This is a genomic window from Streptomyces sp. NPDC033966, from assembly GCF_055575955.1.
This window is the reverse complement of record NZ_JBVIRQ010000021.1, coordinates 1-57,671: the sequence shown is the minus strand read 5'-3', so window position 1 is coordinate 57,671 and position 57,671 is coordinate 1. Positions and strand designations below refer to the sequence as shown.

The window sequence follows — 57,671 nt, the reverse complement described above, 5'->3', positions numbered from 1 at the left end:
TCCTCCAGCGCCCCGCGCAGCCCCTCGGCGGAGTGCACGGCCGCGCTGACGCCGAGGGTGAGCCGGCCGTCGTCGGCCAGACCGGCCGCCAGGGGCTCGCGTACGGCCGCCAGGAGCGCGTCGGCGTGCAGGGCGGAGTCCGGGCCCTTGTCCTCCCCGGCGTCGCCGGAGGGCGCGGGCAGCGGCACGAGCGCGATCGCCTCGTCACCGGAGTGGGCCACCGCGATCCGGTCGGACGGCTCGGGGCCGGACATCGACGGGTCGACCAGGATCTCCTCCAGCAGCGACTGGGCCACCGGGCCGCCGGGGATGTCCCCGCCGTCCCAGTCCACCCGCGCCACCACGACCTGCCAGTGCGGGGCCGCGCCCAGACCGGGGAGCAGCACCGGGGCCGCCACCCGCAGGCGGGCGGCGATCTCGGCGGGCGGGGCGCCCGTCTGGACCAGTTCCAGCACCTCCTGCGCCAGCCGGCGGCGCACCGTGCGGGCCGCGTCGCGGCGGTCCCGCTCGACCGCGATGAGCTGGGTGACGCCCTGGAGCAGGTCCAGGCGCTCGGCGGGCCAGTCGCCCGCGTCCGCCTCGACGGCCAGCAGCCAGTCCGACAGCACGCTCTCGCGCACGTCGCGGGTGGCCTGACCAGGGCCGCGACCGTGTCCCCTGATCGGGAAGAGGGAGTACGTAATACCCTGGATGGACAGCCGGTGCGGGCCCCTGCGGCCCGTCCGGACCGCCGCGAGGTGTTCGCTCGCCAGCGTCGCGCAGATCCCCGGCGCCAGCGGCTCGCCCGCTCCGGCGATCTGCCGGCCGGTGGGGGAGAGCACCCAGGCCCGCAGATCGAGGTCCGTGGTGAGCAGATCCAGCACCACATCGGGTCCGCCGCCCGCGGGGCCCGAGGTCATCAGACGCCGGTGGCGGTCCACGACCGCCGCGAGGTCGCCCGCGCGCTCGCCGGAGACCTGCCGCACCACGTACTCCGTGATGGTGGCGAATGCAACGTCCTCGTTCACCGCGAAGAGCGGCAGCCGGTTGCGCACGCAGGCCGAAACCAGATCGTCCGGGATGTCTCCCAGTTCCGCTTCGCCGGCCGCGAGGCCGGCCACTCCCGCGCTCGCGAGGATTCGTACGAATGGCTCGGAGTCGGCTGAATTTCTTCGCCATGCCAGGCCGGTGAGAACAAGTTCTCCCCCGGTCAGGTATCGGCTGGGATCCCTCAGGTCGGTCGTCATGACCCCGCGGACCGTCCGGTCGAGTTCTTCCTCGCCGCCCAGCAGCCGCAGCCCCAGCGCCTCGGTTTCCAGCAGTGCGCGCAGCCGCATGATGTCGCCGCCGATCTGTCTCGAATGTTGCCGTTGGAAATCGGGCAGGTCGTCGCATCCTGCCTTTCATACGAATCTACAAGACGAAGGAGGCCGCCAGCCAACTCCTTCATGGTTTCGGTGACTGCACCCGAGGGACACCGGGCTTGTGTACTGGCTCCACACCGCGTTAACAGCACGTGAACGACCAGTCGAGGGCCATCGGCCTCCTGGCTTGAAGTGAACGACCCGATTAAGAAGAAGAGAGCCGCACATGGACTTCCTTCGCCCCGCCAGCTGGGAGGAGGCACTCGCCGCCAAGGCCGAGTACCCCACAGCTGTGCCGATTGCGGGTGGCACCGACATCATGGTCGAGATCAACTTCGATCACCGCCGTCCGGAATACCTCCTGGACCTCAACCGCATCGAACTGCTGCGGGAGTGGGAGGTCGGCGAGGAGGTCACCAAGCTCGGCGCCTCCGTCCCGTACACCCAGATCATGGAGAACCTGCGCGCGACGCTGCCGGGTCTCGCGCTCGCCTCGCACACGGTCGCGTCCCCGCAGATCCGCAACCGCGGCGGTGTCGGCGGCAACCTCGGTTGCGCCTCGCCCGCCGGTGACTCCCACCCCGCCCTCCTGGCCGCCGGCTGCGAGGTCGAGGTCGAGTCGGTGCGCGGCTCCCGGATGATCCCGATCGACGAGTTCTACACCGGTGTGAAGCGCAACGCGCTCGCCGCCGACGAGCTCATCAAGTCGGTCCACATCAAGAACGCCACGGGCCCCCAGCAGTACTCCAAGGTCGGCACCCGCAACGCCATGGTCATCGCCGTCTGCGGCTTCGGCCTCGCGCTGCACCCCGACTCCCGCACCGTGCGTACGGGCATCGGTTCGGCCGCCCCGACCCCGGTCCGGGCGAAGGCCGCCGAGGAGTTCCTGAACGCCGCGCTCGAAGAGGGCGGCTTCTGGGACAACGGCAAGGTCATCACCCCGTCGATCGCCAAGCAGTTCGGTGAGCTCGCCTCCGCCGCGTGCAACCCGATCGACGACGTCCGCGGCACGGCGAAGTACCGCCGTCACGCGGTCGGCATCCTTGCTCGCCGCCAGCTCGTCTGGACCTGGGAGCAGTACCGCGGCACCAACGGCCGCTCGCTTGAAGGGGCTGCGTAACCATGCGCGTCAATTTCACTGTCAACGGTCGTCCGCAGGAAGCCGACGACGTGTGGGAGGGCGAGTCCCTCCTCTACGTCCTGCGTGAGCGCCTGGGCCTGCCCGGCTCCAAGAACGCGTGCGAGCAGGGCGAGTGCGGTTCCTGCACCGTCCGCCTCGACGGCGTGCCGGTCTGTTCCTGCCTGGTCGCGGCCGGTCAGGTCGAGGGCCGCGACGTCGTGACCGTCGAGGGCCTGGCGGACTTCGCCAAGCAGCGCGACGAGCACGGCCACTCCTGCGGCACCGGCGCGTGCGGCGGCAAGGGCGTCTCCACGGACGAGGCCAAGCAGTGGTCCGCCAAGGGCACCGACTCCCAGACCGGTGAGGGCGTCGAGCTCTCCAACATCCAGCAGGCGTTCATCGACGCCGGCGCCGTCCAGTGCGGTTTCTGCACCCCGGGTCTGCTGGTCCAGGCCGACGCTCTGCTGGAGCAGAACGCCGACCCGTCCGACCAGGACATCCGTGAGGCCCTGTCCGGCAACCTCTGCCGCTGCACGGGCTACGAGAAGATCCTCGACGCGGTCCGCCTCGCGGCCGCCCGTCAGGGAGAGGCGGTCTGATCATGGCTCAGGACACCCGCACCGTCGGCACGCCCACGAACGTCACCCAGAACCACACCAAGGGCGGCATCGGCGAGTCCACGCTCCGCCCGGACGGCACCCTCAAGGTCACCGGTGAGTTCGCGTACTCCTCGGACATGTGGCACGAGGACATGCTGTGGGGCCAGACCCTGCGCAGCACCGTCGCCCACGCCGAGATCGTCTCCATCGACATCTCCGAGGCCCTGGCCATGCCGGGCGTCTACTCGGTGCTGACGTACGACGACCTGCCGGCCGAGATGAAGAACTACGGCCTGGAGATCCAGGACACCCCGGTCCTGGCCAACGGCCGGGTACGTCACCACGGTGAGCCGGTCGCCCTCGTGGCCGCCGACCACCCGGAGACCGCCCGCCGCGCGGCCGCCAAGATCAAGATCGACTACAAGGAGCTGCCGCTCGTCACGGACGAGGCCTCCGCCCTCGCCGCCGACGCGCCGCTGATCCACCCGGGCCGCGACGACCACCACTCCGGTCACGTCCCGCACCCGAACATCGTGCACCGCCAGCCGATCATCCGCGGCAACGTGGAAGAGGCCCGCAAGCGCGCCGACGTCATCGTCGAGGGCGAGTACACCTTCGGCATGCAGGACCAGGCCTTCCTCGGCCCGGAGTCCGGTCTCGCCGTGCCGTCCGAGGACGGCGGTGTCGACCTCTACGTCGCCACCCAGTGGCTGCACTCGGACCTCCAGCAGATCGCCCCCGTCCTCGGCCTCCCGCCGGAGAAGGTCCGCATGACCCTCTCGGGCGTCGGCGGTGCCTTCGGCGGCCGCGAGGACATCTCGATGCAGATCCACGCCTGCCTCCTGGCCCTGGCCACGAACAAGCCGGTCAAGATCGTCTACAACCGCTTCGAGTCCTTCTTCGGCCACGTGCACCGCCACCCGGCGAAGCTCTACTACGAGCACGGTGCCACCAAGGACGGCAAGATCACGCACATGAAGTGCAAGATCGTGCTCGACGGCGGTGCCTACGCGTCGGCCTCCCCGGCCGTCGTCGGCAACGCGTCCTCCCTCTCGGTGGGCCCGTACGTCATCGACGACGTGGACATCGAGGCGATCGCGCTCTACACGAACAACCCGCCCTGCGGCGCGATGCGCGGCTTCGGTGCCGTCCAGGCCTGCTTCGCGTACGAGGCCCAGATGGACAAGCTCGCGGCGAAGCTGGGCATGGACCCGGTCGAGTTCCGCCAGCTGAACGCCATGGAGATGGGCACGATCATGCCCACCGGCCAGGTCGTGGACTCCCCGGCGCCGGTCGCCGAGCTGCTGCGCCGGGTCAAGGCCCGCCCGCTGCCGCCGGAGCGCCAGTGGGAGACCGCCGGCGAGAACGCGGACGTCCGCGCGCTGCCCGGCGGCCTCTCCAACACCACCCACGGTGAGGGCGTCGTCCGCGGCGTCGGCTACGCGGTCGGCATCAAGAACGTCGGCTTCTCCGAGGGCTTCGACGACTACTCGACCGCCCGCGTGCGTCTCGAGGTCATCAACGGCGAGCCCGTCGCGATGGTCCACACGGCCATGGCGGAGGTCGGCCAGGGCGGTGTCACCGTCCACGCGCAGATCGCCCGTACCGAGCTGGGTGTCACTCAGGTGACCATCCACCCGGCCGACACCCAGGTCGGCTCCGCCGGTTCCACGTCCGCCTCCCGGCAGACGTACATGACCGGTGGCGCGGTGAAGAACACCTGTGAGCACGTCCGCGAGGCGCTGCTGGAGATCGGCCGTCGCAAGAACGGCTCGTACCACCCGGCCTGGGCCCACGCCGAGCTCCTCCTGGAGGGCGGCAAGGTCGTCACCGACGGCGGCGAGGTCCTCGCGGACATCGCCGACATCCTCGAGGACGAGGCGATCGACCTGGAGCTGGAGTTCCGGCACCGGCCGACCGTCGCGTTCGACCTGAAGACCGGCCAGGGCGACGGCCACGTCCAGTACACCTTCGCCGCGCACCGCGCGGTCGTGGAGGTGGACACCGAGCTCGGCCTGGTCAAGGTCGTCGAGCTGGCGACCGCCCAGGACGTCGGCAAGGCGCTGAACATGCTCTCCGTGGTGGGCCAGATCCAGGGTGGTACCACCCAGGGTCTCGGCGTGGCGGTCATGGAAGAGATCATCGTGGACCCGAAGACCGCGAAGGTGCGCAACCCCTCCTTCACGGACTACCTGATCCCGACGATCCTGGACACCCCGACCATCCCGGTCGACGTCCTGGAGCTGGCCGACCCGAACGCGCCGTACGGCCTTCGCGGTCTCGGCGAGGCCCCGACCCTCTCGTCCACCCCGGCCGTCCTCGCGGCGATCCGGCAGGCGACCGGTCTGGAGCTCAACAAGACGCCGATCCGTCCGGAAGCCCTTACCGGGACCCTCTAGGACGGCGTGGTCCGGGGGCCGCCAGGCCCCCGGACCGCACCCCTCGGATTTCCGGGCGGTGTGACTCGGGAACGTCACACTTCACGCCGCACCGCCCGGAGCACGAAGTACGCAGTACCGCACCGCTCGCGGTCCTCGTCACTTGGCAGAACCCCTGCAAAAACCCCCACGTAGTACCAGCGGTCACCCCCGCACTACCCGCAGTAAACGCAGTGCACATTTCGCGTCGCCTCGGGCCGTCACCCCGGGTCGTGCAGCCAACGCAGTTTCCCAAATCCCGCGTCTCCAATCTTTATGCGGGTGCCCCTTTGAACCTTGGGAGTTAGGCACCATGACCCAATCGTCTGTGGAGCCCAAGACCACCGCGGAAGAGGCCGGCGACGGCACTCTGAACCCCGCTGGGCGTTCTTGGCTCGACCGTTACTTTCACATCACCCACAGAGGATCGAACGTCGGCAATGAGGTTCGTGGCGGCGTCACGACCTTCATGGCCATGGCGTACATCCTCCTGCTCAACCCGCTGATCCTCTCCGGCAAGGACGTCGCCGGGGACACGATGAGCCAGAAGGCCCTGATCACGGCCACCGCCTTCGCCGCGGCCCTGACCACCCTCCTGATGGGCTTCATCGGCAAGGTCCCGCTGGTCCTCGCCGCCGGCCTGTCCGTCTCCGGCGTCCTGGCCTCGCAGGTCGCCCCGCAGATGACCTGGCCGCAGGCCATGGGCATGTGCGTCATGTACGGCGTCGTGATCTGTCTCCTGGTCGTCACCGGCCTCCGCGAGATGATCATGAACGCGATCCCCCTCGCGCTCAAGCACGCGATCACCATGGGCATCGGCATGTTCGTCGCCCTGATCGGTCTCGTGAAGGCCGGCTTCGTCGGCAAGGGCCCCGAGTTCGGACCCCCGGTCCAGCTCGGTTCGGTCGGCGAGCTCGCCGGATGGCCGGTCCTGCTCTTCTGCGTCACCCTGCTGGGCATCTTCATGCTCCAGGCCCGCAAGATCCCCGGCGCCATCCTGATCGGCATCGTCGGCGGCACCGTCCTCGCGGCGATCCTGAACGCCGTCATGGACATCGACCCGAAGGCCTGGAAGAACGGTCCCCCGAGCCTCGAGGGCTCCGCGATCTCGATGCCGGACTTCTCGCTCTTCGGCAAGGTCGAGTTCGGCGGCTGGGGCGACGTCGGCGTCATGACCGTCGGCATGATCGTCTTCACCCTGGTGCTCGCCGGCTTCTTCGACGCGATGGCCACCATCATCGGCGTCGGCACCGAGGCCAAGCTGGCCGACGACAAGGGCCGCATGCCGGGCCTGTCCAAGGCGCTGTTCATCGACGGTGCCGGTGGCGCCATCGGCGGCATCGCCGGCGGCTCCGGCCAGACGGTCTTCGTCGAGTCCGCCACCGGCGTCGGCGAGGGCGCCCGCACGGGTCTCGCCTCCGTCGTCAGCGGTCTGCTCTTCGCCGCCTGCCTCTTCTTCACCCCGATCACCCAGATCGTCCCGGGTGAGGTCGCCTCCGCGGCCCTGGTGATCATCGGCGCGATGATGATGCAGAACGCCCGCCACGTGGACTGGGCCGACGCCGCGACCGCCATCCCGGTCTTCCTGACCGTGGTGATCATGCCCTTCACCTACTCGATCACCCCCGGCGTCGCCGCTGGCGTGATCTCCTACGTGGCCATCAAGGTCGCGCAGGGCAAGGCCCGCGAGATCAGCGCCTTCATGTGGGTCCTGACCGGTGTCTTCCTGGTCTTCTTCGCCCTCCACCCCATCGAGGCGTGGCTCGGCGTCAAGTAAGGCCGGCAAGTGGGCACCCGCTGACCCTCCACGCATCCGATACTGGAATCCGAAACCTCTCCGAGGAGGCCGCACATGCTGGACATCGCCGAAGAACTGAACCGGTGGGTCGAGCAGGGACGTGACTTCGCCGTCGCCACCGTGGTGGCGGTCGGCGGGAGCGCGCCCCGGCAGCCCGGAGCCGCGCTCGCCGTCGACGGCGAGGGAACGGCCATCGGATCGGTCTCCGGCGGATGCGTGGAGGGCGCGGTGTACGAGCTGTGCCGGCAGGCGATCGAGGACGGCGAGACCGTCCAGGAGCGCTTCGGCTACAGCGACGACGATGCCTTCGCCGTGGGTCTGACCTGCGGCGGGATCATCGACATCCTGGTCACCCCGGTCCCCGTGGGCTCCCCGCAGCGCGAGGCCCTGGCCACCGCCCTGCGCGCCGCCTCCCAGGGCGAGGCCGCCGCCCTGGCCCGGATAGCCGAAGGCCCGGCCGAGCTGAAGGGCCGCGCTGTGGTCGTCCTCGGCGACGGCTCCTTCGAGGGCGGCTTCGGCGGCCACCCCGAGCTGGACCGCACCATCGCCGAAGAGGCCCGCGCCATGCTCGACGCCGGCAAGACCGGCGTGCTGGAGATCGGCGCCGACGGGCGGCTCTGCGGAGAGCCCCTCAAGGTCCTGGTCGAGTCCAGCGTCCCGCCCCCGCGGATGATCGTCTTCGGTGCCATCGACTTCGCCTCCGCCCTGGTGCGGATCGGCAAGTTCCTCGGCTACCACGTGACGCTGTGCGACGCCCGGCCCGTGTTCGCCACGAAGAAGCGTTTCCCCGACGCCGACGAGATCGTGGTCGACTGGCCCCACCGCTACCTGGAGGCCGAGGCCGAGTCCGGCGGCGTCGACGCCCGTACCGTCCTGTGCGTCCTCACCCACGACGCCAAGTTCGACGTCCCGCTCCTCGAACTGGCCCTCAAGCTCCCCGTCGCCTACGTCGGCGCCATGGGCTCCCGCCGCACGCACGAGGACCGCAACAAGCGGCTGCGCGACGTCGGCGTGACCGAGCTCGAACTGGCCCGGCTGCGCTCCCCGATCGGCCTGGACCTCGGCGCCCGCTCCCCGGAGGAGACCGCGCTGTCCATCGCCGCCGAGATCGTCGCGAACCGCCGCGGCGGCAGCGGGGCGGCCCTCACCGGCGCGCACATCCCGATCCACCGGGACTCCTCGAACACCGTGATCGGCCGGATCGGCTCCGTCGCCTGAGGCGGCGCCCCGTCGGCCCGATGACAGAAGGTGCAGCCCGAAGGGTTGCGCCTTCTCGCCGTCCCGCTTACTTTACCGCCCGGTAACGACGCCTCCCCGCAACGGAGTTGAGCGGATGTCCCGGTACGGTCGCACCTCCTCGCGCATCCCCGCCCGCAGCCTCCGCCTGGCGTGCGCCCTGGCACTGGCGGGCCTCGCGGCCGGCCTCGCCCCGGCCGCCGCCGCGTCCTCCCCGGAGGCGGCGCCCACGGCCGCCGGACTGCGCGAGGTGCTCTTCGTCGGCAACAACTGGGAGGGCACCGCCGACGTCCTCGCCTCCACCGGCGACCTCGCCCGGATCGGCCGGATCAACGTGATCCCCGACAAGGAGGAACGGCTCCGGGAGATCTGGCTCAACCCCGTGAAGCTCGGCTTCTTCCTCGGTATCCGGGCCACGGCGGGGGAGGGCCACGACCAGTTCGTCGACGACATGTACACCACCCCCGACGGCTCCGCGGTGGTCGTCTCGCGCCCCAGCTTCGCCGACGTGGTCTCCGTCGACCTGCGCTCCGGACGGATCAACTGGCGCTTCCCGGTGGCCGGTTACCGCTCCGACCACATGGCCGTCTCGCCCGACGGCACCCGGGTGGCCGTCTCCGCCTCCACCGCGAACACCGTGCACGTCCTCGACATCGCCACCGGCCGGCAGGTCGGCTCCTTCGCCACCGGCGACAAGCCGCACGAGAACACCTTCACCCAGGGCGGCCGCCTCCTGTGGAACAGCTCCATCGGGGACGTCACTTCCGCCCTCGACGCGCCCTGGCTCGACTGGACGAAGGGCGACCGGAAGATCACCGTCGTCGACACGGAGACCTTCCGCACCGTCCGCGTCATCGACATGCGCGAACGCCTCGACGCCTTCGGCCGCAAGGACCTCTCCGACGCCGTACGGCCCGTCTCCTTCAGTCCCGACGAGTCGAAGCTCTACTTCCAGGTCTCCTTCTTCAACGGATTCGTCGAGTACGACGTGCCCTCCGACCGGATCACCCGCGTCAAGACCCTCCCCGAGAACCCCGCCACCGCCGCCGACCGCACCAAGTGGGTCAACGACTCCCGCCACCACGGCATGTCCATGAGCCCCGACGGGAGCAAGCTCTGCGTCGCCGGCACCATGGACGACTACGCGACCGTCGTCGACCGCGCCACGCTCGCCGAAGGGCCGCTCGTCCCCGCCGACAAGCCCTACTGGGCCACCGTCGACGGCGACGGCAAGGGCTGCGTCATCTCCGAGAGCGGCGCCGACCGAGTCACCGCCATCGACTTCGCGACCGGCGCCAAACGGGTCTCCGTCCCCGTCGGCGACCACCCCCAGCGGGTCCGCCTCGACCACGTCCCGGCGGACTGGAGCGGGCCCGCCGCCCGCCGGGCCGGGGCGGCCGCCGGGGAGTAGCGTGGGAAGGGGGAACGACCGCCGCGTCTCGCGTCCCGTCCAAGGAGAGCCGCGCATGTCCAGACCGTCCCGCCCACGGCGATTGTTCCGTGCCCGCGCCGCTCACGGCGCGGCCCTCACGTTCGCGCTGTTCCTCGGAGTCTCCGGGGCCGGCGCGGCCCACGGCGCCCCCGCCTTCGACGACACCAGCGACCTCGAAGTGGGGGACTGCTTCAACAGCAGTGCGAATCTGAAGGACTACAAGACGGACAAGGCGTCCAAGGCGCCCGAGTCGGTGGACGTCGTCTCCTGCGACGAAGCGCACCAGTCGGAGGTCTTCGCGGTCATCACCCTGCCGGAGGGATCGTTCCCGGGCGATCAGAAGATCGCTTCGATCGCCGAGAAGGAGTGCCCGGTCAAGGCCCTCCACGACTACGCGGGCCCCGGAGCGAAGATCCCGGACACGATGGACGTGTACTACTCCTACCCGACGTCCGGCAGCTGGGACTCGAGCGAGAGGGACATCACCTGCTTCGTGGCCGACTCCGGCGGCCGGACGACCGGTTCGATCCAAGCCGACGAATCCTGAGTTCGCACGGATCAGGCCACTATGGTGCGAGCGGTCCGCGATGACCGATTAGTCTCGTGATCATGGTGGACATCCGCGAGGTACCCGAGGACGGCATCGCCCACGCCCAGGAGCACGCCTACCTGGTCTTCCACGACCGGCCCGAGCCGGAAGGACGCGAACGCCACCACGCCCTGCTGAGCCGTTGCGACCGGCTCGGAGCCTACGACGGGGACGCCCTCGTCGGCTTCATGGCGGCGCACCCCTTCCGGCTCTCCGTCCCCGGCGCCGACCTCGGCTGTCCCGGCCTCACCTTCGTCTCCGTCGCCCCCACCCACCGGCGCCGCGGCGTCCTCACCGCCCTCATGGACGAACAGCTGCGCCGCGCCGGGGCCGCGGGCAGCCCGCTCGTGTGCCTGTGGGCCTCCGAGGCCGCCATCTACGGACGCTTCGGCTTCGGCCCCGCCACCCAGGGCCTCACCGTCGAGATCGACTCCACCCGCCCGCTCGCCCTGCGCATCCAGCCCGATCCGCGCCCCCTGCGGCTGGTCGACCCGGCCGAGGCTTTCGCCGTGATCGGCCCCCGCCACGAGGCCGCACGTTGCACCCGGGCCGGCCGGCCCAGCCGCAGCCCCGCCCGGTGGACCGAGGAGTGGCTCAGCGAACGGGACGAGGAGGACGAGGAGTTGGGCCCGCCCCGGATCGCCGCCCTCGGCGACCCCGGGGAACCGGTCGCGGGCTACGTGCTCTACCGCACCAAGCACGAGGACGACGGCGCGCCCATCCGCACCCCGGGCCTGGTCCGCGTCGACGAACTGGAGGCCGACACCCCGGCCGTCGCCGCCGCCCTGTGGGACTACGTGGCCTCCCTCGACCTGACCGGCACCGTCCGCGCCTGCTGCCGCCCCCTCGACGACCCCCTGCTCCACTTCGCCGCCGACCGCGACCAGGTCAGGGGCACCGCCCAGTTCCCGGCGCTCTGGCTGCGCCTGGTCGACGTCGGGGCGGCGCTGACCGCCCGGTCGTGGGCCGCGCCGGTGGAACTCGTACTCGAACTGGCCGACGTACGGCTGCCCGCGAACGCCGGGCGGTTCCGGCTGAACGCGGGCCCGGGCGGGGCGACGTACGAGCCCGCCCGCGCGGCCCCCGACCTGACCCTGGACGTGCGGGAGCTGGCGGCCTGCTACCTGGGCGGGACCCGGGTCACGGAGCTGGTGGCCGCCGGGCTGGTGGCCGAGCACACGCCCGGGGCGGCCGCGGCTCTGGACGCGGCCCTGCGCACGGAGCTGCTGCCGCACACGGCGGACGAGTTCTGAGGGGAGGGGCCGGGCCGCGGCGGCTGGGGCAGGCGTGTTGCGGTCGGGGCGGGCGTGTTGCGGCGGGGGCGGGCGAGCGGACCGCCCCCGCCGTCACCCGCCCGGCTCAGGCGGGCAGGCCGATCCGCGCCGCCGCCATGCCGAAGCCGCTGTCCAGAACGGCGGTGGACAGGGCGTCGCCCGGGCGGTGCAGGTTCTCCTCGCGGTAACGGCCCGTCATCCGGTGCCAGTGCAGGACCCCGGCGAGCCAGTCCTGGAGCTCGCCGACGTACGCGTCGAGCCCGGCGCGGGCGCCGGCGTCCAGTCCCCAGTCGTCGTAGAGCACGGGCAGCTGGTTCGCGACGATGTGCTGGAACTCCTCGATGCGCCGCGTCAGCAGGGAGTGGCAGATGTGCAGGGCCTCGGGGTAGCCGATGTCGAAGAAGTTCCGGGTGACGAGTACGTGGTTGTGCACCTCGCCCTCGAACTCCACCTCCTTCTGGTAGGAGAAGATGTCGTTGACGAGGGCCCCGGCGTCGGCCGCCGCGTTCTCCAGCGACCGGATGGTCCCCGAGCGGTAGATCTCGTCGGGGATGCCCCGGCCCTCCTGGCCGAGCCGGCACATGTACATGGTCATCTGGGAGCCGAAGGTGTGGCGGCGCATCTCGGCGTAGTCCACCGGGTCCGGGATGCGGTGGTGGAACTGGTTCTCCACCTCCCACACCCAGCTCTCCAGCATGCTCACCATGGTGGCCCGGAACTCGGCACGGCCGGCCGGGGGCATGCCCGGGGCGGTGCGCGCCCACAGGTCGGCGAGCGCCCGTTCCATCACGGTGGCCGGGACCACCGCCCCCGGCCCGTCCAGCGGCATCAGCGCGATCAGCCGTGCGGTGGCGGCCTTGGCGGCGGCCAGGTTCCCCGACTGCCCGAACACCACGGGGTAGTAGTCGTCCGCGTACGTACCCCAGCCCAGCCAGCAGGCGTTGAGGAGCAGTGCCTCCGCCGTGGCGTCGGGGTCGATGCCGGCGGAGCAGAGCGCGAAGTCGTATCCGCGCAGCTTCTGTTCGTCCCAGATCGCCGAACCCGGGTCCCCGGGCTGGGGGTCCAGCAGCCCCATCCGGCGGCACCATTCCACCAGCCCCTCGCGGGCGTGCTCCAGGTGCGGGCTGAGGGACAGCTCGTAGGGCATGCGGATGTCGGGGATGACGGAGGGCCCGGTCCTCTCGAAGGGGACGTGGGTGAAGGAGCGGCGGCGCAGTTCCATAGAGCGCCGGTTGAAGACCGAGCCGAGGTCGAAGGCGCTGGTGCCGAGCCCGCCGGGGAGGAAGGGCAGGGTCGTCCGTCCGGTGGCCCTGGCCCCCTCGTTCATGTAGCGGCTGGAGGCCATGTGCCATTCGTGGCCGCCCGACTGCCAGTCCTGCAGGCCCTTGGTGTAGGCGAGCACGGCCGCGATCTCGGCGGGGGTCAGGGCGTGATCGGCGAAGAGGCGGGGGAGCTCGGTGAGCGCGGTCTGCTCGAACTGCTGGAGCCGGGAGGTGATCAGGTCGTTGGAGATCTCGGCGGCCTGCTGGGTCGTGCACCCGAGGAAGGTCTCCAGCACCAGCACCGCGTTGGAGAGTTCCCCCTCGTCCTCCACCTCGCGCTGGTAGGAGAAGAGGTCGTTCCTGATGTGCACGGCGTCCGCGAAGGCGTCGCGCAGGACGCCCAGCGGCCGCGAGTGCGCCACCCGCGCCGGCACCTCGGCGGCCACGTACTCGACCAGGCCGGCCGACCAGGGCGCGCCGCCGACCTTGCGGCGCATCTCGATGTATTCGAGGGGGTTCGGGACCCGCCCGATGCCGATGTTGGCGAGCTCCCACATGGACTCGTCGAGCAGGTTCTTCGTGGAGAGGGAGAACCGTTCCCGCCAGTCCGCCGACATGGCCGGGACCGTACGCGCCCACAGGTCGGCGAGTCCGGCCTCGACGGGGTTGGTGGCCTCGGGGAAACCTTCCGCCAGGTCCATCGGCATGAAGGCGGGCAGCCGGTCGAGGTAGGCCTTGGCCCCGGCGCGGTCCTGGGAGCGCTTGAACACCTCGAGGAAGTGGTCGTCGAAGAAGAAGACCCACACGTACCAGTCGGTGACCAGGGACAGCGCCTCGCCGTCGCAGTCGGGGTGCGTGTACGAGCACAGCAGCGCGTAGTCGTGCGAGTCGAGATCGGACTCCTCCCATACGCCGGACCCCTCCAGCATCCCGAAGGACCGCGCCCACCGCTTGCTGTGGGCCCTCGCCTCCTCCAGGTGGGGGTTGAGGCGCGCCGGGTACGGCACGTAGAACTCCGGCAGTCGGAACGGCTGCGTCACTGCGGGGCCGGCCTTTCGTCAAGGTGCGGGGGCAGGCGTTCCGGCCCCCGCACGAGATCAGCACTGCCCTACCCCCGGCGTCGCCCGGACAAGGGGGAGTTCACCGCTTCAGGTGACGGTCGGACTGGTGTGCGGCGCCGGCGCGTACGGCGACAGCCCGGCCTCCGTGCGGAGGCCGGGCTGTCCGGGGCGTGGGCTGCCGCTACTCGGCCTCGCCCTCCAGATTGCCCTCGGTGTCCAGGTAGACCTGGCGCAGGGATTCGAGGACCTGCGGGTCCGGCTTCTCCCACATGCCGCGGGACTCGGCCTCCAGGAGGCGCTCCGCGATGCCGTGGAGGGCCCACGGGTTGGCCTCCTCCAGGAAGGCGCGGTTGGCGGGGTCGAGGACGTACGTCTCGGTGAGCTTGTCGTACATCCAGTCCGCGACCACGCCCGTCGTGGCGTCGTAGCCGAAGAGGTAGTCGACCGTCGCCGCCAGCTCGAAGGCGCCCTTGTAGCCGTGGCGCCGCATCGCCTCGATCCACTTGGGGTTGACCACGCGGGCGCGGAAGACGCGGGAGGTCTCCTCGACCAGGGTGCGGGTCTTGACCGTCTCCGGGCGGGTGGAGTCGCCGATGTACGCCTCGGGGGCCGTGCCGCGCAGGGCGCGGACGGTGGCCACCATGCCGCCGTGGTACTGGAAGTAGTCGTCGGAGTCGGCGATGTCGTGCTCGCGGGTGTCCGTGTTCTTCGCGGCGACGGTGATGCGCTTGTACGCCGTCTCCATCTCGGTGCGCGCCGGACGGCCCTCCAGGCCGCGGCCGTACGCGTAGCCGCCCCAGACCGTGTAGACCTCCGCCAGGTCGGCGTCCGTACGCCAGTCGCGGGAGTCGATCAGCTGGAGGATGCCGGCCCCGTACGTGCCCGGGCGCGAGCCGAAGATACGGGTGGTGGCCTTGCGCTCGTCGCCGTGGGCGGCCAGGTCCGCCTGGGCGTGGGCCCGGATGAAGTTCGACTCCGCGGGCTCGTCCAGGGAGGCCGCCAGCCGGACCGCGTCGTCGAGGAGGCCGATGACGTGCGGGAACGCGTCGCGGAAGAAGCCCGAGATGCGGAGCGTCACGTCGATGCGGGGGCGGCCGAGTTCGGCCGGGGGGATCGCCTCGATGCCCGTGACGCGGCGCGAGGCCTCGTCCCAGACCGGGCGGACGCCCAGCAGGGCGAGGGCTTCGGCCACGTCGTCGCCGGCCGTGCGCATCGCGCTCGTGCCCCAGAGGGACAGGCCCACCGAGGCCGGCCACTCGTCGTCGTGGTCGGCGCGGTAGCGGGTCAGGAGCGAGTCCGCGAGGGCCTGGCCCGTCTCCCAGGCCAGCCGGGAGGGCACGGCCTTCGGGTCGACCGAGTAGAAGTTGCGGCCCGTCGGGAGGACGTTGACCAGGCCGCGCAGCGGGGAGCCCGACGGTCCGGCCGGGACGAAGCCGCCGTCCAGCGCCCGGACGACGTGGGCGATCTCGTCCGTCGTGCCGGCCAGGCGGGGCACCACCTCGTGCGCGGCGAAGGCCAGGATGTCCGAGACGGCCTGCGGGTGGCCCGCCGAGACCGTGGCGACCGCGTCCGGGGACCAGTCCGCGTCCTCCATCGCCTGGACCAGGCCGCGGGCCGTCTCCTCGACGGTGTCCGCCGCCGTGCGGGTCGCCGCCGACTCGTCGAGGCCGAGGGCCTCGCGCAGGCCGGGCAGGGCGGAGGTGCCGCCCCAGATCTGACGGGCCCGCAGGATGGAGAGGACCAGGTTGACCCGGGCCTCACCGGTCGGGGCGCCGCCGAGGACGTGCAGGCCGTCGCGGATCTGGGCGTCCTTGACCTCGCACAGCCAGCCGTCGACGTGCAGCAGGAAGTCGTCGAAGCCGTCGTCGTCCGGGCGCTCTTCGAGACCCAGGTCGTGGTCCAGCTTCGCCGCCTGGATCAGCGTCCAGATCTGGGCGCGGATCGCCGGCAGCTTCGACGGGTCCATGGAGCTGATCTGGGCGTACTCGTCCAGGTGCTGCTCCAGGCGCGCGATGTCGCCGTACGACTCCGCGCGGGCCATCGGCGGCACCAGGTGGTCGACCAGGGTGGCGTGCACGCGGCGCTTGGCCTGCGTGCCCTCGCCCGGGTCGTTGACCAGGAACGGGTAGACGAGGGGCAGGTCGCCGAGGGCCGCGTCCGGGGCGCAGGAAGCGGAGAGGCCGGCGTTCTTGCCCGGCAGCCACTCCAGGTTGCCGTGCTTGCCGAGGTGGATCATCGCGTCGGCGCCGAAGCCGCCGTCCTCCGCCGCAGCCTGGATCCAGCGGTACGCCGCCAGGTAGTGGTGCGACGGCGGCAGGTCCGGGTCGTGGTAGATCGCGATCGGGTTCTCGCCGAAGCCGCGCGGCGGCTGGATGAGGATGAGGAGGTTCCCGCGGCGCAGGGCCGCGAGGACGATGTCGCCGTCCGGGTTCGAGGAGCGGTCCACGAACATGTTGCCGGGGGCCTCGCCCCAGTGCTCCTCGACGCTCTCGCGCAGCTCGGCCGGCAGCTCGGCGAACCAGCGCCGGTAGTCGGCGGCCGGGATGCGGACGGGGTTGCGGGCCAGCTGCTCCTCGGTCAGCCAGTCCTGGTCGTGGCCGCCGGCCTCGATCAGGGCGCGGATCAGCTCGTCGCCGTCGCCGGAGACCAGGCCGGGGATCTCCGCCTCGGGGCCGAAGTCGTAGCCGTGGGAGATGAGGGTGCGCAGCAGCTCGACGGCGCTGGCCGGGGTGTCCAGGCCGACGGCGTTGCCGATGCGGGAGTGCTTGGTGGGGTACGCCGACAGCACCAGCGCGATCTTCTTGTCGGCGCGCTCGATGTGGCGCAGCCGGGCGTGGCGCACCGCGATGCCGGCGACGCGGGCGGCCCGCTCGGTGTCGGCCACGTACGCGGGCAGGCCGTCCTCGTCGATCTCCTTGAAGGAGAACGGGACGGTGATCAGACGGCCGTCGAACTCGGGGACGGCGACCTGGGTGGCGGCGTCGAGCGGGGACAGGCCCTCGTCGTTCTCCTCCCACGTGCCGCGCGAACCCGTCAGGCAGAGGGCCTGGAGGATCGGCACGCCCAGCCCGGCCAGCGCGCCCGCGTCCCAGGACTCGTCGTCCCCGCCGGCGGAGGCGGTGGCGGGACGGGTGCCGCCGGCGGCGAGCACCGTGGTGATGATCGCGTCGGCGGAGGACAGGGCCTGGAGGAGCTCCGGCTCCGGGGTGCGCAGGGAGGAGACGTAGAGGGGGACGGGCTGCCCGCCCTTGGCCTCGATGGCGTCGCAGAGGGCGTGCACGAAGGCGGTGTTGCCGCTCATCTGGTGCGCGCGGTAGTAGAGCACCGCGATCCGGGGGCCGGAGGCCTGCGCGGGGGTGCGCTCCAGGGCGCCCCAGGTGGGGGAGGCGGCGGCGGGCTCGAAGCCGTGCCCGGTGAGGAGCACGGTGTCGGAGAGGAAGCGCGCCAGCTGGTCGAGGTTGGCGGGGCCGCCGTGCGCGAGGTAGCGGTGGGCCTCGGCGGCGATGCCGATCGGAACCGTGGAGGCCTCCATCAGCTGCGCGTCGGGGGCCTGTTCGCCGGTCAGCACGACCACCGGGCGGGTCTGGCCGGCGGCGAGGAGGACGTCGAGGCCCTCCTGCCAGGCGCGCAGGCCGCCGAGGAGGCGTACGACGACCAGCCCGACCCCGTCGAGCAGGCCCGGCAGGTCGTCGAGGGGGAGGCGGGAGGGGTTCGCGAACCGGTACGGCACGGGGCCGCCGGCGACGTTCGCGGCGCGGGCGCTGAGCAGATCGGTGTCGGACGTCGACAGCAGCAGGATCATGCGGCGGCAGGCCTTCCTCGGGGTTTCCGCGCCCCGGGCAGTGAGGACGGCGGGAGTTCCTGACTCACCCGGCCGATCGCTCCGCGGGGTTCACAGTGGCGGGACCGCGCCGGAATCGCACCGGGCTTCCTCCCATGTCGCCGTCCTCGGCGATGACGGGCCGAACGGCCCGTCGGAAGGTCATCTTAGGCGGCCTTTTCCCTGGCCGGGAGTGGGGGTGGGCGGGGTGGCCCCGGCGGGCGGGGTGGGATGGGGCGGGGTGGGCGTGTGGTGCGGGTGGGGGTTCGGGCGCGGCGTGGTTGCCGGGGGCTCCGCCCCGGACCCCCGCGCCTCAAACGCCGGCGGGGCTGGTGGAGGTCGGTGGGGGTGGTTCGGGGTGTGGGGGTGGTTGGGGGTGCGGGGGTGGTTGTGGTCGGTGGGGGTGGTTCGGGGTGCGGGGGTGGTGGGGGCCGGTGGGGGTGGTTCGGGGTGCGGGGCTGGATTCGGGTGCGGGCGGGGGTGGCGACGGACACAGGTCGGGGGTGGGGAATCGTGGGTATGCTCGCGGCCATGCCCCAGCCCCCCTCCGCCGCGTCGCGGGACAAACCCGCCATACGCGACCGCGGCGACGCCTGCCCCGGCGCGCTGCGGCTGCATGCCGCCGACGACGGGTACCTGGCGCGCGTCCGGATCCCCGGGGGACTGCTCACCGCCGCTCAGGCGTCCGTGCTCGGCCTCGCCGCGGACCGGTTCGGGGACGGGCACCTGGAACTCACCTCGCGCGGCAACGTCCAGCTGCGCGGTCTCGCCGACGGCTGCGGCGCCGGCCTCGCGGAGCTGCTCGACGGTGCCGGGCTGCTGCCCGCGCCCGGCCACGAGCGGGTGCGCAACATCGTGGCCTCCCCGCTGGGCGGGCCCCGTCTCGTGCACCGGGTCCGGGAGCTGGACCGGCTCCTGTGCGGCAGCGCCCGGGCGACGGGCCTGTCCGGACGCTTCCTGTTCGCCCTCGACGACGGGCGCGGGGACGTCGCCGCCCTCGACCCCGACGTGACCGTGCTCGGCAGCGGTGACCGGGTGCTGGTGCGGCTCGGAGCCGGGTCCGGTGCCGTCGAGGTGGCCGCGGGTGACGCGCCCCGGGCGGCGCTGCTGGCCGCCGAGTACTTCCTCGACGCCGCCGACGCGGCCGGGAGCCGGGCCTGGCGGGTCGCCGAGCTGCCCGACGGACACGCCCTGGACGACGGGGAGTTCGCCCTGCGGCTGGCCGCCGCCGGGATCGGCGCCGTCCGCCTGCCCGAGGCGGTGTGGCCGTACGCGGAACCGCCCCGGCCCGGGGTGCACGGCGGCGCGCTGTGCGTGCTGCCCCCGCTCGGCAGGCTCGGCTCCGCCCAGTGGCGGCTGCTGGCCGAGGCCGCCGACACCGGCGGCGGCGGGCTGCGCGTCACCCCGTGGCGCAGTGTCGTCCTGCCCGGCGCGGGCACCGACGGCTCGGCCCGGCCGGCGGCGTCCGCCCTGCTGGCGGCGGCCGGCCTGGTGACCGGGCCCGGCGGCCCCTGGCAGTCCGTCACCGCCTGCACGGGCAAGCCCGGTTGCGCCAAGTCCCTCGCGGACGTGCGCGCCGACGCGCGTGCCGTCGTGAAGGAGACGGGAGCGACGGGCGGGCTGCCCGTGCACTGGTCCGGGTGCGCCCGCCGGTGCGGGCATCCGCGCGGCACCGCCTGGGTGGACCTGGTCGCCACCCCGGACGGCTACGAACTCGACGGGCGGCCCACCCCGTTCGCAGACCTGGCGGCCGCCCTCGCGGCCGCACGCACCACCACAACACCCGCATCGCAGTGAAGAAATGAGCGAGTACACCGTGTTCGAGTACGAGAAGGACGGCGCCGCGATCTACCGCCAGTCCTTTGCCACGATCCGCGCCGAGGCGGACCTCTCCGGGCTGCCCGCCTCGGTCGCCCAGGTCGCGGTGCGCATGATTCACGCCTGTGGCATGACCGACCTCCCCCAGGACCTCGGCTACACCCCCGACGTCGTCCTGCGGGCCCGCGCCGCCCTGCACGCCGGCGCGCCGATCCTGTGCGACGTACAGATGGTCGCCAGCGGCGTCACCCGCAAGCGGCTGCCCGCCGACAACGAGGTGGTCTGCACCCTCTCCGACCCGGCCGTGCCCGCCCTCGCCGCGAAGATGGGCACCACGCGCAGCGCCGCCGCGCTCGAAGTCTGGCGCGACCGGGGCCTGCTGGAGAACTCCGTGATCGCCGTCGGCAACGCGCCGACCGCCCTGTTCCGGCTGCTGGAGATGATCGAGGAGGGCGCCCCGCGCCCCGCCGCCGTCATCGGCGTGCCCGTGGGCTTCATCGGCGCCGCCGAGTCCAAGGACGCCCTGGCCGCCCACCCCTCGGGCCTCGACCACCTGATCGTGCGGGGCCGGCGCGGCGGCAGCGCCATCGCGGCCGCCGCGATCAATGCGATCGCGAGCGAGGAAGAATGAGCGACCGTCAGGAACCGCGGGAGAACGGCGCGGTGAAGGGCAAGCTGTACGGCGTCGGGCTCGGGCCCGGCGACCCCTCCCTGATGACCCTGCGGGCCGTCGAGGTGATCGCCGAGGCGGACGTCGTCGCCTACCACAGCGCCCGCCACGGCCGTTCCATCGCCCGCTCGATCGCAGCGAAGCACCTGCGCTCCGACCACGTCGAGGAACCGCTGGTCTACCCGGTCACCACCGAGACCACCGACCACCCCGGCGGCTACCAGGGCGCGATGGAGGAGTTCTACGAGGCCTCCGCCGCCCGCCTGGCCGCGCACCTCGACGCGGGCCGCACCGTCGCCGTGCTCGCGGAGGGCGACCCGCTCTTCTACGGCTCGTACATGCACATGCACAAGCGGCTCGCGGACCGGTACGAGGCCGAGGTGATCCCCGGCGTCACCTCCGTGAGCGCCGCGGCCGCCCGGCTCGGCACCCCGCTCGTGGAGGGCGAGGAGGTGCTGACGATCCTGCCCGGCACCCTGCCCGAGGAGGAGCTCACCGCGCGCCTCGCCGCCACCGACTCGGCGGTCGTGATGAAGCTCGGCCGCACCTTCCCCGCCGTCCGGCGGGCGATGGAGGGCAGCGGCCGCCTCGCCGAGGCCCGTTACGTGGAGCGCGCCACCATGGAGGGGGAGCGGACCGGGGTCCTGGCGGACACCGACCCGGACAGCGTCCCGTACTTCGCCGTCGCCGTCGTGCCCAGCCGCATCGGCAACCCGGGCAGCGTGCCCTCCGGCCCCGGCGAGGTCGCGGTCGTCGGCACCGGCCCCGCGGGGCCGCTGTGGCTGACACCGGAGACCAGGCGGGCGCTGGCCGACGCGGAGGTCCTCGTCGGCTACACCACCTACCTGGACCGGGTGCCGGTCAAGCCGGGCCAGGTGCGGCACGGTTCCGACAACAAGGTGGAGTCCGAGCGCGCCGAGTTCGCCCTCGACCTCGCCCGGCGCGGCAAGCGGGTGGCCGTGGTCTCCGGCGGCGACCCCGGGGTGTTCGCCATGGCCACCGCCGTCCTGGAGGTGGCCGGGCAGGCCCCGTACGAGGACGTCCCCGTACGGGTGCTGCCGGGCGTGACCGCCGCCAACGCCGCGGCCGCCGCGGCCGGAGCCCCGCTGGGCCACGACTACGCCACCATCTCGCTCTCCGACCGGCTCAAGCCGTGGGAGGTCATCGCGGAGCGGCTGCGCGCGGCCGCCGCCGCCGACCTGGTGCTCGCGCTGTACAACCCGGGCTCGCGCAGCCGGACCTGGCAGGTCGCCAAGGCGCGGGAACTGCTGCTGGAGCTGCGCGCGCCGCAGACCCCGGTGGTCGTGGCGCGGGACGTGGGCGGTCCGGAGCAGTCGGTGCGCGTGCTGACGCTGGCCGAACTGGAGCCGTCCGAGGTGGACATGCGCACGATCCTGCTGATCGGCTCCTCGCAGACCCAGGTGACGCGGCGGCCCGACGGCTCGCGGGTGACGTGGACGCCGCGGCGCTACGCGTGAGCTGACGGGGCGGCGGCAGCGGCCCGGGCGGGTGACCGCCCGGGCCGGGTGCCGGGGCGGATGCCGGGGCGGTCGCCGCCCCGGGCCCGCTGCCGGGCTCAGTCCCGGCGGAGCCAGTCCAGGACCGCGTCCACCGAAGCGGCCACCGCCACGTGCTCCGGGACCGGGGGCCGGCGTACGACCAGGACCGGGATGCCCGCCTCGCGGGCGGCGGTGAGCTTGGGGGACGTGGCGTCGCCGCCGCTGTCCTTGGTGACCAGCACGTCGATCCGGTGGCGGGCCAGCAGCTCCCGCTCCTCGGCCAGCCCGAACGGGCCCCGCGCCAGCAGCACTTCCAGCCGCGGCGGCACCGGAGCCTCGGGCGGATCCACCGAACGCACCAGGAACCAGGTGTCGGTGAGGTGCGCGAAGGCGCGCAGCCCCATCCGGCCCGTGGTCAGGAACGCCCGGCCGCCGAGCGACGGCAGCACGGCGGCCGCGTCGGCGAGGGAGTCCGCGAACGTCCAGTCGTCGCCCGGCCCCGGCGTCCAGCCGGGACGGCGCAGCGCCAGCAGCGGCACGCCCGTGAGCGCCTCCGCCTCCGACGCGTGGAAACTCATCCGCTCCGCGAAGGGGTGGGTGGCGTCGACCACGTGCGTGACGTCGGCGGCGACGATCCAGCCGGCGAGCCCCGTGACACCGCCGAAGCCGCCGATCCGGGTCTCGCCCGGGGGGAGCACGGGTGCGGAGACCCGGCCCGCGAGCGAGGTCGTCACCCGGTACGGGGTCTCGCGCGCCAGCGCCTCCGCCAGGCGGCGGGCCTCCGTCGTACCGCCCAGGATCAGGACGTGCCGGTCGCCCGCCGGTCCGGCCGGCTCAGCAGACATGCCGGTCGCGCTCGGGCGAGTACAGGTGGCTGTCGCGGAACTGCTCGGCGCCCAGCGTCCGGCCCACCACGATGACCGCGGTGCGCACCAGCCCGGCGGCCTTCACCTGCGCCGCGATGTCGGACAGGGTCCCGCGCAGGATCAGCTCGTCGGGGCGGCTGGCCATCGCCACGACCGCCACCGGGCACTCGGCCCCGTAGTGCGGCAGCAGTTCGTCCACGACCCGGTCGACGTAGCGGGTGGCCAGGTGCAGCACCAGCAGCGCACCGCTGCGGCCGAGCGTGGCCAGGTCCTCGCCGGGCGGCATGGGCGTGGCCTGCTGGGCGATCCGGGTGAGGATCACGGTCTGGCCGACGGTGGGGACGGTCAGCTCCCGCTTCAGGGCGGCCGCCGCCGCGGCGAAGGCCGGTACGCCCGGGACCACTTCGTAGGGGATGGAGGCCGCGTCCAGGCGCCGCATCTGCTCGGCGACCGCGCTGAAGATGGACGGGTCGCCGGAGTGCAGCCGCGCCACGTCGAGGCCCGCCTCGTGGGCGCGTACGCACTCCGCGATGATCTCGTCCAGGTTCAGCTGCGAGGTGTCCACCAGCCGGGCGTCCGCCGGGCATTCGGCGAGCAGCTCGCGCGGGACCAGGCTGCCCGCGTAGAGGCAGACGGGGGCGGCGGCCAGGGTCCGGGCACCGCGCACCGTGATCAGGTCGGCGGCGCCGGGGCCCGCGCCGATGAAGTACACGGTCATTCTGTTTCTCCTTGTGTCTTCGTGACCGGTGCCGGCTTCGTGACCGACCACTGGGTGACCGGCATGGCCTGTCGCCAGCCCGTGAATCCGCCGACCGGCACGGCGTGCGCGACGGCCAGCTTCACCAGCTCGCCGCCGTGGCGCCGGTGGCGCTCGGCGAGGACCGCCTCCGACTCCAGGGTGACCGTGTTGACCACCAGCCGGCCGCCGGGTGCCAGCGCGGCCCAGGCCGCGTCCAGCAGCCCCGGCGCGGTCAGCCCGCCGCCGATGAACACCGCGTCGGGGGCCGGGAGTCCGTCGAGGGCCGCCGGGGCCGCGCCGACGACCACGCGCAGGGCGGGCACGCCGAGCGCGGCGGCGTTGCGGGTGATCCGGCCGGCCCGCTCCGGGACCCGCTCGATCGCCACCGCGCGGCAGGACGGGTGCGTACGCATCCACTCGATGCCGATCGACCCGGAGCCGCCGCCGATGTCCCACAGCAGCTCGCCGGGGGCCGGGGCCAGCGCGCACAGGGTCGCGGCGCGCACGTGGCGCTTGGTGAGCTGGCCGTCGTGCTCGTACGCGGCGTCGGGCAGGCCGGGGGTCGCGCCGAGCCGGGGCACGTCGGCGGTGGGGTCGCGACGGCACTCCACGGCGACCACGTTGAGGGGGTCGCCCGGTTCACGGCCCCAGTCCTGCGCGGTGCCCTCGTGGGAGTCCTCGTGCTCGGAGCCGAGCTGTTCCAGCACCCGCATCCGGCTCGGGCCGAAGCCCCGCTCTCGAAGCAGAGCGGCGATCTCGTTCGGGGTCGCCGCTCCGGCACTGAGCACCAGCACCCGCCGGCCCTCGTGCAGCGCGGCCGTCAGCCGCGCCACCGGCCGGCCGACCGCCGTCACCACCTCGGTGTCCTCCACCGGCCAGCCCAGGCGGGCGCACGCGTACGACACCGACGAGGGGTGCGGGTGGATCCGCAGGGCGTCCGGGCCCAGCTCCTCGGAGAGCGCGCGGCCGATCCCGTAGAACATCGGGTCCCCGCTGGCCAGTACGGCGATGCGGCGCCCCGCGTGCTCGGCCATCAGCTTCGGCACGGCCGGGCGCAGCGGGCTCGGCCAGGCGACCCGCAGCCCGGCGCAGTCCGCCGTCGGCAACAGGTCCAGCTGCCGGGGACCGCCGATCAGCACCTCGGCCGATGCCAGCGCGGACCGCGCGCCTGCGGTGAGCCCGGCCCAGCCGTCGGCGCCGAGGCCGACGACCGTCACCGGGGAGGGGGGTGCTGCGGAGCTCACTGCGCGGTACCTCGGGGAACGGGAGAAGGGGAATGCGGCGGACGGATCCGCAGCCTATCGGGGCGCAGACCCGGCTCCAGTGCCAGGGTGACCACGACGGACGCCGCCGCCAGCGCGGTGATCGCGGCCGTCGGCGAGGTGTACTGGGCCACCGCCCCGGCGAGCGCCGCGCACACCCCCTGCATCGTGAGCATCCCGGCGGAGTGCAGCCCGAGCGCCTGCCCCTGCGTCCCCTCGGGCAGCAGCGGTACGAGGCGCTCCTGCATCAGCAGCCCGGCCGCGTACCCGGTCGACGCCAGGGCCGCGGCGGCCGCCGCCACGACGGGACCCGGCTCCAGGACGAACACCAGGTAGGGCAGCGCCAGCAGCAGCCGCAGCGGAGCCGCCAGGCGCCCGCGCAGCCGCTCGGGCAGCCAGCGGCCCACGACGGTGTCCCCGACCAGCATCCCGGCGGCGGCGCAGCCGAAGAGCAGCCCGGCGTGCGCGGGGTCGTACGGGACGAACAGCGACTCGCAGCCCACGATCAGCCCGTTCGGCACCCAGAGGGCGAGGTACAGGGTCCGGCGGGCCGGGTCGGACAGCAACAGGGCGTTCACGCGCCGGGTCTCGGCGGGCGACGGCCGGCCCCCGGCACGGGGCGCGCGGCGGCGCAGCCCGAAGCGGACCGTGAGCGCGGCGGCCGCCCCGAGCCCGGCCGACACCAGCAGCACCCCGCGCGGGGAGAGCGCGCCCAGCAGCACCCCGCCGGCGGCGAAGCCGGCGACCTGCGTGACACCGGCGGCGACGGCGAGGAGGGAGCGGCCGAGGAGGTAGTCCCCGGGCGGCAGGATCTCGGTGAGCAGCCCGTAACGGACCCCTCCGGCGAGGGAGTCGGCCAGCCCCTGCCCCACCAGCACCGCGAACACCGCCCACAGCGGCAGCCCGGGGACCGCGAGCAGCCCGGTCCCGGCGGCGGCGACGGCGGCGAGCCCCGCGAGCGCGGCCCGCGGGGGCAGCCGGTCGGCGGCGGCCATCAGCAGCGTCGCGCCGAGCACCTGGGCGAGGGAGGGGCCGAACATGGCGAGGGCGGACAGCAACGGGGAGCGGGTCCGCCCGTAGACCAGCACCCCGAGGGCGAGCCCGCCGGTGGTGGAGGCGGCGACGCGGAGGGCGGCGGCGAGGAAGAAGGGCGCGAACTCGGGGGTACGGAGGAGGGAGCGGTAGCTGCGCGACATGCCGGGAGTCTCCGACGGGCGGCACGGGACTCCCCAGAGTTTCGCGCGGATGCGAAACGTGGGCCCGCCGGCGGTAGCCGGGGAGGGTCTGGGGGCGGAGCCCCCGGGGGGTCCGGGGCGCGGCCCCTGGGGGGTCCGGGGCGCGGCCCCTGGGGGTACCTCCCAGCGGTAGCGGGGGGAGGAACGGGCGGAGGGCGGGGCGGGGAGCAGCCCGCGCAGCGGGGGCCCCTGCCCGGGCCCCGCGTGACCTCCGGCCAGGGGCACGGCATGATCGGGGCGGCAGCCCCGGACGACCCGGGGCCCGGACACCGGCAGGGGGCGGCACACCGTGGGATGGTGGCGGATAGACACGGACGCGCTCGCCCGCAGCCGCTTCGTGGTGTCCCCCCTCGCCGAGACCACCGCAGCCCTCATGGCACTGGAGCGCCGCACCCCCGCCCACCCCGCGGAGCGGGCCTGGCTCGCGGACCGGCTCCCGCACTACCGGGCCCACCTGGCCGCCGAGCCCCTCACCGCCGCCCTCGTGCGGGCCGCCCTCGGGCGGTCGTGGATCGCCGGGTACCTGACCCCGCCGGCCCACCAGGACGGCCGTGCCTTCGCCGAGGAGCTCGCCACCGTACGCGCCGCCCCGGACGCGGTGGTCCGCACCGACCTGCGCGCCGCCACCGGCCGGCTCCCCGAGGCCCTCGACCGGGCGCGCGGCCTCGGCCCGAGGACGGCCGGACTGCTGGAGTGGGTCTGGGAGGAGGCCGTACGCCCCGACTGGGAGCGGCGCCGCCGGATCGCGGAGGCGGACGTCCTGGTGCGCACCAGCCAGCTCGGCCGGGAGGGCTGGGCGGCGGCCCTGTCGGGGATGCGGCCGGGCATGGCCTGGCTGGGCGGCGGGCGGCTGCGGGTCAACCTCCAGCAGCGGCGGCCGCGCGAGCTGTCGGGAGAGGCCGGGCTGGTCTTCGTACCGGTGACGCACGCCCACGGCTGGGTCGCCTGGACCGGTACGTACCGGCACGCGCTGGTGTACCCCTGCGCGGGCCAGCTCACCCAGCAGGGAGCCGGGCCGGCCGCGCCGCAGGCGCTCGTACGGCTGCTGGGGCCGGTGCGGGCGCGGGTGCTGGTGCTGCTGGAGAGTCCGAAGTCCACGACACAGCTGGTGGCGCTGACCGGGTACAGCCTGGGGGCGGTGGCCGGGCAGCTGAAGGTGCTGCTCGCCGCGGGGCTGATCCTGCGCCGGCGAACGGGCCGCAGCGTGCTCTACAGCCGGGTCGCGGCCGGGGACGTACTGGTGTCGGCGGCGGGTACCCCTGAGTAGGGTGGCCGCGACCACCCCGGACCAGGGCCCGCCCCGCCGCCCGCCCCCGCACGCGCCCCCGGCCGCCCCCTCCGCCCCGTCCGCGCCCCCGCCACGCCCCGGCACGCAACCGTCCGCCCCGCCCGGGGCCTGACCCGGGCCGCCCCGACGGCCGGACACTCGTCCCATGGACGACACTCCGGACAACCACACAGAATCCCCCGGGGACCACGCCGTGGTCCTCGGGGCCGGCCTGGCCGGGCTGCTGACGGCACGGGTCCTGGCGGGGCGGTTCGCCCGCGTCACCGTCGTCGAGCGGGACGAACTGACCCTGCACGGCCCGGAGTTCCGCCCCGGCCTGCCGCAGTCCCGGCACGCGCACGTGCTGTGGGCGCGCGGTGTCGAGCTGATGGAGCAGCTGCTGCCCGGCACCACCGCCGAGCTGATGGCGGCCGGCGCGGCCCTGCTGGAGTCGCCGCGCGACTTCCTCTGGCTGAGCCCCGCCGACTGGTTCCGGCCCGTACCCGGGGCCGGGATGCTGATCGGCAGCCGGGAACTCCTCGACTGGACGCTGCGCCGCGCCGTGCTGCGTGACGGCCGGATCCGGATGCTCGGCGGCCGGCTCGCGACGGGCTTTGTCGGCGGGGCGGACAACCGCTCCGTGACCGGCGTGACCCTCCGCGACGGCGGCCGCCTCACCGCCGCGCTCGTGGTCGACGCCACCGGCCGCACCTCCAAGGCCCCCGCCTGGCTGGCCGCCCTCGGCTACCCCGCCCCGGCGGTCACCCGCTACGACTCCCACCTCGGCTACTCCAGCCGCCCGTACGCCATCCCCAAGGCCGCCCTGGACGACCCGGAGCGCCGCTGGCACGGGATGTACGTACAGGGCCGCCCGGACAGCCCGCGCGGGGGAGTGCTGGTGCCGCTGGAGGGGGACCGCTGGCTGGTCACCCTGATCGGCAACGGCGAGCACGCCCCGCCCACCAAGGACCCCGAGTTCCTCGGCTTCGCCCGCACCCTGCGCAGCCCCGCCCTCTACGACGCCATCCGCGACGCCGAACCGCTGGCCCCGCCCACCGGCTTCCGGGCCACCGCCAACGAGTGGCGCCACTACGAGCGCATGGAACACTGGCCCGAGGGCCTCCTCGTCGTCGGTGACGCGGCATGCCGCTTCAACCCGGTCTACGGGCACGGCATGACGGTCGCCGCCATCACCGCCCAGGCCCTCGGCGACGCCATCCGGGGCCTGGCCACCGCCCAGATCCCGGCACAGGCACGCCGCGTCCAGCGGCACACCGTCACCGCCGCCAACGTCGCCTGGCAGATCGCCACCAGCGAGGACCTGCGCTACCCCGGCACCGAGGGCCCGCCGCCGGACCGCGCGACCCGCGTCCTCCAGGCGTACATGTCCCGCGTCCTGGCGGGCGCCAACTCCGACCCGGCCATCTCGGCCCCGTTCTTCGGCGTCCTGTCCCTGTCCACCCCGCCGAACACCCTGCTCGCCCCGGGCACGATGCTCCGCGTCCTGTCGAAGTGGCGCCTGCCCACCTCACCCCGCACCACGACGGCCTACCCGCCGCACCACGGCCCGGCCTAACCCCGGACGGCCCGCTCGTACAGTTCCCTCACTCCATCCCCGAAGTAACTGCTGTACGAAGTCACCTCGTCCCCGCCTCCGTCGCGGCCGCCGATCACCCCGATCAGGGTCCCGGCCGCGGTCAGGACGGGGCCGCCACTGGTCCCGTTCGGTACGTCCGCGCAGTCCAGCCGCAGCTGCGTGGGCCCGGAGGCCACGGCTGTGTTGGCGCACCCCAACGGCTGCTCCGCGTCGTTGGGGTAGCCCACCAGCCGGGCGGGGGCGGGCAGCTGCTGCCCGAACCGCACGGGGTGTGCCCCGGTGACGTCCTCCAGTCGCTGCCCGGGATGCCCGGGCCGGCGCACCCGGATGAACGCCACGTCGTAATCCGGGTCCGCCGACGACACCCACCGCGGATCCACATCGACCCGCGTCGGCACCCACACCCCGAACGGCGCCTTCCCGTCGGCGTACCCGGGCACGAACGCCAGATTGGTCCGGAACCCCCGCGCGTACACACAGTGCGCGGCGGTCACGACGAGATCCCCGCCCGCGGAATGCACGACACTCCCGGAACAATGGTGCTCGTCGTCCCAGTCCATCCCGGGGGAGAACAGTGCCCCGACGGCAGGCTCGGGCTCGACGTCGACCGCCTGGAGCGGCTCGGACGCCTTCCACGCGGCCCCGTCCACCGCCCGCCGTTCCCCGCCCCCCTCGACAAGGGTCTCCAGCACCCCACGGGCAGCCTCATCGGCCAGCCGCGCGTCCTGCACGTAACTCCCGCGATCGGCGTCCCCCACGGCGACGGTCCCGAACCGTCCCACCCCGAAGGCCACCCCGGCGACCACGAGCGCGGCACAGACCCCGGCCAGCACACACACCCGCACGGCCTTGCCCGTCATGCCCCACTCCCGAAGATCGCCACCACCCCCACCCCAACGGCCCCCACCCCGCCCGGGTTCCCACCCGAAACGTGTCCGCCCTCACAGCTCTCCCCGGCCCAGTACGGACGAGCGCCCCGCCGGGAGGGGCCGGTGGGGCGCTCGGGTGGGGGTGGGGGCGGGGTCAGGGGGAGGGGGTGAGCTGGAGGGTGGTGCGGGTGGAGGTTTCCTTCGTGACCTCGATGCGCGTGCCGGTGTCCGGGACCTTGACGCCGAGCTGGGGGAGGTCCGCGTTCCAGTAGGTGGCGCGGTGGTCGTCGAAGACGCGGACGCCCGGCTGGGCGGGGACGGTCAGCGAGGTGCCCGGCCTGTGGAGGGTGATGCGGTCCGTCGGGCGGGTCGAGAACGGGGCGTCGAAGGTCTGGGCGCGGGCGTTCAGGAGGCTGCCGTCCGGGAAGCGCAGGGGGGCCGGGCGGGCGTCGACCGGGAGGAGGAGGCCGTTGCCCGGGTGGGCCTTGGTGGTGTTGTCGCTGTACGCGGTGTCCCAGAGCCAGAGCAGGACGCCCTGCTGGTAGGGGTAGAACTCCACCTTCTGGTCGGTGGAGGCGAAGTTGTACGGGCCCGTCTTGAGGAAGGAGCCGTAGCCGGTGTGGCGGCGGTTCTCGGCGAAGTAGGCGCGGGGGTGCTCGGTGGTGCCGGTGCGGCCTTCCGTTCGGGACCACTTGACCGGGGTCCAGCCGTTGTCGCCCTGCTCGGCGCCGTCCTGGAGGAGGGTGCGGCCGTCGGCCGCCGTGACGCGGATGTCGTCCAGGGTGACGCCGCGGCCGTGGGTGTTGCTGTCCGAGGTGGTGCGGATCCGGAGGTGGGTCGCGGCCGCGGGGAGCGGGACCGCGAGGCCGGTCCAGGACTGTGAGGTGCCCGAGATGCCCTTGGGGGGTATGGGGGTGCCGCCCAGGGTGCCCGGGAGGGCGGTGAAGGTCTTCCCGCCGTCGGTGGAGGCTTCCGCCGTGAGGAAGTCGAAGTCCTGTTCCAGGTCGTACCAGACGCGGGCCGTGAGGGTGGCCGGGCCGGCGGCGGGGTCCAGCGGGCGGGTCAGGGTGTTGTCCATGAAGTCGCCGGTGCCGCTCCACCACTGGCGGGTGCCCTCGTAGGGGTCGGTGAGGTCAGTGCGGGTGGTGGAGGGCGGGAGGTGGACCAGGAGGGCCTGGGGGTCGTCGGTGTTGTAGCCGGAGACGCCGAGGGTGGCGCGGGTCCTGCGGCCCGCGTCGGCCTCCGTGTAGTCCAGCCAGCCCAGCTGGAGCTTGCTCCACGGGTCCAGGTCGCCGGGGAACTGCCCGGTGGTGTTGGGGCCCTTGCCCAGGTAGGAGGCCGAGGACATCAGGGACCAGAAGTTGACGCTGTTGTCCCCGTCCGAGCTGTAGAGGTCGGGCAGCCCGAGGTCGTGGCCGAACTCGTGGGAGAAGAGGCCCGCGCCGCTGTTCTCGCCGCCGGTGAGGTAGTCGCCGGCCCAGATGCCGGTGTCGCCGACCGGAGTGCCGCCGGCCTTGTTGCCCTCCGGGCCCGCGCTGCCGGCCTGGTTCCAGTACGCGAACCAGCGGTGTGCCCAGATCGCGTCCTTGCCCTGGGCGCCGCCGCCCCAGGTCTGGTCCTTGCCCGCGTGGACGACGACGAGGTGGTCGAGGTAGCCGTCGGGCTCGTCGAAGTTCCCGTCGTGGTCGGCGTCGTAGCGGTCCCACACGTCGTACTGGGCGAGTTCGGCCTTGATCTGGTCGGGGGTGCGGCCCTTCGCGCGCTCGGCCTCGTACCAGGCGGTGGTGGAGTCGCGGACCAGGTCCCAGTTGGTGCGGCACTGGCCGGGCTCGGTGCAGTTGTCGGTGCCGTAACGGGCCTCGTTGTAAGGGAGCTTGACCCAGTCGGTGACCTTGCCGTCGATGTCGTAGCGGCCGGAGGACTGGAGGTTGTAGTAGGCGCGCATGGACGCCGAGCCGGGCTGGGAGGAGAAGAACTGCTGCTGGTAGTAGTTCTTGTCGAAGTCCTTGCGCCAGAGGGTGTGGTTGTCGTCCGGGGAGGGCTTGCCGATGGTGTTGTGCAGGGGGCCGGGGGTGCCGCCGAAGCGGGGGTCCGCCTGGTCGCCGAACTCGGCGAGGATGACGAAGGCCTTGTCCTTGCGCCGCTGGGCGAGTTCGACGTACTGGTTGCCGATCTTCGCGGTGCGGGGGAGGGGGCCGGCCGTACGGGCGGCGGCGGAGTCGCCGGAGCCGGAGCCGGAGCCGCCCGCCGCGATGCCCTCCAGGGCCTGCCGGCGCAGGGCCTGGCGCTGGAGTTCCAGCGGGGCGAGGGGCGGGGAGGCGGCCTGTTCGGCGTGGCCCGCCGGAGGGGCGGGCGGGGGTGCGGTGGCGGCCAGGGCGGCGGGGGCCGGCAGGAGGGCGAGGGCGGTGAGGGCGGCGAGGGATGTCGCCGCCCCCGCCGAGGCGAGTCTGCGCAACGGAGGTGCCCTTTCGGGGAGTTCGGTACGGAGGGGCTCGGGGCGGAGGTAATATTTCACATGTCACAGGTGATGGGTAGGGGCCCTGAGCCGGTGAACGCAGCCGGGGCCGCCCGCGGGCGCGGGCGGCCCCGGCGGGCCCCGTCGCGGAAGGGTTCCCTGCGGCCGTGACCCGGGAGGGGGTGGAGTCGTTGTGCCCCTGAGGGCTCCCGGGGCGCCGGTCCGCCCCGTACCGGAACCCGAACGCACAGGGGGAGACGAGCACATGTCCCTCGAACCGCCGTACCCCGCACTGCCCCTCGACGCACCCTGGGAGCGCCCCGGCATCGGCGCCGCCGCCCCCGACGGGCCGCCGGGGCCGTGGCACCTGCCGTGGGACCGGCTCACGCCTCCCGAAGCCGCCCGGGCGCGGGAGCGGCTCGCCGGCCGGGCGTACGAGTTCCAGGCCTCCGACGCCGCCACCGGCGACCCCGTACGGCGGATCTTCACCGGTGCCCGGCTGCGCGCCGACGCCGAGCAGACCGCCCGCCTGCTCGCCCCGTACGCGCCCGAGGCGATCGTCAGCTTCGCCCCGCCCCGGCACGCCTACGGAGCCGCCGCGACCGTGCTGCTCCCCGCCGTGACCGGGCTGCCCGTGTGGTTCTGGCCCGCCGGCGACTGCCCGCCGCCGGCCGTCCCGGCCCGGCGGATCGCCGTCGTCGCCATCCCCTCCGCCTTCCGGGCCCTGGCCCGCTACCCCCGCTGGGCCGCCTCCTTCGAGCAGCTCACCTTCCTGCACGGCTCCGCCGAACTCCCGCCGGAGGCACGCAGGTTCGAAGCCGACGCCCGCGCCGTGCTGATCGAGCTGCTCGGCTCCACCGAGACCGGGTCCGTCGCGCACCGCACCGGCTGGGACCCGGCCGGGCCCTGGACACTGCTCGACGACGTCGCCTTCGCCGCGCCCCGCACCGGCGCGGAGGGCCCGCTCACCGTCACCGGGCCGCGGCTGTCGGCGCTCCCCGACGGCAGCCGGCCCGACCGGCACGAGATGGACGACGTGGTCCGCCGCCTCGGCGACCGGCTGTTCCTGCGCATCGGCCGCCGCTCCCAACTGGTACGGATCAACGGCGTCCGGTACGACCTGGGCGCCATCGCCGCCCGGCTCCGCGCCGCGCTCCCCGGCGCGGACGTGGCCTGCGTACGCGTCGCCGGCCCCGCCGGCCCGCCGCACGGGGAGGCGTACGACGTGCTCGTGGCCGGAGGCGGCCCCCTGACGGCGGACGGCGTACGGGCCGCCGCCCGCGGCCTCGGAGCCGAACCCCGCCTCGTACGCCTCGTGGACCGGATCCCGCGCGACCCCCTCGGCAAGCCCCTGCCCGCGCAGATCGCCCCGCCCCAGTGACCCCGAGAGGACGTACACCGTGAACCGGCAGCCCGAAGAAGTGAAGACGGTCCCCCTCACCCCCGAGGTGTATGCCTACCTGCTCGCCCAGGCCGAGCCGCAGAGCGAGGTGCAGCGGCGGCTCGTCGAGCGCACCCGCGCCCTCGGCGACCGGGCGGTGATGCAGATCCCGCACGAGCAGGGCGTCCTGCTCACCCTCCTCGCGAAGCTGACCGGAGCCCGCCGGATCGTGGAGGTCGGCACCTTCACCGGCTACTCCACCCTCGCCCTCGCCGCCGGCCTGCTCCCCGGCGGACGGGTCCTCACCTGCGACGTGTCGGCGGAGTGGACCGCGATCGCGGAGGAGGCCTGGAAGGAGGCCGGGCTCGCCGACCGGATCGAGCTGAAGCTCGCGCCCGCCCTGGACACCCTGCGCGCCCTGCCGGCCGAACCGGTCGTCGACCTGGTCTTCCTGGACGCGAACAAGGACGGCTACCGGGCCTACTGGGACGAACTGGTGCCCCGCGTACGCCCGGGCGGACTGCTCCTCGCCGACAACGCCCTCTTCGGCGGCGCCGCGGCGGACCCCGCCGCGCAGGGCAACGGGCTGGCCGTCCGCGAGTTCAACGCCCACGTCCGCGCCGACGACCGGGTGGAGTCGGTCCTCCTCCCGGTAGCGGACGGCCTGCTCTTCGCGCGCAAACTCTGAGGTCCCCCGTCCCCGGTCGTCAGTCGTCGGTCGTGTCCGAGACGCCGAGGTCGCGGCGCATGGCGGTCCGCATGGCCTTCAGCAGGTCCCAGATCGCGTACTGGGCGCGGGCCGCCGCCTCCATCGTCTCGCCCGGTTCGGGGGCGTCCCGTTCCAGGCGCTTGACCTGGCCATAGACCTGGTTCAGGGCGTGGTTGACGGCGCTCGCCGTCACCAGCACCGCGTCCGGGGCGATCATCTGCGCCTCGGAGTAGCGGTCGCGGTGCGCGCTCTTCGCCTCGTCGAGCGCGTCCCGGTCGGCGTCCTCGACGGCACGCTCCCTCATGACGTGCAGGTGGCGGTTGAGCGCGGTGACGAACTGCCGTGAGTCCCGGTTGAGTTCCGCGTAGCAGATGCGCCGGAGCGAGCGGCTCTCGCGGATCTCCTCCTGGGCGCGCGCGAGTTCCATCTCCCGGCGCTTGGCCCGTTCGGATCCCCGCTGGGTCAGCAGCGAGCCTCCCAGCGTTCCTGCGACGCCCGCCACCGCGATGACCACCGAGTTGAGATCCACCCACGCGCTCCGTCAAGTCCTCCGGCCCCGTGCCCGACGCACACGGCCCAGGCCGCCCAGTGTGCAGGCCCGGTGACGGCCTTGGCCGTGGGGCCCGTTCCGGCGGGCGGGCGAACCGGCCATTCAGTACGCCGCGTCGCGTGCTCGGCGCTATCGTGCCGGGCGGGGGAGAGCGACGAGGGGGCGGTGCGGTCATGCGGTTTCTGTTCGTTCACGGTACGGGGGTGCGGCGGGAGCGGCACGACGCGCTGTTCGGGCTGGTGCGGCAGCGGCTCGGGGAACGGTTTCCCGCCGCGGAGGTCGACTCCTGCTTCTGGGGCGAGCGGTTCGGCGCGGAGCTGAGCGCCGGCGGACGCTCCGTACCCGGGGCGCCGGAAGGCGCCGACGGGGGCGAGGAGGCCGCCGAGTGGGGGCTGCTGCTGGCCGACCCGCTGTGCGAGCTGCGCGTGCCGGCCGAGGCCGGCTGGGCCGGGCAGGGGGAGGGCGAGGAGGACGACCCCTTCGCGATGCCCGGCTTGCGGCCCGCCGGGGAACGGGTGCTGGAGCTCCTGCACCGGCTCGCCGAAACCCCCGGGGGCCCCGGCGACGGCCCCGACGAGCTGCGCGCCCTGCTGGACGGCACCGGCCTCGCGGCCGGGTTCCGGCCCGCGCTGGAGGCCACCGCCGGCTCCGCCGAGGCGGCCCGGGCGGGCGCCCGCGCCACCGCCGAACCGCAGGCCCGCGAGCTGGCCACCGCCCTCGCCCGGGCCGTCACCGCCGCGGCCCTCGCCGGGGCCGGTGCCGACGCCGACTGCACCGCCGCCGAACGGGACCGGCTCGTCGAGCTCCTCACCACCCGCCTCGGCGGCGGCGCCCGCGTCCCCGGGGCCCGGGCCGCAGCCGTCCTCGGCCGGCTCGCGATGCGGGTCACCACGCAGCCCCTGCTCAACGCCTGGCGCGGCTCCCTCACCGCCGGCGCCGCCCCCGCGCTCGGCGACATCCTGCGCTACCAGGCCAGGGGCGCCGGCCTGCGCGCGTACCTGCACGAGCGGATCACCGCCCGGCCGGGCCCGACCGTACTGATCGGCCACAGCCTCGGCGGCATCGCCCTGGTGGACCTGCTCGCGCTGGCCGCCGCCGACGGCGGACCCGTGCCCGGCGCCGAACTGCTCGTCACCGTCGGCTCGCAGGCCCCGTACCTCTACGAACTCGGCGCGCTCACCGCCCTCGCCCCCGGCAGCCGGCTCCCGTACGGCTTCCCGCGCTGGCTCAACGTGTACGACCGCCAGGACGTGCTGTCCTACCTCGCCGGACCCGTCTTCCCCGGCGATCCCCGTGTCAGCGACCACGAGATCAGCAGCCGTCAGCCCTTCCCCGCCAGCCACAGCGCCTACTGGAAACAGAAGTCCCTCTACGAGCGCATCGAACGGGCGGTGACCGAAGCGGGGATCGGGTGACGGCCCTCGGCCGGCCGCACCCCGACGTGAACCCCCGGCGCACCTTCGCGCTCGTCGCGGGGGTCGAGCGGTACGAGATCAGCCACCACTGGAACCTGCGCGGACCCGCCCGCGACGCCCTGCGCTTCGCCCGGTGGCTGACCGGGCCCGGCGAGGTGCCCGCCGCGAACGTCCGGCTGCTGCTGTCCCCGCTCGACGACCCCGACACCCTCGACTGGTCCGCGTCCGAGGGCCTGGCCGCGCTGCGGTCCGCGTACCGGCCCGCGACCGAGGCGAACGCCCGCACCGCCCTGCTCGACGAACTCCCCGAATGCGACGGGGACTTCCTGTGGATCTTCTGGGCGGGCCACGGCTACCTCGGGGGCGACCGGGAGCTGATGCTGCCCTGCGCGGACGCCCGCCCCGGCCACATCCGCCACCTCAACCTCGACTCCGCGCTGCGCTGGTGGCGCACCGACCTGGTCAAGCACCGGCGGTTCCCCCTCCAGGCCGCGCTGGTGGACGCCTGCCGCGTCGACGCGCCCCGCGACAGCCGCTGGAACTTCGGGAGCGCCGACTACGGCGGCGGCCACACCGTCCCCGGGCGGCGGCAGTTCCGGCTGTACGCCTCCCGCGAGGGGGAGGCCGCGCAGAACGACGCCGAACGGGGCGCGGGCCGCTTCACCGAGGCCCTGCTCGGCGAGCTCGGGGACCGGACCGTGGGGGAGGGCGCCGCCGTCCTGCCCGCCGCCGCCCGCAGCATCCACCTGGCCTTCCGGGGGCTGCGCGAACGCGGCGAGGGCTGGCAGCTGCCGCAGTTCCTCGTCGACCGCGACTGGGACGCCAACTCCTTCCTGGACGACGGCCTGCCCGGGCCGTCCCTGCCCGGCGCGCCCCGCCTCGACCAGGCGGGATGGGACGGCCTCGGCGAGCTCTTCGAGGGCCGCGACCTGCCGCGCTGCGCGTACGAGGCCTACGCCTGGGCCTTCAAGGCGGCCGGCTGCACCACCCCCGTCGACGGCGGGCTGCCCGCCGACACCCTCCTCGACGTGGTCGCGGACCTCGACGAGCGGCAGGGCGGCCGGACCGGCATGCCGCTCGCGGTGCCCTTCGTGCACTTCCTCGCCGACCGGGCCGCCCGCCCCGGCGGCGGACCCGGCGGCGGACCGGGCGACCCCGAGTGGGCGGCGGCCCTCGCCCGCTGGGTGCGCGCCACCCGTGAGCGGCTCGCGCTGCCCGCCCTGCGCCCGCCGCCCGCCCCCGCCCGCCGGGCCACCCTGCACGTGCGCCTGGAGTCCCCGCCCGGCGGCGAGGACGGCCTGCTGGCCCGGATGTGGCTGCGCGGCGAACGGACCGAGCAGGTATGGGAGTCGGAGGGCAGACCCGTCCAGCCGGCCGACGTGCGCGCCGAACTCGTACGCCGCCTCGCCGAGGGCGCCTCGGGAGCCGGGCAGCCGTACGGCGGCATCGGGCGGATCGAGTTCCACGTCCCGTACGAACTGCTGGAGACGGACTTCGACCAGTGGCCCGTCCCGCGCGGACCGGGCGGCCGGACCCGCCCGCTCGGGACGGTCCACGAGGTGCTGGTGCGCTGCCCGCAGGAACGCGAGGACACCCGCACCGAATGGCTGGGCAAATGGCGCTGGCTCCACGTCCACGACGGCCGCCACCCCGACGCCGTAGGGCTGGTCGAGGACGCGGACGTCACCGACGCCCTCGGGCTGCGGCTGGGGGCGCGGGCCGCGCCGGCCTGCGTCCTCGGGCACGTCTCCGGCAACCGTACGGCCGCCCTGCTGGATGCCGTCCTCGAAGGCGGCGTGCCCGTCGCGGTGTGGCGGCGCGGCGGCGGAACTCCGGCCGGGGGACTGCCCGCGCTGCTCGCCCCCGACGCCGGGCCGGGGGCGCCCTCGGTGTTCGGACTGCCCGCCCGCGTGCGCGAAGTGCGCCGGGCGGCCGCCGCCCGAGGCCCCGGAGGGGAAGACCGGCTGGTGTTGCTGTGGGACGATCCCGACGACACGGTCGCCCTCCGCTCCCTGGCCACCTGACCCCACCGCCCACGACCGCCCGAGAACCGGCCCGCCACGGGCCCCGACCCGAACGCACCACCCGCGAGCAGACGATGGAGGCACAGGCAGTGGCGAAGGACTGGTGGCTGTACCGGGGCGTCGGCCCCGGCGAGGAGCGCCGCACCCGGCTGGAAGCCGGAACGCCGCCGCCCTGGCGGGACTTCACCGGCGTACCCGACCCGGCCTACGGGCCGCCCGGCTGCTCCGGCGAGGCCTGGGAGCGCACCCGCAGGCGCGGCGAGGGGTACGTCCCGGACGAGCCGGAGAAGGACGTGGTCAACACCGCCCTGCACCTGCGCCGGCCGCTGCTGATCACCGGCAAGCCCGGCGTCGGGAAGTCCACCCTCGCCTACAGCATCGCCGCGGACCTGGCCCTGGGCCCCGTACTGCACTGGCCGATCACCAGCCGCACGGTGCTCCGCGACGGCCTCTACCTCTACGACGCGATCGGCCGGCTCCAGGAGGCCGGACTGGAGCAGGTCCGCGTCCCCGCCGCCCGCGTCCCCCAGGCCGCCGAAGGACCGGCCGCGGCCCCCTCCATCGCCCGCTACCTGCGCCTGGGCCCGCTCGGCACCGCCCTCCTCCCGCAGAGCCGGCCGCGCGTGCTGCTCATCGACGAGATCGACAAGAGCGACATCGACCTGCCCGGCGACCTCCTCACCGTCTTCGAGGACGGCGGTTTCGTCATCCCCGAACTGGCCCGCCTCGCCAAGGAGGAGCCCACCGTCGCCATCGGCACCGACGACGACCCGGACGCCGGGGTGGCCGTCACCCAGGGCCGTGTGCAGTGCAGCTACTTCCCCGTGGTCGTCCTCACCAGCAACGGCGAACGCGACTTCCCGCCCGCCTTCCTGCGCCGCTGCGTCCGCCTCCACCTGGACGCACCCGGACCCGAGAAACTCGCCCGCATCGTGCGCGGACGGCTCGGCGTCGACATCACCGGCGCGGACGCCGCCGAGTACCAGGACCTCGTACGCAGCTTCCTCGAACGCGCCGAGGACGGCGACCTGGCCACCGACCAGCTGCTGAACGCCATCCAGCTGCGCCTGGCCGGAGCCTGGTCGGCGCCCGCCGACCGCGACCGCTTCCTCGCCACCGTCATGCAGCACCTGACCGGGCCCGCGGCGTGATCGAGAGGCTGCTCGGCGCCTTCGCCGAAGGCGCCGAGGACGGTGCCGGACCCCGCACCGCCGTCGGCCCCGAGGAGATCGCCGACATCCTCTGGCTGGCCGCCCGCGTGGACCCGGCCGCCGCCGCGTCCCGGGACGGGGACGCGCCGCCGCCCGGCCAGGACGGCCCGGATGAGGCCCCGCAGCCGTCACCGCGCCACGACGACCCCGCAGCCGGCCGGCCCGGCCCGGCCGCGGAAGGGGCCGTCCAGCTGTTCCCCGCCGGCCGCGCCCGGCCGGAGCCGCCCCCCGCACCCGACCCCGCCGGCACCGGCGCACGGCGCGGCGTACCGCTGCGGCTGCCCCGCACCGCCTCCCTCGACGACCCCCTCGCCCTGATGCGCTCGCTGCGCCCCGTGGGGCGCCGCTCCATCGGCGGGCCGGGGGAGGAGCTGGACGAACAGCTCACCGTGGAACGCAGCATCGAGGCGATGGTCCCCACCCCCGTCCTGCGCCCCGCCGAAAGCCGCTGGCTCGACCTGGCCCTCGTCGTCGACACCCACCCCTCGATGCTCCTGTGGAGCGACCTGGTGGCCGAACTGTGCGGGGTTTTCACCCGCAGCGGCGTCTTCCGCGACGTCCGCACCTGGCAGCTCACCGGCACCGCCGCCGGCGGCACCCCGATGCTCACCCGGGGCCGCGGCGGCCCGCCCCGCAACCCGCTGGAACTCGCCGACCCCGCCGGACGGCGGCTGATCCTCCTCGTCTCCGACACCGTCGCCGGGGGCTGGCAGGAGGCCCCGCTGCTGCGCGTCCTGCGGCACTGGAGCGCCCACAACGCCGTGGCCGTGCTGAACGTACTGCCCGAACGGCTGTGGACCCGGGGCGCGGTGCGGCCCGTGCCCTTCGCCGTCCGCTCCGACCGGCCCGCCGCCGCCACCCGTTCCTGGCAGCGGGCGCCCGCCGCCCGGCGGGCGCGGGGCGGCGGGCCCGTGGTCCCGGTGGTGGGGCTCGCGTCCGGCAGCCTGGCCCGGCTCGTGCGGACGGTGTCCGGGGACGGGCGCTGGCGCCGCCTCGCCTGCCTGCGCCTGGACGCCGCCCCGGCGCCCGGTGCGGCCCCGCCGCGCCGGGACACCACCGCGCTGGAGGCGGTGGAGCGGTTCCGGGCGAGCGCCTCCCCGACCGCCCAGCAGCTCGCCGCCCACCTGGCCGCCGTACCGCTCACACTGCCCGTGATGACCCTCGTGCGGCGCTCCCTGCTGCGGGACTCCGAGCACGGGCACCTGGCGGAGGTGGCCCTCGGGGGGCTCTTCGCCCCCTGGGAGGGGCGGCAGCGGCCGGAGGAGGCCGAGTTCGAGTTCCTGCCGGGGGTGCGGGAGGTGCTGCTCGGCTCCCAGCTGCGCGGGGACGTCGCCGCCGTACGGGAACTCGTGCGCCGCCGGGTCTGGGAGTTCATGTACCGCCACCGGGGCACCGGCCCCGACTTCTCCGCGACCCGGGTCACGACGGGGGAGGAGGGCCGCCGCCGGGTCCCGGAGGGGGCCCTGCCGTTCGCGGAACGGCCGCCCCGACAACGGCCGTTCGAGGTCCGGCTGCCCGAACGGCGCGGGGTGCGGGACGCGGTCGTCCAGGTGCGCTTCGAGCCGCTGGCGGAGCCGCGCGAGGTGGGCACCCTGCTGGCCCCCCGGCTGGTGCTGACGGTCGGCGACGTGGAGCAGCCCCGGGACGCGGTCGCCTGGGTGCGGGCGGCGGACGGCAGGGAAGTCGCCTGCCGGCCCGTGTGGTGGGACGAGGCGAGCCCGCGGGTGCTGCTGCTGGAGGGCGAGACGGACCTGGCGGACCCGCGACGGTTCGTCCCTCCGGGCTGGGAGGCGCCGGAGGACCAGGGCGCGGAGGCGGAGGCCGTCGTCGACGGCTTCGGGGAGGATCAGGCCCGGCGTTCCTTCTTCGGCCACGTGCTCCTCTCGGCCGGTGCCCGCAACGGGGAGCTGCTCCGGTTCCCCGTCGACCTGGGGGACTGGCACCAGTTCCGGGGCTCCCCGGTCTCCCGCGACGGGAGGCTGGTCGGTGTCGTCCACACCGTCCGGCCCGACCGGATGGTCTTCCTCACGGCCGGGGCCCTGCTCGCCCAGGACGGCTTCCGGGCCGCGCTGGGCGCCCGGGGGCCCGGGACGGGGGTGACCGTGGCCGTGCGGGCCGGGGAGGGTGCGAACCGGCGCGGCAGCCGCCTGCGTGCGGAACTGGCCGCGACCCTGCTGCGGGAGCTGGCGGATGCCGGGATCGCCGGGCGGCCGGGGGGCGTGCCGGACGCGGAGGTCGTACGGATCTCACTGTCCGAGCCGGGCGCCTACAGCGGGGCGGGGCTGCTGCTGACGGCGTTGCCCCGGGCCGTGGCCCGCCTCTCCGAAGCGCGGCCGGAAGGGCGCCAGCCGCCGCTCGCCGTGGCACTGGTGGCGGGGGATTCCAGGGACCCGGCCGAGGATCCCGCACGGATCCTCGACAACCCCGTGATCACGGAGCGGCTGAGGACCGGGGGGCCGGGCAACAAGCAGCGTCTCACCGTCGCCCTCTCCCGCTCGCTGTACGAGGAGCTCCGCGAGCTGCTCGGCCCGCTCGCCCTGCGCGGCCTCACGCCGCTGGGGGAGGACACCGGCGGGTGGCTCGTCACCGGAGCCCCCGGCCGGCTGGCGGAGCTGCTGGCGGACGCGGAGATGTACCGCCGGGAGGAGTCCGTCTGGCCCCGCTGCACCTTCCCGGACTCCAGCGGGACCCCGCCGGAGTGCACCGGTGTCCGGCTGCCGGGTCACCGCCACTGCCTGGCCCACCTGTCGCGCCGGGAGCAGGACGCCCATCTGCGGACCCTGCGGCCCGGCTCCTCCGTCGACTTCCGGGGGACCACCTTCGAAGGCGGCCTGCTGGGGCGGGTGTTCGACGCGGTACGGGATGCGCGGACGGGGCGGATCCGGCTGGGCTCGGCGGCCTTCGCGCGGGCGACCTTCAAGGACGCCTGGGCGGAAGTGGAGCCCGTCTTCACCCGCGATGCCGACTTCACCCGCGCGGTGTTCAGCGGCGGCGCTCGTTTCGCGGGGGCGGCCTTCGGCGGGGACACGGTGTTCGACCGGGCCGTCTTCGAGCAGTCGGCGGTCTTCGACCGGGCCACCTTCGCGGCGGCGGCCGTCTTCGACCGTGCCGTGTTCCTCAAGGTGGCGCGGTTCGCGGCGGTCACCTGGCGCGGCAGGGTCTCCTTCCACCGCGCCGTCATGGAGGAGGGCGCGGTGCTGGACGGGATGACGGTGGAGGGGCGGGCGGACTTCGGCAGGGCGACTTTCCAGGGCCCGATGGCGCTCGGGGAATCCGTCTTCCTGGAGCCGGTGTCCTTCGCGCGCGTCGTGTGCGAGGGTCCGCTCTCCGCGGTCGGCAGCCGCTTCGCGAGCACGTCGGACTTCGAGTCCATCGTCTGTGAGGGCGAGGCGGTCTTCCGCGACACCCGCTTCGAGGGACCGGCGTCCTTCGGTCATGCCGTCTTCCAGGGCCTGGCGGCCTTCGACACGAGTCGGTTCGGGGGCCGGGCGAGCTTCGAGAAGGCTCTCTTCCGCGGCCCGGTCCTGGTCAAGAGCACCACGTGCACAGAAGGGGTGTCCTTCGACGACGCCGTCGCCGAGGGCATGTTCCAGTGGGTCGACTCGAAGGTGGAAACGGGAAGTGCCGGCTTCGTACGCGCCCGGTTCCAGGGCCCGGTACGTTTCGAGCAGGCCGAGTTCAAGGGCGACGCCGACTTCGGCGGGTCCGTCTTCGACGGTTCCGTCATCTTCTGGTTCAGCGATTTCCGGGCCGCTCTCACGCTCACCGATGCCGTCTTCCACGGGCCGGTCTCGTTGACCGAGGTCACGCTCCCCGAGCCGTTCCAACTCCCCGGCAACTGGACCGTGACCGAGGCGGACGTGGTGGGGGAGATCACCTCCCGCGACCGCCCGGAGCACGGCGACGACTGAGGCATCCTGGCCGTATCAGCGCCGATCACCTGCCCAGGAGCCACAGTTGACGCACGACGACCGCCGCCACGTCCCCTTCGAGCGCCTCCACAACTTCCGCGACATGGGCGGCTACCGCTCCGCCGACGGCCGGACCGTCGTATGGGGGAGCCTCTACCGGGCCGATTCCCTCGGCAAGCTGGGCGGCGCCGACTGGGACCGGTTCCTCGGGCTCGGCGTGCGGACCGTGATCGACCTGCGCTACCCCTGGGAGATCGAGGCCAAGGGCCGGATACCGGAAGCGGAGCGGTTCGCGTACGCCAACCTCAGCATCGAGCACCGCCCCTACGACCAGGCCGAGATCGACCCGGACCTCGACCCCTGGCGCTACCTCGCCGACCGCTTCGCGGAGGTGGCCGAGGACGGGGTGGACGAGATCCGGCGCGCCATCGAGCTCATCGCCGACGGCCCCGGCCCCGCCGTGTTCCACTGCACCTCCGGCAAGGACCGCACCGGCCTGATCGCCGCCCTGGTCCTGACCCTGCTCGACGTGTCCGAGGAGGAGATCCTGGCCGACTTCGCCCTCACCGAGCTCGCCACCGAGCGCCTCACCGCCGACTGGCACGCCGCCCACCCGGGCCGCACCATGCGCTGGCCCTCGTACGGCCGAGCCCCGGCCACCGTCATGGAGCTCGTCCTCGCCGACCTGACCAGCCGATACGGGTCCCCGTCCGGGTACCTCGCCGAGGCCGTCGGCATCACCGCCGGGACCACGGCCCGGCTGCGGGAGCGGCTGCTCGCCTGAAAACCAGGTGCCCCGGCCGGACCGCGCCGCCTACAGTCGCGGTGCGCGCCGCCGCCAGGGCGGTGCCTGCCGATGCCGAGCGAAGAGAAGGGGAACCGGGCCATGCGTACGAACCGCACCGCCGCCGTCGTTCCCCCCTGCCGGTACGACGTGATCCCGGTGTCCCGCAGCGCGCGGTAACAGCCGCGCGGCTGTCACCGTACGCCCGTGACGCACCCCTGAACGCGAAACCCCGCCGGCCCTGCCGCGGGGTGGACCGGCGTCCCGGGAATCGCGCCGCCCTCTTCCCACCCCAGGCACCGAAAGGCCCGGGCCATGCGCACCGACCACCGTCACACCAGCACCAGCACCGCCGCCGTACGCAACCTCGGCATCCTCGCCCACGTCGACGCCGGCAAGACCACCGTCACCGAGCGGATCCTCTTCGCCACCGGCGCCATCCACAAGCGGGGCGAGGTCCACGACGGCACCACCGTCACCGACTACGACCCCCAGGAACGCGACCGCGGCATCACCATCTTCGCGGCGGCCGTGAGCTGCGCCTGGGACGGGCACCGGGTCAACCTGATCGACACGCCGGGGCACGTGGACTTCGCCGACGAGGTCGAGCGCTCCCTGCGGGTCCTCGACGGGGCGGTCGCGGTCTTCGACGCCGTCGCCGGCGTCGAGCCGCAGAGCGAGTCCGTGTGGCGGCAGGCCGACCGGCACGGCGTCCCGAGGATCGCGTTCGTCAACAAGCTGGACCGGGCGGGCGCCGACCTCGACGAGGCCGTCGCCTCCATCCGGGCGCGGCTCGGCGCCGTGCCCCTGGTCGTGCAGCTGCCCGTCGGACGGGAGGACGGCTTCACCGGCGTCGTCGACCTGCTGCGGATGCGCGCGCTGCTCTGGAACGCGGGCGACACCTCGTACGAGACGCTGCCGGTCCCCGGGCCGCTGCTGGAGGAGGCCGGGCGCCGGCGCAGGCTGCTGGAGGAGACGGTGGCCGAACTCCACGCGGAGGCCCTGGAGGAGTTCTGTGCCGGCGACGGGCTGAGCGAGGGGACGCTGGTCCGTGCCCTGCGCGAGCTGACCCTCGCCGGGGACGGGGTGGTCGTGCTGTGCGGTTCGGCGTACCGCAACCGGGGCATCGAGCCGCTGCTCGACGCCGTGGTGGCGTACCTGCCCGCACCCGGTGACATGCCGCCGGTGCGGGAGCGGGCCGCCGACCCGGCGGAGCCGCTGGCCGCGCTCGCCTTCAAGGTGACGGCGACGGCGACCGGCCGGCTCACCTACCTGCGGGTCTACGCGGGCACCCTGCGCAAGGGGGACTCCGTGCTGGATCCGGCCACGGGCCGGACGGAACGCGTCGGGCGGATCCTGCGGGTGCAGGCCGACCGGCACGAGGAACGGGAGGAGGCGGTGGCCGGTGACATCGTCGCCGTCGTCGGGCTGAAGTCGGCGCGGGCGGGGACGAGCCTGTGCGCGCCGGAGGCTCCCCTGCTGCTGGAACCGCCCGTGGTGGCGGATCCGGTGGTGTCGGTCGCGGTCGAGGCGGGCCGGGGTACCGACACCGGGCGGCTGGCCTCCGCGCTGGCCCGGCTCGCCGAGGAGGACCCCTCCCTGGTGGTGCGGACCGACGCGGAGACCGGGCAGACCGTGCTGTCGGGGCTGGGCGAGCTGCATCTGGAGGTCGCGGTGGAGAAGGTGCGCCGTCTCCACGGGGTGGAGGTCGTCGTGGGCCGGCCCCGGGTCTCCTACCGGGAGACCGTCGTGGGCGGGGTGACCGGTTTCGTGTACCGGCACGTCAAACAGGACGGCGGCGCGGGCCAGTTCGCACACGTCGTGCTCAACGTGGAGCCGCTGGAGGAGCCCGGTTTCGAGTTCCGCTCGGCGGTCACGGGCGGCCGGGTGCCGCAGGAGTACGCGCGGGCCGTGGAGGCGGGCTGCCGTGACGCCCTCGCCGAAGGTCCGCTCGGCGGGCATCCGGTGACGGGTCTGCGGGTGGTCCTGACCGACGGGGCGACCCACTCCAAGGACTCCTCGGAGATGGCGTTCCGCGCGGCGGGCCGGTTCGCGCTGCGCCACGCCCTGCGCGCCTGCGGGCTGGAGCTGCTGGAGCCGGTCGCGGAGGTCACGGTGACCGTTCCGGACGACGGTGTCGGTGCGGTCCTCGGGGACCTCGCCGCCCGCCGCGGCCGGGTCACGGGCTCGGCCGGGCAGGCCGGGACCACGGTGGTCACGGCGACGGTGCCGCTGGCCGAGCTGTTCGGGTACGCGTCCCGGCTGCGCGGCCGCACCCAGGGCAGGGGCGGTTTCACCAGCCGCCCGGCGGGCCTGGCCCCCGTCCCCGCGGCGGTGGCCGCGACCCTGACGGCCCGCTAGCACCCCGCGGCACCCCGCGGCACCCCGCGGTACACGCGGCACACCGCCCTCGGGCCCCGTCCCGGCTTCGGCCGGGGCGGGGCCCGAGGCGTCTCCGCCCGCGTTCCGACACCGCTCTTACATACCCCCCATGGGTATGCTACGTTGCTACGCGAAGGTACCCCCCAGGGGTATACGGCAGAGGAGGGTCAGGGCAATGTCAACCGTCAATCCCCGGCGCTGGTGGGCACTTGGCGTGCTTGCCGCCGCTCAGTTCATGGTCATCATGGACACCTCGATCATCGGGGTCGCGCTCCCCGAGATGCAGAAGGACCTGGGCTTCTCCCAGGGCGAGCTCCAGTGGGTCTTCAACGCCTACGTCATCGTCTTCGGCGGGTTACTGCTGCTCGGCGGGCGGCTCTCCGACCTGTTCGGGGCCCGCAGGATCTTCGCCACCGGCTGGGTGGTGATGATCGTGGGTTCGGTGCTCGCGGCCGCCGCGCAGAGCGCCTCGGTGGAGATCGCCGGCCGGGCCGTCCAGGGAGTCGGCGGCGCGCTGATCGCGCCCTCGGCCATGACGCTGCTGATGATGCTCTTCGGGCACGACCCCAAGGAGCTCGGCAGGGCGATGGCCCTCTACGGCGCCGCCGCCCCCGCCGGCGGTACGGCGGGCGTGTTCCTCGGCGGTGTGTTCACCGAATGGGTGAGCTGGCCGTGGGTCTTCATCATCTACGTCCCGATCGGCGTCGCGACCCTCGCCGCGACCAGGCTGCTGCCGGCCGTCCAGGCCCGCCGCGGTTCCGTCGACGTCCTCGGGGCAGTCGCCGTCACCGCCGGGCTCGCGCTCGCCGTGTTCGCCGTCGTCCGGGCCCCCGAGGTCGGCTGGGGCGCCACCGCCACCGTGCTGGAGCTGATCGGCGCGGCCGTCCTGCTCGCCCTCTTCTTCGTGGTCCAGCGGACCGTCCGCGAGCCGCTCATGCCGCTCAGCGTGTGGCGGATCCCGCGCCTGGGCTCGGCCAACCTCGCGATGACGCTGCTGGGCGCCGCCTGGATCCCGATGTGGTACTTCCTCAACCTGTACCTCCAGCAGGTGCTGAACTACGGCGCCTTCGCCTCCGGCGCGGCGCTGCTCCCCATGACGGTGCTGCTGATGATCTTCATGACGGCCATCACCGCCCGCCTCATGGGCCGCTTCGGGGCCAAGCCGCTGATCGTCACCGGTCTGCTCGCCCTCGCCGCCGGGCTGGTCTGGCTGGCCGCCGTCGAGCCGACCGGCACCTTCCTCGTCGACGTCCTGCCCGCCTCGCTCGTCGCCGCGCTCGGCATGGCGCTCGCCTACATCCCGGCGATGATCGCCGCGATGTCCGGCGCCCCGCAGGAGCAGGCCGGCCTCGCGTCCGGCATCGTCAACACCACCTACAACGTGGGTTCCGCCCTCGGCCTGGCCGCGCTGACCGCGCTCGCCACCACGCAGGGCGCCGGTGAGCTGGGCAACCTGCCCGCCCTCACCGACGGGTTCAGCGCCGCCTTCATCGGCGCCGCGGTCATCGCCGCCGCCGGCGCGGTGATCACCCTGCTCGTGATGAAGGGCGACGGGTCCGCCGCCCCGGCCGCCGCTCCCGCCGCCGACGCCCCGGCGTCGCGCAGCGAGACGGCGGGGGTGTGACGTACGGGACCGCCCGCACTCACCCAAGGGGTCGCCCGACGTCCGCCCCCGGACGTCGGGCGACCCCTTTTCCCTACCCCGGCCCCGTACCCGGACCCGTCACCCCGTACCCGAACGAAAGGGAGACCCCCGATGAAGGACATCCGCACCCGCGCGGTGCACGTGGCCCACGAGCTCGAAGTCCCCGCGAGCCGGCCGCTGTCCGTACCGCTCGTCCAGTCCTCGGCCTTCGCCTTCGACTCCGCCGACGACCTGGCGCGGGCCATGGCCGGCCCCGACGGCGACTACGTCTACAGCCGCCGGGGCAACCCCACCGTGCGCGCCCTGGAGCGCACCCTCGCCGGACTGGAGGGCGGGGCCTCGGCCATCGCCTTCGCCTCCGGGATGGGGGCCATCAGCGGGGTCCTGCTCGCCCTGCTGCGCCCCGGCGACCAGGTGATCGCGCAGCGCTGCCTGTACGGGGGGACGTACGCGGCGCTGAGCGACCTGAAGGAGCGCTACGGGGTGCGCGTCGACCACATCGGCGGTGACGACGTCCGCGAGTTCGAGGCGCTCGCCGGGCCGCGCACCCGGCTGCTGGTCCTGGAGACCATCGCCAACCCCACCGGCCAGGTCCCCGACCTGCCCGGCCTGCTGGCGGCGGCCCGGCGCCTCGGTGTGACCAGCGCCGTGGACAACTCCCTGGCCTCGCCCGTCCTGTGCCGCCCGATCGAGCACGGCGCCGACATCGTGCTCCACTCCACCACCAAGTACCTCGCCGGGCACTCCGACGTCCTGGGCGGCGCGGCCGTCTTCGCGGACGACGCCCTGCGCCGGGAGGTGTGGCCGCGCACGGTCGAACTGGGCGCCAGCGCCGACCCGTTCGCGGTCTGGCTGACGCTGCGCGGGATCGCCACGCTGCCGCTGCGGATGCGCGAGCACTGCGCCAACGCGGGCCTGCTGGCGCAGCGGCTGGCGGCCCACCCCGCGGTGGCGGCCGTCCACTGGCCGTGGCTGGGAACGCACCCCTCGTACGCGACGGCCCGCAAGGTGCTCTCCGGCGGCGGCGGGCTGCTCTCCTTCGACCTGCACGGCGGCCGCGAGGCGGGCCGCGCCTTCGTCGAAGGGGTGCGGCTGGCGCGGCTCGCGCTGTCGCTGGGCGGGGTGGAGACGCTGGTCACGCACCCCGCCAGCACGTCCCACCGGGAGCTGGACGAAGGGGCGTTGGCGCACGCCGGTATCGGCCCCGGCCTCGTCCGGATGTCCGTCGGCATCGAGGACCCGGAGGACCTCTGGCAGGACATAGAACAGGCACTGCGGTCTTCTTTTGGGTTGACAAAATAATCGGCTGATTCGTAGATTGGTTCACGCCAGAGAAACACTCCTCTCCGTCAAGGGGGTTGCGTGATGCGCTACTTCGAGGACTTCCGGACCGGCGACGTCCACGAACTGGGCACCGTCACCGTCACGACGGAGGAGGTGCTGGAGTTCGGCCGGCGCTTCGACCCGCAGCCGTTCCACACCGACCCGGCGCTCGCCGCCCAGACCCCGTTCGGCGGCCTGATCGCCAGCGGCTGGCACAGCGCCTCGATGTTCATGCGCCGCTACGTCGACGGGCTCCTCGCCTACAGCGCCTGTACCGGCTCCCCCGGCGTCGACGAGATCCGCTACCTGCGGCCCGTCCGCCCCGGGGACGTGCTCACGGCGCGCGTCGAGATCCTGGGCTCGCGCCCCTCGCCGTTCAATCCGCGCACCGGCGTCGTCCAGCCCAAGTGCACGCTGGCCGACGCCGACGGGAACGTCGTCTTCAGCATGATCCTGCACAGCATTTTCGAGCGGCGGCCCGCCGAGTGCGACGTACCGCACCCCGCCGCCGCCGAGGACCCCGTGGTCCGGGTCCGCTCCCTGGCCTGATCTTCCCCCCCGCCCGCCGAGTGAAGGGAGCCTCCCGTGGAGGCCGTATCACGCACCGCCCAGTGGACCGCCGCCGCGCGGGCCCTGGAAACCGAGCGCGAGGACCGGCTGTTCGCCGACCCGTACGCGCGCACCGTCGCCGACACCATCGGCTTCGACCTGCTGGAGCGCTACGCCGGCGCCGGCACCGTGCCGTTCCTCGCCATCCGCACCACCTACCTGGACCGGGCCATCGTCCGCGCCGTCCAGGACCACGGCATCCGCCAGGTCGTGTTCCTCGCCGCCGGCATGGACACCCGCTTCTACCGGCTCCCGTGGCCCGACGGCGTCACCGTCTACGAACTCGACCGGCCCGCGCTCCTGGAGGCCAAGGCCGAGATGCTCGCCGGTGAGCCGGCCCCCGCCGGACGCACCCGCGTCACCGTCCCCGTCGACCTCACCCAGGACTGGACGGGCCCCCTACAGGAAGCCGGCTGGCGCGCCGACCAGCCCGTGCTGTGGGTCGTCGAGGGCCTCCTCTTCTTCCTCCCCGAGGACGCCGTGCGCGGCCTCATCTCCACCCTCGCCGGGCAGTCCGCACCCGGATCCGTCCTGCTCGGCGACGTCATCAGCAAGGCCGCCCTGCAGAACCCGCTGTCCCGGCCCTTCCTCAACTGCCTCGAAGAGGACGGGAACCCGTGGCTCTTCGGCACGGAGACCCCCGAGGACCTGCTCGCCGAATGCGGCTGGGACGTGCGCGAGGTCCGCCAGCCCGGCGAGGACGGCGCCGACTTCGGCCGCTGGCCCTACCCGGTGCCCGCCCGCAGCGTCCCGCGCGTCCCGCGCTCCTTCCTGTTCACCTGTGACCTCCCGACCGCCGAGGTGAAGGCAGCATGACCGCCGTCCACGACTTCCACCAGCGCGTCATCAGCGACGCCGGCGCCGCCGTGCGCGGCCTGACCGTCGCCCTCGGCGAGCGGCTCGGCCTGTACCGGGCGCTGGCCGAGGCCGGCCCGCTGACCCCCGCCCAGCTCGCCGAGCGCACCGGGATCAACACCCGCTACGCCGAGGAGTGGCTGCACGCCCAGCTGAGCGCCGGGTACGTCGGACGCGACGCGGCCGCCGGCACGTACACGCTGCCCGCCGACCACGCCCCCGTACTGGCCGACCCCGACGCCGTCACCTACGCCGCCGGGTTCTTCACCGCCCTCAAGGCCCTCTACGGCACCGAGGACCTCCTCGTCGACGCGTACCGCACCGGTGAGGGCGTCGGCTGGGCCGAGCACGACCCTGCCCTCGACACCGGCATGGGCAGCTTCTTCCAGCCCACCTACGAGCACCGCCTCGTCCCCGAATGGCTGCCCGCCCTCACCGGGGTCACCGGCAAGCTGGCCGCCGGCGGCACCGTCGCCGACGTCGGCTGCGGCGTCGGCCACACCACCCTGCTGATCGCCAAGGCCTTCCCGCAGGCGACGGTCCACGGCTTCGACTACTCCGAAGAGGCCGTCTCCATCGCCCGCCGGCTCGCCGACGAGGCCGGACTCTCCGACCGCGTCGTCTTCGAGGTCGCCTCCGCCGACGACTACCCCGGCACCGGCTACGACCTGGTCACCTTCTTCAACGCCCTGCACGACATGGGCGACCCGGTCTCCGCCGCCGAGCACGTCCACAAGTCCCTGGACGCGGACGGCACCTGGATGCTCGTCGAGTCGAACGTCTCGCCCGACGACATCGACACCCAGACCCCGGCCGCCCGCATGTTCATGGCCCTCTCCGCCGTCATGTGCCTGCCCGTCGCCGTCGCCCAGCGCGGCCCCCACGCGCTCGGCAACCACTCCGGCGAGAAGGCCTTCCGCGCCATCGCCGAAGAGGCCGGCTTCACCCGCTGGCGCCGCGCGACCGAGACCCCGGTCAACGCCGTCTACGAAGTCCGGCCGTAGCCGCCGCACCCCGGCCCGCGCCGCGAGGGACCGCCCGGCGGCCCCGGCACCACCACACACCCCGAGGAGTCACCATGGGCGTCAGCGCCCCCCTGCCGGTCACCGACCGGTTCCTTGAAGTCCTGGAACGGCTCAGCCACCGCTCCATCGAGGAGTACTACAACCCCTACCAGCAGTTCGACTGGCCCGAGAAGCTCGACGAGGGCCGCATGTGGATGACCCCCGAGCTGCTCACCGTCTACGGCACCCCCTTCTACGAGGAGCTCGGCGAGGAGACCCTCCAGCGCCTCTCCAAGTGGGAGAGCATCAACTTCTACAGCCTCAACGTGCACGGCATCCGCGAACTGCTCATCGAGGTCGTCGGACGCATCCACATGCCGGGCTTCGAGGTGCCCTCGGACTTCTTCCACCACTTCATCGGTGAGGAGAACGAGCACATGTGGTTCTTCGCCGAGTTCTGCCGCCGCTACGGCGACAAGATCTACGGCTCCACCGCCCTGCGCGCCGACTCCGCCTGGGAGCCGGAGGTGGAGAACTTCCTGGTCTTCGCCCGCATCCTGTTCTTCGAGGAGCTCGTCGACCACTACAACACGCGGATGGCACGGGACGAGGACCTCTGCCACACCATCCGCGAGGTCAACCGGATCCACCACCAGGACGAGTCCCGGCACATCGCCTTCGGCCGCGAACTGGTCTCCCTGCTCTTCGACCGGATGCGCCAGGCCGTCCCCGCCGCCCGCGTCGCCGAGGTCGAGGCGTACCTCAAGCGGTACGTCGTCTACAGCCTCAACTCCCTCTACAACCCGCACGTCTACCGCGACGCCGGCATCGCCGACCCGGTGGGCCTGCGCAACGCACTGGTCGCCGACGAGCGCCGCCGGCCCTTCGAGCGCAAGACCATCCGCAAGCCGCTCGGATTCTTCCTGAAGACCGGGATCTTCACGGACGACGTCCTGCCCGTCGTCTGAGAGTCCCACCGCCGTCCGAGAGGTGACTCCCCATGACCACCATGACCACCGCCGCCACCGCCGCCGCCCCAGACGCCGGCACAGACACCAGGGGCCTGCCGTCGCTCGGCCCCGAGGGCACCGCCCTGCTGCGGCTGCTCGACGACACGTTCGAGAGCTGGGGCGTCCAGGCGGGCGCCCGCTCGATGACCATGCCCCCGCTGCTGCCGGCCGCCGACCTGGCCCGGCTCGACTACTACGACAACTTCCCGCACCAGGCCGTCGTGGCGGCCCCGCTGAACCTGGACGTCCGGGAGACCAGCGAGTTCTGTGCCGACACCGGCTGCTTCCCCTGCGACGCGCTGGAACCGGCCGCCCTCGGCCTGCCGTCCGCGTCCTGCTACGCCGTCTACATAGACCACCAGGGCCGCCCGGCCGCCGACGACGAGCTCGTCACCGTGGTCGGCTGGTGCTTCCGCAAGGAGGCGCACTACGAGGGACTGCGCCGCCAGCTCGGCTTCCGCATGCGGGAGATCGTCGCCATCGGTACCCGCGAGCACGCCGAACAGCACCTGGCGACCTTCACCCGGCGGATCAACGCCTTCGCCGAGGCCCTGGACCTGCCGCTGAGCCGCGAGGCCGCCTGCGACCCCTTCTTCGACAAGGGCAGCTCCAAAGCCGTCCTCCAGCGCCTGACCCCGGTCAAGCACGAGTTCCTGTACGAGGACCTCGCGATCGCCTCGGTCAACACCCACCGCAACTTCTTCGGCGAGCGGTGCGAGATCCCCCTCGCCTCCGGCGGCGGCCCCGCGTTCACCAGCTGCGTCGCCTTCGGCCTGGAGCGCTGGCTGTCCGCGCTCACCCGCCGCCACGGCAGCTGGGGTGCGGCGACCGCTGCGGTCCTGCGCGCGAACGCGGCCGGGCCGGCGATCTGAGGTGCCGACCCGACCCGTCGCCGCCCCGCCGGCGGGCGGCCTGGGCTGGGCGAACCTCGGCATGGACATCGTGTCCGTCACCCGTGTCCGCCGGCTCCTGCGCCTCTACGGCGAGGACTTCTTCCAGCGCATGCTCACCCCCGGCGAACTCGCCGACTGCCGTACCTCCGCCAAGCTCGACGTACTGAGCCTGTGCGGGCGGATCGCCGCCAAGGAAGCGGCGTTCAAGACCCTGCGCGTCCGCGCCGTGTTCCTGCCCTGGCGGGACATCATCGTGCGGCGCTCCGAGGGCGGCTGGCCGCTCGTGGAACTCCACCGGTCCGCCGCCGAGATGGCCGAACGGTCCGGGATCGCCGGGATCACCGTGACCATCAGCCACGACGTGGACTACGCGGTGGCGGTCGCCGCCCCCGTACTGGACCCGCTCGCCGTCCCGGAGCCCCTCCCGGAGCCGGGCCCCGCCCCGGAGCCCGCCCCCGCGCCCCCCACCCCACCCGTACACCGCACTTCAAGGAGAGACACCATGTCCGACGGTCTGCAGCTCGTGAAGAACTGGCTCCTCGCCCGCCACGAGGAACTCGACGACATCGCCGGCGACCTCGACCTCATCGAGACCCGGCTGATCGACTCGCTGTCCTTCGTCGAGTTCGTCTTCCTGCTGGAGCAGCACAGCGGCCGCGCCATCCAGCTGGAGACCCTGGAGGTCGACGAGATCCGCACCCTCGACGCCATCCGCACCCACTTCTTCACCGCCGAGGTGAGCCAGGCATGAGCAAGCGGCTGTTCACTTCCGAGTCCGTCACCGAGGGCCATCCCGACAAGATCGCCGACCGGATCAGCGACACCGTCCTCGACGCGCTCCTGCGCGAGGACCCGGCCTCCCGCGTCGCGGTCGAGACCCTCATCACCACCGGCCAGGTCCACATCGCCGGAGAGGTCACGACGACGGCGTACGCGCCGATCGCCGAACTCGTCCGGGGAGCCATCCTCGACATCGGCTACGACTCGTCCAAGAAGGGCTTCGACGGCGCCTCCTGCGGCGTGTCGGTGTCCATCGGCGCCCAGTCCCCGGACATCGCCCAGGGTGTCGACACCGCCTACGAGCAGCGCGTCGAGGGCGAGGGCGACGAGCTCGACAAGCAGGGTGCCGGCGACCAGGGCCTGATGTTCGGCTACGCCACGGACGAGACGCCCGAGCTGATGCCGCTGCCGATCCACATCGCGCACCGCCTCTCGCGCCGCCTGTCCGAGGTCCGCAAGAACGGGCAGATCCCCTACCTGCGCCCCGACGGCAAGACCCAGGTCACCATCGAGTACGACGGTGCCAAGGCCGTCCGCCTCGACACGGTGGTGGTCTCCACCCAGCACGCCGCCGACATCGACCTCGACTCCCTCCTCACCCCGGACATCCGGGAGTTCGTGGTGGAGCACGTGCTCGCGCGGCTGGCCGAGGACGGCATCAAGCTGGACACCGAGGGCTACCGCCTGCTGGTGAACCCGACCGGCCGTTTCGAGATCGGCGGCCCGATGGGCGACGCCGGACTGACCGGCCGCAAGATCATCATCGACACGTACGGCGGCATGGCCCGCCACGGCGGCGGCGCCTTCTCCGGCAAGGACCCGTCGAAGGTGGACCGCTCGGCCGCGTACGCGATGCGCTGGGTCGCCAAGAACGTGGTCGCCGCCGGCCTGGCCGCGCGCTGCGAGGTCCAGGTCGCGTACGCCATCGGCAAGGCCGAGCCCGTCGGCCTCTTCGTCGAGACCTTCGGCACCGGCACCCTGCCCGACGAGCGCATCCAGGAGGCCGTGTCCGAGGTCTTCGACCTCCGACCCGCCGCGATCGTCCGCGACCTCGACCTGCTCCGGCCGATCTACGCCCAGACCGCCGCCTACGGCCACTTCGGCCGCGAGCTCCCGGACTTCACCTGGGAGCGCACCGACCGCGTGCACGCGCTCCGCAAGGCAGCCGGGGTCTGACATGCGAATCGCTGTCACCGGATCCATCGCGACCGATCATCTGATGACCTTCCCCGGCCGGTTCGCGGACCAGCTGCTCGCGGACCGGCTGGACCGGGTCTCCCTGTCGTTCCTCGCCGACAACCTGGAAGTGCGGCGGGGCGGGGTGGCGGCGAACATCGCGTTCGGGCTGGGCGTGCTGGGACTGCGCCCGTCGCTGGTGGGCGCGGTGGGCGGGGACTTCGAGCCGTACCGGGTGTGGCTCAAGGACCACGGGGTGGACACCGACTCCGTACGGGTGAGCGACACCCGCCACACCGCCCGCTTCGTCTGCACCACCGACCGCGATCAGAACCAGATCGCGACCTTCTACGCGGGCGCGATGGCCGAAGCCCGCGAGATCGACCTGCGGGAGGCCGTCGCCCGCCGCGGCCGGCCGGACCTGGTCCTGGTCTCGCCGGACGACCCCGAGGCCATGCTCCGCCACACCCGGGGCTGCCGCGAGCTCGGCATCCCCTTCGCCTCCGACCCCTCCCAGCAGCTGGCCCGGCTCGGCCGCGACGAGGTGCGGGAACTGGTCGACGGCGCACAGCGGCTGTTCACCAACGAGTACGAGTCCGCCCTGCTGTGCGAACGGTCCGGACTCACCGAGGAGCAGGTCCTGCGGCGCGTCGGCTCCTGGGTCACCACGCGCGGCGAGTACGGCGTACAGATCCGCAGGGCCGGCCGCGAACCGCTCACCGTGCCCGCGGTGCCGGTCGGCCGGGTCGTCGACCCGACGGGCGTCGGCGACGCCTTCCGGGCCGGCTTCCTCGCCGGCACGGCCTGGGGCGTCCCCGAGCGGTACGCGGCCCGGCTGGGCTGCGCGGTCGCCGCGACCGTGCTCGGCCACACCGGCACCCAGGAGTACCGCCTGGAGCGGGAACCGCTGCTGGCCCGGCTCCGCACCGCGTACGGCCCGGCCACCGTGACGGAACTGTCCACACACCTGGGGGCCCTGGAATGAGACGGCCACTGTCGCAGGAGCTCGCGAAGCGCGTCGTCGTCGCGGACGGCGCCATGGGCACGATGCTCCAGGCCGCCGACCCCACGATGGACGACTTCCTGGGGCTGGAGGGGTGCAACGAGGTCCTCAACCTCACCCGCCCCGACATCGTCCGATCGGTCCACGACGAGTACTTCGCGGTCGGAGTGGACTGCGTCGAGACCAACACCTTCGGCAGCAACCTGTCCGCCCTCGCCGAGTACGGCATCGAGGACAAGGTCTACGAACTCTCCGAGGCCGGAGCCCGCATCGCCCGCGAGTCGGCGGACGCACACACCGCCCGGGACGGCCGGCCCCGCTGGGTGCTGGGCTCCATGGGCCCGGGCACCAAGCTGCCCACCCTCGGACACGTGGGGTACGAACCCCTGCGCGAGGCCTACCAGCAGAGCGCGGAGGGCCTGGTCCGGGGCGGCGCGGACGCCCTGCTCGTCGAGACCACCCAGGACCTCCTCCAGACCAAGGCCGCCGTGATCGGCGCGCGGCGGGCACTGGACTGGTGCGGCATGGGGGACCTCCCGCTGATCGTGCAGGTCACCGTGGAGGCGACCGGCACGATGCTGCTGGGTTCGGAGATCGGTGCGGCGTTGACGGCGTTGGAGCCGCTGGGGATCGACATGATCGGTCTGAACTGCGCCACCGGGCCGGCGGAGATGAGTGAGCATCTGCGTTACCTGGCCCGCAACGCGCGTATCCCGTTGTCGTGCATGCCGAATGCCGGTCTGCCGGTGCTGACGAAGCAGGGTGCGCACTATCCGCT

42 protein-coding genes and 1 riboswitch (1 of these 43 running past the window's edge) are annotated in these 57,671 nt (G+C 73.7%); of the genes, 32 read left to right on the top strand and 10 right to left on the bottom strand.

The window, feature by feature from the left end; all coding sequences use genetic code 11:
* Positions 1 to 1,316: the 5' portion of a PucR family transcriptional regulator gene (locus ACZ518_RS36280; protein ID WP_469117310.1), read on the bottom strand. Its footprint begins 361 nt before the window's first position; only the first 1,316 of its 1,677 coding nucleotides appear in the window; it begins with the start codon at positions 1,314 to 1,316; its stop codon lies off the left edge, out of view.
* Between the two features lie 253 nt (positions 1,317 to 1,569).
* Between ACZ518_RS36280 and ACZ518_RS36275 the strand changes: the two genes are divergently transcribed.
* The 8 genes from ACZ518_RS36275 to ACZ518_RS36240 all read left to right on the top strand — a co-directional run bounded on the left by ACZ518_RS36275 (position 1,570) and on the right by ACZ518_RS36240 (position 11,787).
* Positions 1,570 to 2,463 carry an FAD binding domain-containing protein gene (locus tag ACZ518_RS36275; RefSeq protein ID WP_469117309.1) on the top strand — a complete coding sequence of 298 codons (894 nt, stop codon included), beginning with the start codon at positions 1,570 to 1,572 and terminating at the stop codon, positions 2,461 to 2,463.
* 2 nt (positions 2,464 to 2,465) lie between these two features.
* Positions 2,466 to 3,062 carry a (2Fe-2S)-binding protein gene (locus ACZ518_RS36270; RefSeq protein WP_469117308.1) on the top strand — a complete coding sequence of 199 codons (597 nt, stop codon included), beginning with the start codon at positions 2,466 to 2,468 and terminating at the stop codon, positions 3,060 to 3,062.
* 2 nt (positions 3,063 to 3,064) lie between these two features.
* Entirely contained in the window at positions 3,065 to 5,461 is a 2,397-nt protein-coding gene (gene pucD / locus ACZ518_RS36265; protein ID WP_469117307.1) for a xanthine dehydrogenase subunit D, read from the top strand.
* Positions 5,462 to 5,792: 331 nt separating this feature from the next.
* Entirely contained in the window at positions 5,793 to 7,256 is a 1,464-nt protein-coding gene (locus ACZ518_RS36260) for an NCS2 family permease (RefSeq protein WP_469117306.1), read from the top strand.
* A gap of 75 nt (positions 7,257 to 7,331) precedes the next feature.
* Positions 7,332 to 8,495: an XdhC family protein gene (locus ACZ518_RS36255; RefSeq protein ID WP_469117305.1), complete on the top strand. Its 1,164-nt coding sequence runs from the start codon at positions 7,332 to 7,334 to the stop codon at positions 8,493 to 8,495.
* 115 nt (positions 8,496 to 8,610) lie between these two features.
* Complete coding sequence (locus ACZ518_RS36250; RefSeq protein WP_469117304.1) at positions 8,611 to 9,924, top strand: YncE family protein; 1,314 nt, start codon at positions 8,611 to 8,613, stop codon at positions 9,922 to 9,924.
* Between the two features lie 55 nt (positions 9,925 to 9,979).
* Positions 9,980 to 10,492: a septum formation family protein gene (locus ACZ518_RS36245; protein ID WP_469117303.1), complete on the top strand. Its 513-nt coding sequence runs from the start codon at positions 9,980 to 9,982 to the stop codon at positions 10,490 to 10,492.
* 62 nt (positions 10,493 to 10,554) lie between these two features.
* The gene (locus ACZ518_RS36240; protein ID WP_469117302.1) at positions 10,555 to 11,787 is read left to right on the top strand and encodes a GNAT family N-acetyltransferase; all 1,233 of its coding nucleotides are present in this window, start codon (positions 10,555 to 10,557) and stop codon (positions 11,785 to 11,787) included.
* A 106-nt stretch (positions 11,788 to 11,893) separates the two neighbouring features.
* Here the strand turns inward: ACZ518_RS36240 and ACZ518_RS36235 are convergent, their stop codons facing one another.
* Complete coding sequence (locus ACZ518_RS36235; protein ID WP_469117301.1) at positions 11,894 to 14,110, bottom strand: terpene synthase family protein; 2,217 nt, start codon at positions 14,108 to 14,110, stop codon at positions 11,894 to 11,896.
* Between the two features lie 202 nt (positions 14,111 to 14,312).
* Positions 14,313 to 17,933: a cobaltochelatase subunit CobN gene (gene cobN / locus ACZ518_RS36230; protein ID WP_469117300.1), complete on the bottom strand. Its 3,621-nt coding sequence runs from the start codon at positions 17,931 to 17,933 to the stop codon at positions 14,313 to 14,315.
* A 53-nt stretch (positions 17,934 to 17,986) separates the two neighbouring features.
* A riboswitch (cobalamin riboswitch) is annotated at positions 17,987 to 18,086 on the bottom strand.
* Positions 18,087 to 18,470: 384 nt separating this feature from the next.
* Here cobN and ACZ518_RS36225 point away from each other — a divergent pair.
* From ACZ518_RS36225 to ACZ518_RS36215, 3 genes are read left to right on the top strand one after another with little or no spacing between them, the layout of a single operon-like run.
* On the top strand, positions 18,471 to 19,748 hold the full coding sequence (locus tag ACZ518_RS36225) for a cobalamin biosynthesis protein CobG (RefSeq protein WP_469117324.1): 1,278 nt from the start codon (positions 18,471 to 18,473) through the stop codon (positions 19,746 to 19,748).
* Between the two features lie 4 nt (positions 19,749 to 19,752).
* Positions 19,753 to 20,400 (top strand): precorrin-8X methylmutase, encoded by a 648-nt coding sequence (locus tag ACZ518_RS36220; protein WP_401255352.1) that lies wholly within the window; start codon positions 19,753 to 19,755, stop codon positions 20,398 to 20,400.
* Positions 20,397 to 21,917, top strand: coding sequence for a precorrin-2 C(20)-methyltransferase (locus tag ACZ518_RS36215; protein WP_469117299.1), 1,521 nt, complete (start codon positions 20,397 to 20,399; stop codon positions 21,915 to 21,917). Before ACZ518_RS36220 ends, ACZ518_RS36215 begins: the two co-directional genes overlap by 4 nt.
* Positions 21,918 to 22,015: 98 nt before the next feature.
* Here ACZ518_RS36215 and ACZ518_RS36210 read toward each other — a convergent pair whose 3' ends face one another.
* Genes ACZ518_RS36210 through ACZ518_RS36195 form a run of 4 tightly spaced genes read right to left on the bottom strand, consistent with a single transcriptional unit; the run spans position 22,016 to position 26,001 of the window.
* The gene (locus ACZ518_RS36210) at positions 22,016 to 22,783 is read right to left on the bottom strand and encodes a cobalt-precorrin-6A reductase (protein WP_469117298.1); all 768 of its coding nucleotides are present in this window, start codon (positions 22,781 to 22,783) and stop codon (positions 22,016 to 22,018) included.
* Complete coding sequence (cobM, locus tag ACZ518_RS36205; RefSeq protein WP_469117297.1) at positions 22,773 to 23,522, bottom strand: precorrin-4 C(11)-methyltransferase; 750 nt, start codon at positions 23,520 to 23,522, stop codon at positions 22,773 to 22,775. Before cobM ends, ACZ518_RS36210 begins: the two co-directional genes overlap by 11 nt.
* Positions 23,519 to 24,787, bottom strand: coding sequence for a precorrin-6y C5,15-methyltransferase (decarboxylating) subunit CbiE (gene cbiE / locus ACZ518_RS36200; protein WP_469117296.1), 1,269 nt, complete (start codon positions 24,785 to 24,787; stop codon positions 23,519 to 23,521). The genes cobM and cbiE overlap by 4 nt, the downstream gene beginning before the upstream one ends.
* Entirely contained in the window at positions 24,784 to 26,001 is a 1,218-nt protein-coding gene (locus ACZ518_RS36195) for an MFS transporter (protein WP_469117295.1), read from the bottom strand. The genes cbiE and ACZ518_RS36195 overlap by 4 nt, the downstream gene beginning before the upstream one ends.
* A gap of 328 nt (positions 26,002 to 26,329) precedes the next feature.
* Between ACZ518_RS36195 and ACZ518_RS36190 the strand changes: the two genes are divergently transcribed.
* Positions 26,330 to 27,307, top strand: coding sequence for a transcriptional regulator (locus tag ACZ518_RS36190; protein ID WP_469117294.1), 978 nt, complete (start codon positions 26,330 to 26,332; stop codon positions 27,305 to 27,307).
* A gap of 166 nt (positions 27,308 to 27,473) precedes the next feature.
* Positions 27,474 to 28,883, top strand: a complete 1,410-nt coding sequence (locus ACZ518_RS36185; RefSeq protein WP_469117293.1) for an FAD-dependent oxidoreductase — start codon at positions 27,474 to 27,476, stop codon at positions 28,881 to 28,883.
* Here the strand turns inward: ACZ518_RS36185 and ACZ518_RS36180 are convergent.
* Entirely contained in the window at positions 28,880 to 29,764 is an 885-nt protein-coding gene (locus tag ACZ518_RS36180) for a trypsin-like serine peptidase (RefSeq protein WP_469117292.1), read from the bottom strand. The genes ACZ518_RS36185 and ACZ518_RS36180 overlap by 4 nt on opposite strands.
* Before the next feature lie 163 nt (positions 29,765 to 29,927).
* Entirely contained in the window at positions 29,928 to 32,228 is a 2,301-nt protein-coding gene (locus tag ACZ518_RS36175; protein ID WP_469117291.1) for an immune inhibitor A domain-containing protein, read from the bottom strand.
* A 265-nt stretch (positions 32,229 to 32,493) separates the two neighbouring features.
* Here ACZ518_RS36175 and ACZ518_RS36170 point away from each other — a divergent pair, with 265 nt between their 5' ends.
* Both ACZ518_RS36170 and ACZ518_RS36165 read left to right on the top strand, forming a co-directional pair.
* On the top strand, positions 32,494 to 33,609 hold the full coding sequence (locus tag ACZ518_RS36170) for a class I adenylate-forming enzyme family protein (RefSeq protein WP_469117290.1): 1,116 nt from the start codon (positions 32,494 to 32,496) through the stop codon (positions 33,607 to 33,609).
* 19 nt (positions 33,610 to 33,628) lie between these two features.
* Positions 33,629 to 34,297: an O-methyltransferase gene (locus ACZ518_RS36165; protein ID WP_469117289.1), complete on the top strand. Its 669-nt coding sequence runs from the start codon at positions 33,629 to 33,631 to the stop codon at positions 34,295 to 34,297.
* A gap of 19 nt (positions 34,298 to 34,316) precedes the next feature.
* Here the strand turns inward: ACZ518_RS36165 and ACZ518_RS36160 are convergent, their stop codons facing one another.
* On the bottom strand, positions 34,317 to 34,847 hold the full coding sequence (locus tag ACZ518_RS36160) for a hypothetical protein (protein ID WP_469117288.1): 531 nt from the start codon (positions 34,845 to 34,847) through the stop codon (positions 34,317 to 34,319).
* Positions 34,848 to 35,041: 194 nt separating this feature from the next.
* Between ACZ518_RS36160 and ACZ518_RS36155 the strand changes: the two genes are divergently transcribed.
* The 17 genes from ACZ518_RS36155 to ACZ518_RS36075 all read left to right on the top strand — a co-directional run.
* A complete protein-coding gene (locus tag ACZ518_RS36155) occupies positions 35,042 to 36,283 on the top strand; it encodes a hypothetical protein (protein ID WP_469117287.1) in 1,242 nt (413 codons plus the stop codon).
* Positions 36,280 to 38,307: a VMAP-C domain-containing protein gene (locus tag ACZ518_RS36150; RefSeq protein WP_469117286.1), complete on the top strand. Its 2,028-nt coding sequence runs from the start codon at positions 36,280 to 36,282 to the stop codon at positions 38,305 to 38,307. Before ACZ518_RS36155 ends, ACZ518_RS36150 begins: the two co-directional genes overlap by 4 nt.
* Before the next feature lie 74 nt (positions 38,308 to 38,381).
* Positions 38,382 to 39,458 (top strand): AAA family ATPase, encoded by a 1,077-nt coding sequence (locus tag ACZ518_RS36145; RefSeq protein ID WP_469117285.1) that lies wholly within the window; start codon positions 38,382 to 38,384, stop codon positions 39,456 to 39,458.
* Positions 39,455 to 43,429: an SAV_2336 N-terminal domain-related protein gene (locus tag ACZ518_RS36140; RefSeq protein WP_469117284.1), complete on the top strand. Its 3,975-nt coding sequence runs from the start codon at positions 39,455 to 39,457 to the stop codon at positions 43,427 to 43,429. The genes ACZ518_RS36145 and ACZ518_RS36140 overlap by 4 nt, the downstream gene beginning before the upstream one ends.
* 46 nt (positions 43,430 to 43,475) lie before the next feature.
* Positions 43,476 to 44,213, top strand: a complete 738-nt coding sequence (locus ACZ518_RS36135) for a tyrosine-protein phosphatase (protein ID WP_469117283.1) — start codon at positions 43,476 to 43,478, stop codon at positions 44,211 to 44,213.
* A gap of 315 nt (positions 44,214 to 44,528) precedes the next feature.
* Positions 44,529 to 46,574, top strand: a complete 2,046-nt coding sequence (gene fusA, locus ACZ518_RS36130) for an elongation factor G (protein WP_469117282.1) — start codon at positions 44,529 to 44,531, stop codon at positions 46,572 to 46,574.
* Positions 46,575 to 46,770: 196 nt separating this feature from the next.
* Positions 46,771 to 48,219, top strand: coding sequence for an MFS transporter (locus tag ACZ518_RS36125; RefSeq protein WP_469117281.1), 1,449 nt, complete (start codon positions 46,771 to 46,773; stop codon positions 48,217 to 48,219).
* A 132-nt stretch (positions 48,220 to 48,351) separates the two neighbouring features.
* Complete coding sequence (locus tag ACZ518_RS36120) at positions 48,352 to 49,542, top strand: trans-sulfuration enzyme family protein (RefSeq protein WP_469117280.1); 1,191 nt, start codon at positions 48,352 to 48,354, stop codon at positions 49,540 to 49,542.
* A gap of 63 nt (positions 49,543 to 49,605) precedes the next feature.
* A complete protein-coding gene (locus tag ACZ518_RS36115; RefSeq protein WP_469117279.1) occupies positions 49,606 to 50,112 on the top strand; it encodes a MaoC family dehydratase in 507 nt (168 codons plus the stop codon).
* Between the two features lie 36 nt (positions 50,113 to 50,148).
* A complete protein-coding gene (locus ACZ518_RS36110) occupies positions 50,149 to 50,988 on the top strand; it encodes a class I SAM-dependent methyltransferase (protein ID WP_469117278.1) in 840 nt (279 codons plus the stop codon).
* A complete protein-coding gene (locus ACZ518_RS36105; RefSeq protein ID WP_469117277.1) occupies positions 50,985 to 52,031 on the top strand; it encodes a methyltransferase domain-containing protein in 1,047 nt (348 codons plus the stop codon). The genes ACZ518_RS36110 and ACZ518_RS36105 overlap by 4 nt, the downstream gene beginning before the upstream one ends.
* 74 nt (positions 52,032 to 52,105) lie before the next feature.
* Complete coding sequence (locus ACZ518_RS36100) at positions 52,106 to 52,999, top strand: diiron oxygenase (protein ID WP_125819021.1); 894 nt, start codon at positions 52,106 to 52,108, stop codon at positions 52,997 to 52,999.
* 32 nt (positions 53,000 to 53,031) lie between these two features.
* Positions 53,032 to 53,913 carry a class-II aminoacyl-tRNA synthetase family protein gene (locus tag ACZ518_RS36095; RefSeq protein ID WP_469117276.1) on the top strand — a complete coding sequence of 294 codons (882 nt, stop codon included), beginning with the start codon at positions 53,032 to 53,034 and terminating at the stop codon, positions 53,911 to 53,913.
* A gap of 1 nt (position 53,914) precedes the next feature.
* A complete protein-coding gene (acpS, locus tag ACZ518_RS36090; protein ID WP_469117275.1) occupies positions 53,915 to 54,685 on the top strand; it encodes a holo-ACP synthase in 771 nt (256 codons plus the stop codon).
* Complete coding sequence (gene metK / locus ACZ518_RS36085) at positions 54,682 to 55,890, top strand: methionine adenosyltransferase (RefSeq protein WP_469117274.1); 1,209 nt, start codon at positions 54,682 to 54,684, stop codon at positions 55,888 to 55,890. The genes acpS and metK overlap by 4 nt, the downstream gene beginning before the upstream one ends.
* Before the next feature lies 1 nt (position 55,891).
* Entirely contained in the window at positions 55,892 to 56,875 is a 984-nt protein-coding gene (locus ACZ518_RS36080) for a carbohydrate kinase family protein (RefSeq protein WP_469117273.1), read from the top strand.
* A partial coding sequence (locus ACZ518_RS36075) for a homocysteine S-methyltransferase family protein (RefSeq protein WP_469117272.1) occupies positions 56,872 to 57,671 on the top strand: 800 nt, incomplete at its 3' end. The genes ACZ518_RS36080 and ACZ518_RS36075, both read left to right, overlap by 4 nt.

What these genes read in the sequence shown, in the direction of transcription:
- ACZ518_RS36215 (WP_469117299.1), top strand. Translation starts at nt 20,397, where the DNA reads ATGAGCGACCGTCAGGAACCGCGGGAGAACGGCGCGGTGAAGGGCAAG.
- ACZ518_RS36225 (WP_469117324.1), top strand. Translation starts at nt 18,471, where the DNA reads ATGCTCGCGGCCATGCCCCAGCCCCCCTCCGCCGCGTCGCGGGACAAA.
- ACZ518_RS36185 (WP_469117293.1), top strand. Translation starts at nt 27,474, where the DNA reads ATGGACGACACTCCGGACAACCACACAGAATCCCCCGGGGACCACGCC.
- ACZ518_RS36210 (WP_469117298.1), bottom strand. Translation starts at nt 22,783, where the DNA reads ATGTCTGCTGAGCCGGCCGGACCGGCGGGCGACCGGCACGTCCTGATC.
- ACZ518_RS36120 (WP_469117280.1), top strand. Translation starts at nt 48,352, where the DNA reads ATGAAGGACATCCGCACCCGCGCGGTGCACGTGGCCCACGAGCTCGAA.
- ACZ518_RS36255 (WP_469117305.1), top strand. Translation starts at nt 7,332, where the DNA reads ATGCTGGACATCGCCGAAGAACTGAACCGGTGGGTCGAGCAGGGACGT.
- ACZ518_RS36270 (WP_469117308.1), top strand. Translation starts at nt 2,466, where the DNA reads ATGCGCGTCAATTTCACTGTCAACGGTCGTCCGCAGGAAGCCGACGAC.
- ACZ518_RS36275 (WP_469117309.1), top strand. Translation starts at nt 1,570, where the DNA reads ATGGACTTCCTTCGCCCCGCCAGCTGGGAGGAGGCACTCGCCGCCAAG.
- ACZ518_RS36195 (WP_469117295.1), bottom strand. Translation starts at nt 26,001, where the DNA reads ATGTCGCGCAGCTACCGCTCCCTCCTCCGTACCCCCGAGTTCGCGCCC.
- ACZ518_RS36095 (WP_469117276.1), top strand. Translation starts at nt 53,032, where the DNA reads ATGACCACCATGACCACCGCCGCCACCGCCGCCGCCCCAGACGCCGGC.
- ACZ518_RS36250 (WP_469117304.1), top strand. Translation starts at nt 8,611, where the DNA reads ATGTCCCGGTACGGTCGCACCTCCTCGCGCATCCCCGCCCGCAGCCTC.
- ACZ518_RS36125 (WP_469117281.1), top strand. Translation starts at nt 46,771, where the DNA reads ATGTCAACCGTCAATCCCCGGCGCTGGTGGGCACTTGGCGTGCTTGCC.
- ACZ518_RS36115 (WP_469117279.1), top strand. Translation starts at nt 49,606, where the DNA reads ATGCGCTACTTCGAGGACTTCCGGACCGGCGACGTCCACGAACTGGGC.
- ACZ518_RS36260 (WP_469117306.1), top strand. Translation starts at nt 5,793, where the DNA reads ATGACCCAATCGTCTGTGGAGCCCAAGACCACCGCGGAAGAGGCCGGC.
- cobM (WP_469117297.1), bottom strand. Translation starts at nt 23,522, where the DNA reads ATGACCGTGTACTTCATCGGCGCGGGCCCCGGCGCCGCCGACCTGATC.
- ACZ518_RS36145 (WP_469117285.1), top strand. Translation starts at nt 38,382, where the DNA reads ATGGAGGCACAGGCAGTGGCGAAGGACTGGTGGCTGTACCGGGGCGTC.
- pucD (WP_469117307.1), top strand. Translation starts at nt 3,065, where the DNA reads ATGGCTCAGGACACCCGCACCGTCGGCACGCCCACGAACGTCACCCAG.
- ACZ518_RS36170 (WP_469117290.1), top strand. Translation starts at nt 32,494, where the DNA reads ATGTCCCTCGAACCGCCGTACCCCGCACTGCCCCTCGACGCACCCTGG.
- ACZ518_RS36240 (WP_469117302.1), top strand. Translation starts at nt 10,555, where the DNA reads ATGGTGGACATCCGCGAGGTACCCGAGGACGGCATCGCCCACGCCCAG.
- cobN (WP_469117300.1), bottom strand. Translation starts at nt 17,933, where the DNA reads ATGATCCTGCTGCTGTCGACGTCCGACACCGATCTGCTCAGCGCCCGC.
- ACZ518_RS36220 (WP_401255352.1), top strand. Translation starts at nt 19,753, where the DNA reads ATGAGCGAGTACACCGTGTTCGAGTACGAGAAGGACGGCGCCGCGATC.
- fusA (WP_469117282.1), top strand. Translation starts at nt 44,529, where the DNA reads ATGCGCACCGACCACCGTCACACCAGCACCAGCACCGCCGCCGTACGC.
- ACZ518_RS36245 (WP_469117303.1), top strand. Translation starts at nt 9,980, where the DNA reads ATGTCCAGACCGTCCCGCCCACGGCGATTGTTCCGTGCCCGCGCCGCT.
- ACZ518_RS36105 (WP_469117277.1), top strand. Translation starts at nt 50,985, where the DNA reads ATGACCGCCGTCCACGACTTCCACCAGCGCGTCATCAGCGACGCCGGC.
- ACZ518_RS36155 (WP_469117287.1), top strand. Translation starts at nt 35,042, where the DNA reads ATGCGGTTTCTGTTCGTTCACGGTACGGGGGTGCGGCGGGAGCGGCAC.
- ACZ518_RS36100 (WP_125819021.1), top strand. Translation starts at nt 52,106, where the DNA reads ATGGGCGTCAGCGCCCCCCTGCCGGTCACCGACCGGTTCCTTGAAGTC.
- metK (WP_469117274.1), top strand. Translation starts at nt 54,682, where the DNA reads ATGAGCAAGCGGCTGTTCACTTCCGAGTCCGTCACCGAGGGCCATCCC.
- ACZ518_RS36180 (WP_469117292.1), bottom strand. Translation starts at nt 29,764, where the DNA reads ATGACGGGCAAGGCCGTGCGGGTGTGTGTGCTGGCCGGGGTCTGTGCC.
- ACZ518_RS36080 (WP_469117273.1), top strand. Translation starts at nt 55,892, where the DNA reads ATGCGAATCGCTGTCACCGGATCCATCGCGACCGATCATCTGATGACC.